Below are 57,671 nucleotides of genomic sequence, written 5' to 3' on the forward strand. Positions count from 1 at the left end.
TCTATAAGTTCCTGTTCTTCCCTGCTTCGATTATCCTTTTCCTTAAATGACCCCGTATTTTCAGACTGCCTTATCCATCTACTCACCATTGATAATGATAAACTATATTCTCTGGCAATCTCACTTTTCATCTTACAATTATGATAAAGTTCCACTATTTGATTTTTAAATTCCGTTGTATAATTATGTCTCTTCTTTGTTTTCTTTTTTTCAGACATGACTAATTTCCTCTTTTCTATAATTATTTTATTATATCATGTTCTTAAAAAAGTTGTTTTATTTATTGTAGCTTATCCAGTTTATATGATGGTAGTAAGAGGAAAACTTTCTATTGTCCTTAACGACTAGGATATTCATAGGTATTCCAATGGTACTTTACTAAAAATACCTGTAAATACAAAGATGAGCGTTAAAAATTTGAATGATGACATGTTGGAATTGATTGTTGTAAAAGCACCAGCCCCAATAAAATAAAGAGTTGACCGTCACTTGAGGAATTTCCTTGGTTGGCGGTTTTTTATTAAAAACGGAAATAGTTATTGACATATGCCATAAACAGTGTATAATAAGAATAAATAGCATATGCCATAAACTATAAGGAGGTGAATAGCATGCCAAGAAGAGACGGAACTGGTCCAATAGATGCTGGATCAATGACTGGAAGAGGTTTAGGACTTTCCACAGGTGCTAATGCAGTAAGATATGGAACTGGTCTCGGAATGGGATTAGGTATTGGATTTGCTTGCAGACGCGGTTTTGCAATTAACCAGACATCCTCAAAAACAAAAAAGAGCTGCTCCATGAACAGAAAACCATGTTGCAAGATCGACTCGAAGTTATTGATAAGCAATTAGAGAACTTATGATGGGCATCAGGGATAACCAGAGGACTCTCTAGTTATTTCTGATTAGAATGGAGGTGATAAATCATGGCAAGACCGATGAAGTGGCGAAAAGTTTGCTGCTTGCCTGAAACCAACAGATTCGGGCCTCTTGATTCACCTGCAGATGCAAAAAACCATGTAATCATGACCATTGACGAGTATGAAACTATAAGGCTTATCGATTTGGATGGCTTTACACAAGAAGAGTGCGCCGCGCAGATGAATGTTGCTCGTAGCACAGTTCAGGGAATTTATATCGAGGCCAGAAAAAAGCTGGCTGAATCATTAGTAAATGGAAAGATGCTATTGATTGCTGGTGGCGAATACCGGCTCTGTGAAGGATTAGGGAATGGTTGGGGCCGTGGCTGTCATAGACATAGGAATGGTAGATGCTTTAAAGATGATTAGGATTGAGTTGGTTGATTATATATTCAGAAAAAGTGATTGAACATTTTATGTGCCTTCAAAATGCCCAAAGTATGCCGGATGCAGATGCTGAAGGAAACCACGGGTATCCTTCCTGCGGAGATTATTTGACCATTTATTTAAAGGTAAAAGATAATCGTGTAGAGGAAATCAGCTATCTTGTGTTTGGGTGTTGTGCTTCAATTGCAACATCCAGTATGACGTCGGTATTAGCAAAGGGCAAAACCTTTGGGGAAGCATTAAATATTATAGAAGAAGATATCTTCAGGCTTTAGATGGACTTCCTGAAAATAAGGTTCATTGCTCAAATTTAGGTGTGAGTGCGCTACGTAATGCAATTGAAGATTATTTAAACAAAAATAGAATGGAGGATCCCTATGAAAATAGCAATTCCAGTAGATGAGAAAACCTTGGAGTCGAACGTATGTACATCCTTTGGACGTACTCCCTATTTTCTTATTTATGATGTAGAAACTAAGGAAAGTACATTTATTGATAACAGTGCCGCAGCAAGTACAGGTGGCGCAGGAATTAAGGCTGCACAAACGATGGTAGATAATAAAACAAATATTTTGCTTACTCCTCGCTTAGGGGAAAATGCTGCTGACGTGCTTAAAGCCGCTGAAATCAAAATTTATAAAACGACAACTGCTTCAGCCAAGGATAATATTGATGCTTTTATTGCTGAAAAACTTCCTTTGCTGGATGAAATTCATGCAGGATTTCATGGACACGGAGGCAATTAATATGAGAATAGCTGTGCTAAGCGGCAAGGGCGGCACAGGAAAAACACTGGTATCGGTGAATTTAACTGCGATATCGAAATCATCGACATATATAGATTGTGATGTAGAAGAGCCAAATGGACATCTGTTTTTTAAGCCTGAAGGAGTTCAGGAGAAAGAAATATCAGTGAAAATTCCAAAAGTAAATAATGAACTATGTAATGGATGTCGAAAATGCGTTGATTTTTGTAAATTTAACGCCCTTGCCTATATTAAAAATAAACTGATTGTCTTTGACGAGGTTTGCCACTCCTGTGGCGGCTGTATCTTGGCTTGCCCTGAAAAGGCACTAACAGAGAAAGAAAAGGTTATTGGTAAAGTTCAAAAAGGAACTTCAGACCAGGTAGCGATATACACAGGAATATTAAATACTGGTGAAGCCTCGGGTATTCCTATCATTAAGAAGCTGCTTGCTGAGAAAAATCTGCAAGCAAATAAACAGACTTTTATTGACTGTCCTCCCGGAAGCGCCTGTATTGTAATGGAAAGTATCAAAGATGCGGATTACTGTATATTAGTGGCTGAGCCTACATTGTTTGGTGTGCATAACCTCAATATGGTATACGAACTGGTCAAGTTATTTAATAAGCCATTTGGGGTGGTTCTTAACAAATATTTGGAAGAAGAAAATCCGGCAGAGAAATTTTGTTTAGAAAAAAACATTAAGATATTAGGGCGGATTCCATTTGACACTAACCTCGGAACATTGAATTCAAATGCAGAAATTGCCGTTAGTAAAAATGATAATTACTGGGAAATGTTTTCTTCCCTGCTTAATACGGTGACAAAGGAGGTGCAGCATGAAACAACTACTAATCCTTAGCGGTAAAGGCGGCACCGGAAAGACCACAATAGCAAGTGCATTTATAAAACTCGCTGACGCCAAGGCATATGCAGATTGTGATGTAGATGCACCTAACTTGCACCTAATAACCGGGTGGAATGCTGAACCGGCAAAAACAGACTATTATGGGTTGCCAAAAGCGATGATAAATCCAGAACTATGTATTGAATGCGATCAGTGCAGGCAAAACTGCCGATTTGATGCTATTTCAATAGATGAAAAATATAAAGTGGATCCTTTCGCATGTGAAGGCTGTGGTGTTTGCGAGTATGTTTGTCCTGTGGAAGCGATAACTATGATACCGGCAGTGGCTGGGGAATTAATGCTTTATTTTGATAGGAAAAAAGTATTTTCAACAGCACAACTCAAAATGGGTAGTGGTACCTCCGGAATGCTTGTCACTGAGGTGAAAAAGCAAATGAAATCGACAGCAGTTGATGCTGGGCGGGCCATTATTGATGGATCTCCCGGAATAGGCTGCCCTGTTATTGCATCACTTAGTGGAGTGAATATGGTTTTGATAGTCGCAGAACCTTCCATATCAGGTATCAGCGATATGGAGCGCATTATAAATACAGCAGCGAAATTCGAAACAAAGACAGCTGTATGTATAAACAAATATGATACCAACATTGAAAACACAGAAAAGATTGAAGAGTTTTGTAAAAAACAAGGGCTGCCCTTTATCGGCAGGATACCCTTTGATTCCAACGCAGTAAAAGCTATTAATAATGGTCAAACCATTGTAGACATAGACTGCACATCAGGGTCAGAGGTTAAGGAGGTTTATTACAAGACAATGAATCTACTTTTTGAAAAAGGTGGTGGCTAAAGTCATGCTTATAAAAACTTTAGTGGAAAATACATCGATATCAAAGGGGTTTGGTAGTGAGCATGGCCTTAGCCTGTATATAGAAGCAAAGAAACACAAAATATTGTTTGATGTGGGCGCAAGCGAGTTGTTTCTTCAAAATGCAAAAAAGCTTGATGTGAATATCACTAATGTTGACTTTCTTGTAATTTCGCATGGACATTACGATCATGGCGGAGGACTAAAAACATTTTTGAAAGAAAACACAAAAGCCGAGGTATTTTTACATCGCTTCGCTTTTAAGCAACACTATGCTATCCGTTCAAATGATAAATTAGATTTTATCGGTTTTGATGAAAATCTGAAACAAAACAAACAAATTGTACTCACGTCAGATCGATTTTTTATCAACAATGGAATCCAAGTATTCTCGAATATTGTCCAAAGAGAGCCACGTCCAAAATCAAACAGTGGTTTGCTCACTGAGCATAAAGGGCAAACGGTAGACGATACCTTTGCACATGAACAAAACCTCGTGATAGAGGAAGACGGGATGACTCTATTAGTTACAGGATGCACCCATAATGGCATCATAAATATACTTGAGTATTTTCACTCGGTCAAAGGACGAATGCCCAACTATGTGATAGGGGGATTTCATCTTCTCAGTCGTTCTGGCGAAAATGAGGACTCTGATATGATAGATAGAATTGGTAAATACCTAATGGGTACAAAAGCAAAGTTTTATACCTGTCATTGCACAGGCATAGAGCCTTATAAAACGCTGAAAGCTACTATGGGTGATAACATTGATTATCTGTCGGCAGGCAGTGAAATAACAATCTAAAATAAAGGAGCAAGATTATGAGTGAAAATTGCAATCAAAGCTGCAGCAGTTGCTCGGAGGACTGCGCAGAAAGAAAAGAACAAAAAACGGATTTTTCCGAAAAACTGCACGAGATGAGTAGCATTAAAAAGGTTATTGGTATTGTTAGTGGCAAAGGAGGAGTCGGCAAGTCACTTGTTACCTCTATGCTTGCAGTTACCATGAACAGAATGGGTTATCATGCTGCCATTCTTGATGCGGATGTTACTGGGCCTTCTATCCCAAAAGCCTTTGGTACCAGGGAGAAAGCTTCAGGTAGTGAATTCGGCCTATTCCCTGTTAAAACTAAGACCGGCATTGATATTATGTCTGTTAATTTGCTTTTAGAAAACGATACTGATCCGGTTGTCTGGAGAGGACCGATTATTGCCGGTACAGTGAAGCAGTTTTGGACAGATGTTATCTGGAGCGATGTGGATTTTATGTTCATCGATATGCCACCCGGCACCGGCGATGTTCCCCTTACGGTATTTCAATCCATTGCTGTTGATGGGATTATCGTTGTGACATCTCCACAGGAGCTTGTATCCATGATTGTATCAAAGGCTGTTAAGATGGCCGAGATGATGAATATCCCCATTATCGGTCTGGTGGAAAACATGTCCTATTTTAAATGTCCTGATAACGGCAAGGACTATCAGATATTTGGCGAAAGCCACATTGAAGAAATTGCTGATAAACATAATTTAAAGGTTCTTTCTAAATTACCTATTGACCCGAAAATTTCAGCTGCATGTGACAAGGGTATGATAGAGCTTTTCAATGGCAATTGGCTTGATCCGGTTGCAAAAATACTAGAAAAAATGGAGGAAAACTAAAATGATGAAAATTGCTGTAGCAAGTGAAAACGGAATGGTGACTGAGCACTTTGGACATTGCGAAGGGTTTATGATTTTTGATACTGAAAACAGTCAAATCGTCAAAAGCGAAACCATTGCTAATCCCGGACACAGACCTGGGTTTTTGCCTAATTTCTTGAATGATATGGGTGTTAATGTAATTATATCAGGTGGTATGGGCGGGGGAGCTATTGACATCTTTAGTGAGAAAAACATCGAGGTTATTGTCGGAGCAAAAGGTAATGCTAAAGCAGCGGTAGAAGCGTACCTGCAGGGTTTCCTAAAATCTACTGGTTCCGTTTGCCATGAACATCAGCATCATGATGAATGTGGCGAATAAATGACACATTTGTATTGTGAAATAGTGTTTGCGCAGTATAATTAGTGCAAGTACTATTTTTTTACTACCGTACAAGCGAATGCTGTGTGGTATATTAATCAAGAAATAGAACCACAGCTTTACATTATGGTGTTAAATATAGGAACAGGAGGAACACCAGTATTCTTACCTTCTGGGGGAGCTTCAAGTTCACAGTACAGTACTATTTTAAATAGACCAATAATTCCCTATAGAGCAGTGTTCACCTCTTGGTAAAAAGGGAGATATTATACTTGCAGATTCTATGCAATATATTGGAATAGATAAAAAAGCACCAACAGCAGATGTGTCAATACATGTAAGATTTTTATATGATGCTCATGTGTTTAAGGTTTATATATAAATTTAATGGTGCTCCGTATAGAAGTAAACCTATTACGTCTTATAAGGGAGCTAATGCTTTGAGTCCGTTTGTTACTTTGGCTGACAGATAAAAAATTGTTTATATAAGTGATGTATTAGGCTATAATATAATAAAAGTATTATTTGTTGGAGGAATTATGATGGAAAAAATAAATCAACAAAATAACTTATATGAGCAATTTTTGAGGTATTCATATAACGATCTAACAGAACTATTTAAAAAAGCAAAAACGAAAGAAGAACAGGATTTTTATATTACATTATCTGATTTGGTACTACAAAAGGAACAGGAAAGAGTAATAGGTAAAAAGTAATGGCTATTTATACTATATTTGCAGGAGTAAACGGTGCTGGAAAAACATCAATATATGAGTCTATTTATTGTGAAAGGGACAAAAATGAAAAAAGAATAAATACAGATGAAATGGTAGCAAGAATAGGTTCATGGAAAGATAGTAATCTTCAAATTAAGTGTGCAAGGGAAGCTGTAAAACTTATAAATTACTATATTAAGAACAATATATCATTTAACCAAGAAACTACTCTTTCAGGTAAAAGCATTGTTAGAAACATAAAAAAAGCAAAACAGGAAGGCTTTTATGTAGTGATGAATTACATAGGAGTAGATAATCCTGATGTTGCTAAAGAAAGAGTTAAAATTAGAGTTTTGAAAGGTGGACATGGAATTCTAGAAGAAGCTATAGAAAGAAGATATTATGGATCATTAGACAACTTAAAAGAGATATTAGGTATATGTAATGAAATAAATATATATGATAATACGAATAAATTCAGGCATATAGCTTATATATGTGATGGAGTAATTAAATGGAAAAGAGATATAATTCCTAAATGGAGTAGTTACATTTTGAAATAACACTAGTTTAGTATATTAAATATTAAGCTAGTTTTTTTATATTCAAAATATTAGTAATATAAAATGGAGGAGGTTAATATATTTATGGCGTTAATCGAAAAATATAAATTAAATGAAAACGTGTGATTTTAGACAGGAGGAAAAGAATTTTGTACTTATGGGCAAGTCTGGTGTTGAGCAATTAGAGTTACAGACCATGAGCAGTGGTGAAGAAACAAGACTTAAAATAGCACAGGCTCTTTTTGAGCAGGTACATGGTATTCTGGCAGATGAACCGACCAGCCATTTAGACCGTGAAGGAATAGACTTTTTAATCGGACAGTTAAAATATTTTTCTGGCGTATTGAGTTATAAGCCATGATCGCTATTTCCTTGATGAGGTGGCAGATAAAATATGGAAACTAATTATCTTCGCTAGAAAGAGAAAGACTGTAAAAGTCAAGCTGCAAAATATGAACGATTTGTTGTAGAGTGTGATTGATTGGAACAGGCTGCTGGGGAAAAGCGAAAGCAAGCACGTAAAATAGCTTAGAAAGCAAAAGGTGCTGCCGAGAAAAATAGTTCTGAATGTGGTGGACGTCTGTCTGGTACATCAGAAAACAATTGGAATCACAAAAAGAGTTAGCTTATTCTACAGATGCTTGAACTGTTAAGTAAAATATTCTTATAAGGCATATGCTAATTTATTAAATAAAAATAGAATTGATAAGTAAAAAATCTGTAGTTACCATTTTACTTCATAAAGTTGGTTGGCTACAGACCTCTTATTATTTTCTGGATAAAATTTGTTTTGTTGTAAATAAAGTGTAAAAAAATGAAAAGAGTAATTTTGACAAATGAAAGTCCCCATAAAGAGGGGTGAACATTTATTGAATTAACAGAAGCCTCAGAGACTAAAAAAGTATGGTATTGATTCGGATATGTATTGACTGCGGAAAATGCAATTAATTGGCTAAAATGTACTTTCAATAATGATATTGTCAATGAACTGTATGAAAAAAATCAAGAAAGTAGATGCAATAATTGAATGATATAGAAGCCAATTGCTATTTTTTAAAGATATTGGATTTGTATCTACTATATTGACATAAATTCAATCCATATTATTAAGTATTATAATATGGGGGCTATCTATACTCTATATAATCTAAAAATCGTTTGACTGCAAGTGATGCACTCTTTTTATCTTTCAAGGCCAATCCAATTTTTCGATAAGCAGGTATTTCCAATTCCTTTGCTACAATATGATAAGGAATGCGTTGTAAAATAAGCTGCGGCAAAATACTAATGCCCAAACCGCTTTCAACCATAGACATAATGGCATAGTCATCCCATGTTGTAAAATGAACTTTAGGGGAAATGTTACATTGTTCAAATATATCCGAAATCTCTGCTTTTGCACCCTTTTCTAACAGCATAAAAGGATAATCACATAATGCCTTTACCGGGAAATATTCGCAATCTGCAAGTGGGTGATTTTCAGGTAAAACCACAAGTAGTTTATCCTGTTCCAAAAAAATCGTTTCAAATTCCGGGAGTGTAGGAAGCCGAAGAAAGCCGCAATCTACACGCCCATCTAAAATCCAGTTTTCTATTTCCGTATAGTCGCCCAATAACAGTTCATAATCGATATTAGGATAATCCTTTTGAAATTCTTTAATGATATTCGGAAGCCAATGGGTTGCTACGCTTGAAAATGTACCTATTCGGATAAGTCCGGATTGTAATCCGTTCAATTCTTGAACTTGCGTCTGTAACTTTTGATACTCATTACACATACTTTTAGCAAACGGCAATAATTTTAAACCGTCTGAAGTTAATCGTACACCAGAACGTCCACGTTCAAGAAGTGATACATTCCATTCTTTTTCTAAATCATTAATCATACGACTAATACCAGACTGGGAATAGTTTAACATCTCTGCTGCCTTTGTGAAACTCCCATATTCAACCGCCCTAACAAATGCCATATATTTTTGAATATTCATATCCATACTATATTTACCTCATATTCATCTGATTTTATCATCTTTTTTATGACAAACATTCGCTTTTGTAATTTATAAATTTATGATACACTATGTCCATAGAGTTTTCAAGGGAAAGGGATGGAATAAACGTGTTTTTTGTAAGTGATATTTATACAACGCCGCCAGACAAGTTTGATACTATACTGCAAAAGGAAACGTATAGGGTATTACAAAGTTTACATATTCCATTTGAACGTGTTGATACAGACGAAGCAATTACAATGGAAGATTGCGTTCAGATTGATAAAAAATTAGATATGAAGATGGTAAAAACGCTGTTTCTTTGTAATCGTCAGCAGACAGCTTTTTATCTGTTCATTACGGCAGGTGATAAGCCGTTCCGGTCAAAGGATTTCAGTAATGTGTTAGGAGTGTCTCGTGTTTCTTTTGCCCCTGCGAATTTAATGGAAAAGATGCTGGGAACTAAAATCGGTGCAGCAACTGTTTTCAGTGCCATACTTGATAATAATAACGCTGTACAAATTGTTTTTGACAAAGATGTTGCTAATGAAGAATGGTATGGGTGCAGCGATGGTATAACTACTAGTTATATGAAGATTAAAACAGAGAAAATCATTCATGATTTTCTGCCCTTTGTGAAGCATATACCAACTATTATTGAAGTGTAATTAGAAAAGAAGGAGTATTTTTAATTATACGATCATTTATGTATAGAGAAAGAATGGTGAATAATTTGAATTTGTATCAAAATAGAATTGTTGTTAAGGTTGGTACTTCTACACTGACAAATGAAATGGGAGAAAATAATTTGCGCTCTTTTGACCGACTTGCCTGTGTAATATCTGATATTCAAAACATGGGTTATGAGACTGTCTTAGTATCCTCCGGTGCGATTGCTGCAGGTAAAAATAAACTGAAAATGAAAACGTGTCCTACAAGTAAGCGTTTGAAGCAGGCTGCAGCTGCAGTTGGGCAATGCAGTATCATGTACCTATATGATAAATTTTTCCATGATTACGATAAAACAATAGCACAAATTCTGCTAAATGCTGAAGATATGGAAATCGAGGAGAAGAAAGAAAATCTAACAAATACATTTAATACCTTGCTTGAGATGGGTATTATCCCGGTTGTAAATGAAAATGATTCGGTTAGTTATACCGAAATTGAGTCTGAGGACAGGCTATTTGGTGATAATGATATGCTATCTGCTGTTGTTGCCATATTGTGCAGAGCACAAAAACTCGTCATTCTATCAGACATTGATGGTTTTTATGATAGTGATCCTCGCCTATATCCTAATGCAAAGTTAATAGAACGAATTACCACAGTAGACGAGAAAGTACAATCCTTAGCTGGAGGAGCCGGCTCTCGGCGTGGTACAGGTGGTATGAAAACGAAGTTGCAAGCAGCAAAATTGGCAACTATACAGGGGATTGATACAATTATTACAAACGGTAAGAATCCATCTGTATTATACGAGATTGTAAAGGAAAGAAATGTTGGGACACTCTTTGTTGGAAGACATTAAGTTTCAGTGTGGTTTCTTTTACTTGCATATAAGATTTCATTAAACCTAACAGATTTTGAAGGAGAACAACTATGAAATATAAAATTCAGTTAATTTTATCTATGATTATTTTTGGAACTATTGGTTTAGTTGTTAGACATATAGAACTGTCTTCAAGTGAATTGGCGCTATTAAGTAGTGCAATTGGCTGTTTATTTCTGATTTGTGTTTTTTTGTCGGCTAAAAAAAGATTCCATTGGGATATGCTAAAGAATAATTTTATCCTATTATTTTTCTCTGGAGTTGCTTTAGGGGGAAATTGGATTTTTCTATATGCTTCTTACCAGTATACAACAGTTACAAATTCTACACTTGCTTATTATTTTGCACCGGTAATTGTTATATTTTGTTCACCAATTCTTCTTCATGAAAAACTATCTATTAAAAAAGGAATTTGTATTTTTATTTCACTGCTTGGTTTGGTTATGGTTGTAGGAAATGGTATGAGTAACATGGCATACAGTGATTTTATTGGAATTGTTTTAGGACTAATCGCAGCAATTTTTTATGCTTCACTTATGTTGATAAATAAATTTATCCATAATATGGATAAATTAGAATTAACAATTATACAGCTAGCAATTGTTGCCATATTCCTTTTCTTTTATGTGTTTTTCAAAAATGGACTGTCCTTTTTTAGTATTTCAGCATCATCAATACCTTTCATTGCTATACTGGGCATCGTCAATACAGGAATTGGGTTTTGGTTATTCTTTTCTGGTATGGAAAAGCTCTCGGGGCAAAGTATAGCTATGCTAAGTTATGTTGATCCACTAGTAGCAGTTGCAATTTCAGGAATTGTTTTATGTGAGCAAATGACTACTATTCAAGTAATAGGTGGAATTTTACTTTTAGGATCTACGTTTATTAGTGAAGTTAGATTAGATGAGTTCCATAGTTAAATGAAATAATTCAAAAATAAATAAATTAATTGAAAAACAGATTTCTTAAATCTCTGATCATACAGAAAGGATGATAATAACTAATGAATAAAAATTTTCTTAATTTTGATTGCACTATTACAGATTCGTAAACGCCAAACCATGGGTACCTCGAAACTAATTTAAATTTTTGAGGTAATTTATATGAACTTAGAAAAACTACTAGTTTTCTAAAGTAAATAATGAGCTTTTCTCGAACAAGTGGACACTCCAGAGTCAGAAATTCTCTCAATATCGCATAATTGCTATTGTTATTATTGAGTGCATTATTTTTCATAAAATCAACTATGATGCTATTAAAATCTTAAATTCCTTCCTTGCTTATTCACGTATTTTATACTCTTCCCGGTAGATTAATTCACATTCCCTGAATCTTGAAGGATTCTCTCTGTCTTTTTATTTTTTTATCCAGTTTCCTAAGGTCTGATCATTCATTCCTAAATCTTTTGCTATACTTCGGAAAGGAAAAATCCAGGGGAACATCAGAGACAGAGACAACTAACTGAAAAACCTCTAGTTGAGGCTTTCTTTAAATGGCTAAAAAAGCGCAGGAATGAAGTCCTGCCCAAATCTAAAACAGGTAAGGGATTAACATACTGTCTTAACTAGAAGAAATATTTAAAAGTTTTTCTTGATGACGGTAATATTCTCGCTGATAATAATGCAGCAGAAGCCAGTATCAGAGGATTTTTTATTGGAAAGCACAACTGTGGAATCTAATCGATACGATTGACGGTGCTAAGGTCAGTGCAATAATTTACAGTATTGCAGAGACTGCTAAGTCTAATAACTTAAAATCATACAATTACTTTGAATTCCTTCTTACAGAAATTCCAAAGCACATGTAAGATACTGATCTTGATTTTCTGAAAGATTTTCTCTCGTGGTCTGAAAAACTTCCAATCAAATGTAAAAAGCAGAATAAGTAATTCAGTTTGCCGCCAAAAAGGCGGTTGTGTTTTCACACAGTACCTATGGTTTGGAGTTTACATTTGAGTTGATAAAATTATATGTGTTTGTGATAAAAAGAGTGCCAAAGGCAACTTTGACAACAGCGGCCTTGGAGTATTAAGTAACGCTGTAAGCTGCTATATAACTGAAGAATTAAACGGTGATTATTTATAAGTCGCTTGGTTCTTTTAACACTTATATTTAGTATTATTTTAGTGACAATTATCGGCAATGCTGCGAAGCACAGTACGATGGTACTGATGTCACTAAAATAAAATGAATGTCGCGGTTGAAATTGCGTTGGGCTCCAGTCTGAAAATCATTCGGGAATTATATGCAAGATTCCTCCCACCATCCAAATGCGATACGTCCAAGAATTTTTTCGTTGTTTGTTTCTGGTGGAAGACAGTTTATTAAAAAATTACCTCCAGGCCGGCAAATGAATTTCCCGTCTTCTTCCGACACAATAGTCGTTTCAGCAGGACAACGGCGTCCAAATATGATTGTTCCACCCGTAGGTTCCGCATCGACGTTTTCTGAATACAAAAACTTAATTCTTGGTTTCGGCAGAGGTCGGATTGCTGTGTTTGATGGGCTTTGCATATCCGTCAGCTTTGCCTTTCCTGATGCTGTTGTATTCAGCCAGACCTGAAAAGAAAATGGAATTTCAGTAACATTACTAACGGTAAAAACATTTACGAAAAGTAATACTCCGGAATCGCGGGGATTGAAAAGTCCGGCCCACGCATATCTGCCTTCGCCGAATTCTTCTCGGCTTAACCCAACGAAATACTTGCCCCGAAGGGATTGATATAAAGGCATTGGATAGGATGGTGGCTGACATGGATTAACGAACATAAATATCACCCTTTCTACTGTATTATATGAAAGATGTTTGGAAAAAGTGAAATCAAGTTTCCACTTTTGCTTTGAATTCAGAACTTTAATTTTTCTTCGTGCGATTTAATGTTTAAGGTACCACAGGTGTTAAGTCGTATTTAATGATGCTGTTATGTTTATCATGTAAATAACGCTTTATTCAATAAAAAATTCTTAAATTTATAATACCGTGTTTTAGAGGTAGTTAAGGCTAGCGTAACTAAATAATAGATTATTGTATAGAAAATTATCATTATTTAGTTCCCAATTTTACAATATTAATAATTTTATATGTGATAAATTATATATATACTAAATCACAATTGATTTATAGTTTAGGCACATCGTAATATGTGTAAGTTTAAAACATATAAGAGAGTTGATATCAAATGAAACTTTAGGTGCTATTTTTTATACCTAAATTATATAGGAGGAATAGTAATATGAAAAATGCAAAAATAAATTTTCTTTATTTAAGTGAGCCTGATATGATTAAAGCTGGTGTTGGAGATATGGTTAGTTGTGTTGATGCAATGGAAGAAATGTTCAAATTATTAAAAATTGGTGATTTCCGCATGGGTGGTCCTAATGGAAATTCACATGGTGTAATGGTTACTTTCCCGGAGAATTCAAAGTTTCCCAATATGCCAAAAGACGGTCCGGATAGAAGATTTATGGCAATGCCTGCTTACCTGGGCGGCAAGTTTGATATGGCTGGCGTGAAATGGTATGGTTCAAATGTAGATAATAAGGAAAAAGGCCTTCCAAGATCAATACTTATGCTTACCTTAAATGATAAGGATACAGGCGCTCCTGTTGCGCATATGTCAGCTAATATTTTAAGCGCATACAGAACAGGAGCCGTTCCAGGTGTTGGTATAAAGTATTTCTCAAAGGAAGACTCAAAGGTTGTTGGTATTATTGGACCTGGAGTTATGAGCAAAACAGCACTTGCTGCAACTATTGCTGTTAGACCTGGAATTGAAATGGTTAAGATTAAAGGAAGAAGTGCGAAGTCAATTGACGGATTCGTTGAGTATATTAATGTAGAGTATCCACAAATTAAAGATATAAGAATTGTAGACACGGCTGAAGAGGCTGTTAGAGATAGTGATATTGTACATATTGCTACATCTAGTACAACTGGCGATATTAATGATTACCCATATATAAGTGAAGATTGGATTAAAAAAGGTGCAATATTATGCTGTCCAGCAGCAGCTAGATTTGATGATGATTTTATTTTAAACAGAGCAAGAAACGTCACAGATAATATTAAGTTGTATCAAGCCTGGGAAGAAGAAATGGAATTTCCAGCATATAGTTCGATACCAATACCGGCAGTACATTGTATGGACTTAATTAAAGAAGGTAAGATGACAAGTGATCAAGTTGACGACTTGGGAGATGTATTAACTGGTAAGATACCAGTACATCGTAATAAAGATGAAATTATTATCTACTCTATTGGTGGTATGCCAGTTGAAGATGTGGCATGGGGTACGATAGTTTATCATAATGCGATAGAGAAGGGAATTGGAGTTAAACTAAATCTTTGGAATGTGCCTGAGTTGGCATAAATTATCCTGCATAAATTAAAATAAAGAAAAGCTATTTAGTTTTTGAGCTAAATAGCTAATTTATTTAATATTTATGTTACAAATAGAAAGGAGACTTGTATATGAGAATTTTAGGGCATCCTATATTGGGTGAAATTAAAAAAGGATGTTTAGTTAGTTTCAGTTTTGATGGAAAGACATTGAAAGGGTATGAAGGAGAACCAATTGCAGCCGCATTAAAAGCAGCAGGTGTAATGATACATAGATATACCAAAAAGAAACATTCTCCAAGAGGTATATTTTGTGCTATTGGAAGATGTACTGACTGCGTTATGGTAGTAAATGGAAGACCAAATGTAAGAACTTGTGTTACCAGTTGTAAGTTTTGTAGATGAAGTACCTGGTCTTATACTTGCATGTGCTTTTACTGGGCACGGATTTGGAATTTCGCCAACTGTTGGTATGCTTTTATCAGAAATGGTAGAAGGAAAAGAAACTACTCTTGATATAAATGCTTTCCGCTATGATAGATTTAAAGCAAAAATATAAAAAGGAGGTTAATTTATATGGAATTAATTAGAACAAATTATTCATCGGGTGCTCCACTAGAGGAAAAAATTGGGTATTCTCGTATGATTAAAGTCGGTCCTTTTGTTTACATTGGAGGTACTACAGCTGTACAGCCGGATGGTACAGTTTATGGAGAAGGAAGCGCTTACAAGCAGACAAAATACATTCTTGAAAAATTGGTAAAGCTATTAGAAAAAGCAGATTGTAAAAAGGAAGAAGTTATAAGGGTAAAAGGATATGCAACGGATATGAAATACGCACCGGAAGTTGGTAAAGCTTATTCAGAAATTTTTCATGATATCAAACCTCTTTGTACAATTGTTGGCACTCCTATGCTCAACCGTCATACACAATTAATAGAGATAGAGATGGATGCAATAGTTGGGTCCAATCTAAGGTCAAGTGGAGACTAAAAAAGATAGCATATTAGCTATCTTTTTTATTAAGAGTCATGGACTGCTAGAAGTATTCAAATTTTAGTTCTGAAATAAATTTGTCTCCAAATATATCCTTTATCCACTATTATAATTATAAGAGATAGAGAACAGTTTGAATTCATAGTAAGTTTTCTTTTGGAGACACATCTGCTGTAGTTAGTTGGAAATGTGTCCTTTCAAATTCAAAAACTGGAACTGGCATACTGTCAATTATCCTGTATTTCTCATAATTGCTGGAGCTTTTTTATCTGATAATAGACATGAGAATAATTAAAAAATTAAATACAGGAAAAAGGAAATGTTATTAACTGGAATGTGAAAAATAACAAGTTTTAAAATTTTACTGTTCTTTTCAGTACAGGTAGATTCATATTTAGAAGGAAAAATTCAATTATATTAAAGATTTCTTGACGTTGGTAGAATCCTATGATATAAACTTTAGTAATAGAAAAAATAGCCCTAATGGGGATAGAGGAATCAAAGCTTTAGAATTATACTCAGGGCTATTAAACAAAGATATGGAGGTGAAATTATGATTTTAGATTCTGATGATATAGTTATATCTCCAAAACAGCCATATTTTCTATTAGGTACTTCATATTACTATAAATCAATAATAATGAATTATGGAATTTCTCATTTTTACTGTTTTCAGAAAGATGCAAAAATAGAAAGCCCTATTGTCGCAATACCAGATGGATGTTTTGATATTTTATTTTTGTGTGATGAATACAAGCCACATGCATATGTGTGTGGAACTGTTCTTCATTATAAATCGATACTTAATAGTAAAAACAAGTATTTCTTTGGGGTACGATTTTTGCCTGGAAGTTCATTTAAATTTAAAGATGTTACTATGTCAGAACTTGTAGAAAATGAAGTTCCTTTTTTAGAGATTATAAAAGATACAGAACTATTTGAAAAAATAGTTTCTAGTAGAAATTTTAATTATCAAATACAAATATTTATGGATAAATATTTAAAACTTTACAATTATTCCGAAACAGCTAATAAATATAAAGATTTAAATAAAATTATAATGAACAATATAATGGAAACAGCAGGGCAGATTAGGGTTAAAGAGCTTGCAGAAGTAACAGGGTATTCAGATAGATATATAACTAAGGTGTTCTCAGAGTCATTTGGTTTATCACCAAAAGTATTTTGCAAATTGATTAGATTTCAATATCTTCTAGAAAATTTAAACAATTTTAAAAGAGAAATGTTTTATAAGAATTTTACAGATATTTCTATAAAATCAGGATATTACGATCAATCTCATATGATTAAGGATTTTTATGAATTTACAAATACAACACCTAGTAAATATATGAATTATTTGCAAAAAACAGAATATAAAAATAAGTTAATTATTATATAAATTAAATAAAAAAGGAATTAAAAATGCAGACTAATATATAGATAGATGTTAAGCCGCTTGGATTATTCAAAAACCCAGTACTTTTAAAAGTGCTGGGTAAAATTATTTATTTAAAATTATGTGATATCACTCTTGTTTATAATCTTAATAAATATTTATTTGTATAAACTTATAATTTAATATTTAATTCTGATTTTTACAATATATCTAAAATTAACAATGATATATTAATAATATAGTAAAAATAACAATCTAGATTATTAAATTACTAAGTAGTAAAGATAAATAAGGAGGAATAGAACATTGAATAATAATTTGGAATCTTTTGGATATAAACAAGAATTGAGAAAAAGGTTAACACTAAAAGACTTGGTAATCTTCGGAATAGTATTTATGGGACCGTTAGCTGCCATGGTATTGTTTGGTATAATGGATGTTTCATCGAAAGGGCATTCTGTTCTAAGTTATTTAATTGCTTTTGTAGCTATGCTTTTTACTGCACATAGTTATGGGGAAATGGTAACAGCATTTCCTATAGCTGGTTCTACCTATAGTTACACCCAAAGAGCTGTTCACCCCAAACTTGGATTTTTATCTGGATGGGTGATGATACTAGACTACGTTCTAATTCCTATGTTGCTTTATTTGATTAGTTCAAGTTTTGCCAATGCGCTAATACCACAAATACCTATATGGGCATGGATACTAATTTATTCTATATCTATTACAATAATAAACTTAATTGGAGTTGAAGTTGCAGCTAAGGCAAATTTTATTATGACAATCATTATGTTTGTTGCCATTATATCTTTTGTAATTTTGGCATTAAAATATATAATTACTGGCAATGTGAGCACTGGAATTTCAATAGCTAGAATATATAATAAAGATACATTTTCATTTAAGGCACTGATAAGCGGTTCTGCAATAGCGGTTGTATCCTATTTGGGGTTTGATGCAATAACAACATTATCTGAGGAAGTTAATGTGGAAGGCAAGAAAATAGGATTAGCAATTATGATAGCTTGTTTGATCCAAACATTTATCTATATTGTAGTTGCATTTTTGGCTACAGTTATAGTTCCAGATTACATTAAAATAGTTAATCCAGATACAGCTTTTTTTGGTATAGCTTTAAAAGTTGGAGGCAACTTTTTGCAAATTTTCATATCTATTGCAATTATTATTCAGGGGATAGGAACATCATTAGCGGGACAATCTGCTGCAAGCCGTTTATTATATGGTATGGGTAGAGATAAGGTTATTCCTGAAAAAGTATTTGCATATTTACACCCGAAATTTAAAACACCTATTAACAGCATATTAATTATGTCCATAATAGGTACTGCTGGAGCACTGATTTTAAATGTAACAATAGTATCAGAATTAACTGCTTTTGGAGGATTATTTGGGTTTGCTTGTGTAAATCTATCAGTTATAGTTTATTACTACTTCAAAAATAAAAGTGGAAAATTAATAAAACATTTAGTTGTACCATTGCTTGGAATGTGTGTGTGTATATATATATTATTAGGACTTTCTAATATTTCAAAAATTGTGGGATTTACATGGATGGGATTAGGTATAGTATATCTTGTTGTAAGATGTAGAATATCAGAAGACTTCAATAAAAATATCTCAAATATTACTTTTAAAAAGGCATCCTAAATGTTTTCTATATTTTTATTTTATTAATTCTGTAAGTCTATTCCTTTATGTTTACACTTTTATACTAATATTAGCTGATTGATTGGAGGTATTAAGATGTTGATGGTTGAGTTTTGAAAGCAAAAGTTGGAAAGTATAAACAGTAAATTTAAGAGAATCATTTTCATTGAATTACAATATAAAATATTTTTGAATACAAGGAATAAAATTAAAAATCACACAAGACATGAGCTTGTGTGATACAAAAGTAACTATTTTAACTTTTTTTCATAGCTTTCAACCATTTTTTTTACCATCTGGCCGCCTATAGAAAAAACTTGATGTGAGGAATCCTGATTTTTATTATTTTTAGCTAATTCTTCTGCAGCTTCGATTTTCAATTTTTCAAGACCTTGTCGAGCTTCGGGCACTAATATTCTATTTTTTCTAGACAAAATAATCATCTCCTTTCGATTATTTTATGTATTTAAAATAATCATATACAAGAGCTATAAAGGAATAGTTATCAAATAAAATAAAAAAAGCCAGGGGTGAAATCCTGGCATAGCAATGGTTATAGGGGAACTATGATTATTAAAACACCGGAGATTGATCATCACCAGTATAAAGGTAACTATCAATATACTTCAGCATAATATTTAAGTTTGAGTAAACATTGAATATTAATAGATTCAATATATTAATAACCTTATATGAAATAGAATGTACAGAAATTAGATATATTATACTGGAAACTTTATATATTATATAAAAAACACTAGGAGGAAAATATTGGAAATATGTAAAACAAATATGTGGAAAAATATTTATAAAATTTATAGAATTAGAATTATTATGCATGTCAGGAATTGAAATTATGAAAGAGTTAACTTAACTAGAGAGATTAAAGCTATCTTTGAAATATAGTAATTTGGAGAAATATAAGGTGTAATTAAAAAGAGAATAGATAAAATTGAAAATAAGGTAGATATTAAAACAAAGAAAGTGAACATGTTTTAGAATAATATATAAAATTCACTAATATTCTTTACTTGAATATAATAATAAGGCGAATAATAAAATGAAAGATGAGTGAATAATGTTATTTCCTTTTTATAATTTATGGGATAATTACTGGAGACAGTATCGTATTAATGCTGAAACAGCTATACAAACTGCATTACAAAGGGTGCCAGGGCAAGTAATAAGAGTTGAAGTGGACACTGAAGATGGTTTATTAGTTTACGAAATTTACATTAGAACTACTAGTGGGATAATATATGAAGTTACAATAGATGCTAATACTGGAGAGATACTTGAAGTAGATAGGCAAAATGATTAATTTGAGAGCCCTTACCAGGGCTCATTTTAATCCAAAACAAAACCAATGATACTTGTGTCATGACTTTTACTCCCAACGGTGAACGTATCACTAGTATTATAATTTAGTTAGCAATATTTTATGACATAACTCGATTGCCTCCAGCGTGTTTACCCTTGTATAGAGCCTTGTCCACCCTCATAAACCAGCTATCTAAAGATTCACCGCATTTCCATTCTGCAGCTCCAATGCTTATTGTTATTTTAAGGTCAGGTCGTATTTGAATTCCTTCTACTTTTAAACGTAAATTGTCTGCCTCCATTACTGCATCATTAATAGATGTATCTGGCATTAATACGATAAATTCATCTCCACCCAATCTGAAAGTTATATCTCTATTTCTCAAAAAAGAAGTCATAATTTCAGCAAAATTCTTAAGCACCTCATCACCGATTTGATGTCCAAAGGTATCATTGATTTTCTTAAAGTAATCTATATCCAATAAAAGTGCTGTAATAGTCTTTTGGTTGAAGTTTGCCTTTTTAATTTCTTTAGATGCTTTTATATCAAGGTAAGTACGATTATATAAGCCTGTTAGCTGATCAGTGATACTTAAGTGCAATAAATTTAAATAAGACTCAATTAAGTTTCGCATTTTTTCCATAAAATCTTTCATATCCTGTGAAAAGTTATTTTCCTTGTCATCAAGCATACAAATTGTTCCAAAAAAATCTCCATTAGGCAATCTGATTGGAAATCCTAAATAACACACCATATTGTATTTCATATCAGGATTATTTCGCCACTTATCCGATTTTGATGCATTGGGTACTAGCAGCATTTTACCTTTTTTGATAACTGTTTCGCAATAAAGTCCCGAGTCTATGAGATTTTCCTTGTTTCCCAATTTATAAGGATTATTTTTAGTATTGCTGGCTATAAATACTTCAATTTCTCCGTTCTGTACTCTCATGATAAGAGCTGCACGGACTCTTGCAATACGGGCTATGAGATCCACTATACTCTGCCATTCTTTAATCAGATTATCTGGAATATCCATATGATAAGTTTTAGTTGACTCTGCATCATCATTATTATTCATTGCTTTAACCACCTTTATATAATTAGAAAAGTTAAATTATAAAATTGGTAAACCTATTTAAAATGAAAAATTATTTATATCTCTGATTTTATATTTTGAATATTATAGAAGTACTTTTATATATAATTATACTACATACCTGACAAACTACATTCATTTTTCCAAAATTTAGCTTTGACTTTTTTGTGCTATAGGTATTACGGTGTAATTTGAATACATCTTCTATAATTATTTGATTATATCATGTTATTAAAAAATGTATAAGTTATCTGCTGCATTTAATTTTTAATCACATGCGATATAATAGCTGTAACAAAGAAAAATATATGATACATATGCAGCGTATACAACCAGGAGCGAGAGTGCTTGAAAGTGATAGAACTAGTAAGATGCTGGATAAAAACGTATTTATCAGTCATGTACTTGGTACAAACCAAGAAGCACTTTTGTGTACTGAACCGAATTATATAGATATTGTAATAGGACAGGATATAGAAACGGCATATATTGAACTCAAGAATTTAAATCATGTTTTAAGAATTAAAAACAGGAAATCAATAGTAGTTTTTGAATGATTCAGTTTGTACATCCAAGAGGTGAATTTGCAATATAATTCACTTCTTTTTAATGGCTTAAATTTATTAATAAAGTTCTTTGTAAAGTTTTTAAATGAATTTGTAGCATAATGTCGAATATGTTGACAGTAGAAATTGCTAAGAATATAATTACTTTGTGTAAATTTTTTGTTAAAAAATACTTTATAGGAGTTTCTTATGAAAGATAAAAATAAAATATACAATTCGATGGTGATTAATACAAGCATTGCAATATTTTTTATAATCTTAAGTGTAGTATCTTTATATTTTTCTCACATTTATAATTTTAGAATGGTTACCGGCGACGATTACCAATTTCATGCAGTTAGGATAGAAGGATTATATGAAGCTTTAAGAAGTCATGTCTATTTCCCTAGAATAAACATGACATTCATGCATTCAATGGGATATGCCACAAGCATATTTTATTCTGATGTATATTTGTATTTTCCTGCAGTTTTAAGATTATTAGGATTTTCATTAGCTGAATCCTATGTGATTTTCCTTGTTTTCGTTAATTTTTTAACTTTTGTTATATCGTATTTTTCCATGATGAATATTGAGAAAAAGATAAGTAAAAGCTTGATATTTTCACTATTATATACACTATCTTTTTATCGCCTTTTTGATTTAACTGGCAGGGCGGCTTTAGGAGAAACTTTAGCTATGTCATTTCTTCCTTTGGCTTTTATGGGGTTATATCATATTTTCTATAAAAATAAGAATAAATGGTATTTGATTACAATAGGAATTTCGTTGATTATTTATGCTCATATGCTGTCAACAATCATGTTTGGACTTGCTGTTTTTGTTTTTTTGCTTATTAATATTAAAAAACTTTACTATGATAGAGAACGATTGAAGTGCTTTATCAAATCAGTTTTAGTAATAATACCCTTAGTTGCATTTAGTCTTGTCCCTATTTTAGAGCAGATGCATTCTCAAAAATTTGTGGTAACAATATTAGTTTTTCATGTGTCGAAATATGCCAAAAGCTTAGGGGGACTAGTTACTGACTCACTGTCAAATACACCTTTAACTTCTAACCTGGGTGTTGTATTATTGATATTTTTAATTATTTATTTATTTTCAATTAGGAAACTAAAAAATAGAAGCACTAGAGACATATTTATTGTTGGATTAATATTTTTATTATTTACAACTAGTTTATTTCCCTGGAAAATAGCTGAAAGGACATTTTTGCATACCATACAATTTCCATGGAGGTTCATTTCAATTGTTACATTATGCTTGTGCTGGATTATTGCAGAGGATAGTTTGAATCTTTTAAAAAGTAAAAGAATAACCAGTGTATTACTATTTCTGGTTATTTTACTTTCTGTATCATATTCTATAAATTGTTCTGAACGCTCACGTAAAGTTTTTAAATATACCCAACTCGACCATATAAATACCGACTATATTGGAGGAGCCGAGTACTTGCCAGAAAAAGCACATTACACAACTTTGAAGAATACAAAACTGGATTTACTATACAATAAAAAAAATGTAGGCATAAAAAATTATACTAAAAATAGAGATACAATTATTTTTGATTTTAAAGCAACTAATCGTCAAAGTGTTACACTTCCATTAATATATTATAAAGGGTATGTTTCACAATTGACAGGAAGAGGAACAGTTAGTGAACCATTTTTAAATAGAGGACAAGAGGCAGGATTAATTTCTGTAATTGTAAAAGGCGAAGGAAGGGTAAAGGTTTATTATAGAGAAACTGTTCTGCAAGCAGCATCAAAATATGTATCTTTAGCTAGCTGGATTATATTTTTGTTCTATCTTCTAGTTATAAGAAAGAAAACTGATTCAAATTAAAAATATATAAGGAGTATAAAATGAAACAACAGGATAGTATATCTATTGTAGTGCCATGTTATAACGAGGAAGAGGCAATTCCAATATTTTATGGTGAAGTAGTAAAAAAACTGAATACAATACCCAATATAGATTATGAAATTATATATATAAATGATGGTAGCAGAGATAAGTCTGCAAAGGAAATGAAACAGTTGGCAATTCAAGATGATCGTGTCAAATATATTTTATTATCAAGAAATTTTGGTAAGGAAGCAGCTATGTATGCTGGACTTAAGGAAAGTAAAGGAGATTATATTGCAATTATGGATGTGGATTTACAAGATCCACCTGTTTTATTAAAGGAAATGTATGAAACTTTAAAGAGTGGATATTATGATTCTGTAGCTACCAGGCGTGTTACAAGGAAAGGTGAACCACCTATTAGAAGTTTGTTTGCACGATTATATTATAAATTGATTAATAAACTATCAAAAACTCAAATAGTAGATGGTGCTAGAGATTTTAGACTAATGAAGAGACAAATGGTTGATGCTGTACTGTCTATTACAGAATATAACCGTTTTACCAAAGGTATTTTTAGCTGGGTTGGTTTTGAAACAAAATGGCTGGAATATGAAAATATTGAACGTGTAGCTGGAGAAACAAAATGGTCTTTTTGGAAATTGTTTTTGTATTCTATTGAGAGCATAGTGGCTTTTTCAACTGCTCCATTAGCATTGGCTTCTGTTTTAGGTATTATTTTATTTGGCATTGCTATTGTTTTTATTGTATTGATTATTGTTAGAACTTTATATTTTGGAGATTCCACCAGTGGATGGCCCTCGTTGGTCTGTGTAATTCTCTTGACAAGTGGAATTCAGTTATTATGTATAGGGGTTATTGGTGAGTATTTAGCCAAGACATATTTAGAAGCGAAGCATAGACCTCTTTATATAATAAAGGAAAAAAATACAGATCAAAAGAAAAATTCTGAAGCGGAGAATAGCTAGATGAATAGATTAAAAAATATAGTTGATATTAAAACGTTTAAATTCCTAATAGTTGGTATAATCAACACTTTAGTTGGTACATTTATTATGTTCAGCTTTTATAATTTATTAGGATTGAACTACTGGATTTCATCATCAGCGAATTATATATTGGCTAGTATATTAAGTTATATTCTCAATAAATACTGGACATTTCAGAATAGAGAAAAGTCAGTTAAGATAGTGGTTAAATTTATTGTTAACATTTTGGTATGCTATTTAATCTCATATGGAGTTGCAAAACCGTTAGTTAGGAGTTTTTTAAGTGCAGCGGGTACTAAAATACAAGATAATGTATCTATGTTTGTAGGCATGATATTATTTACTTCACTCAACTATTTTGGACAAAGATTTTTTGCTTTTAAGGAGCATGAACAATGAGTGATTTAACATTTGACATATTTTTTGCAGGAGTAGCTGGCATAATGGCATTTATATCCATAGATGAATTACTTCCATCTGCTCAAAAATATGGAGAACACCATCTATCTATATATGGATTAATGGTTGGGATGGCAGTTATGGCTGTAAGTTTATTGTTGTTTATTTAACTATTTTAATTAGTGACTTTTCCTATTAAAAGAAGTATAATATCTGTAAAATTATGATAAAAACAGGGAGAGTGTTTACTATGCAGGATAAAGTTATGGAAATAGAATTAAATGATGGACTTAGAGTACCTTCTATTGGTTTCGGAACCTATAAGTTAAATGGTATGGATGGAGCAAATGCCATAAAAGAGGCAATTGACATTGGATATAGATTAATTGATTCTGCATTCAACTATGAAAATGAGGGAGCAGTAGGTCAAGCTGTTAAACAGAGTCCTGTATCGCGAGATGAACTTTTAATCACTTCAAAATTGCCAGGACGTCATCATTCATATAAAGAGGCAATTGTAACTGTTCAGGAGTCACTTTTTAGAGCGGGACTTGATTATTATGATTTATACCTGATTCACTGGCCAAATCCAAGGGTTGATTTGTATGTTGAAGCATGGCAGGCTTTGATAGAGTCAAAAAAGAGAGGTTTCATAAGATCAATAGGGGTCTGTAACTTCCTGCCTGAACATATAGAAAGGTTAATAAAGGAAACAGGTGTGACACCAAGTATAAACCAGATAGAGCTTCATCCATATTTTAATCAGGAAAAACAGCGTAAATGGAATAAAGAACATAATATTGTAACACAATCATGGAGTCCCCTTGGAAGAGCTAACAGTATACTTAAGGAGGAAAGAATTGGTGAAATAGCCAAAGCGCATAAGAAGACAATTTCACAAATTATTTTACGCTGGCACATACAGGTTGGAGCAATTCCGATTCCAAAGGCAACTTCAAAGCAGCACCAGAGTGACAATTTAAATATATTTGATTTTGAATTGTCTGATGTAGAAATGAAAAATATTTGTAAACTGACATGTAAGTCAGGAAGAACTAATAATCAGGATCCAGCTGTATATGAAGAGTTTTAATTGTTTGAGATAAGTGTAATTTATTTTAAAATTATGTATAATATATATATACGATAAAATGTCCGTACATTAAGCAAACATTTTGTATTTGTTTGAAAAAATGCGGACACAAATTTAAAATTTTATTTGCTCAATATGTGTTAAAATAATAACATGATTTAAATTTATAACTTATAATAACTAGTAGGAGGATTAAATATATGTATTGTGTTAGAAAAGTAGATGAAGATCTTTATTGGGTCGGAGGAAATGACCATCGCCTTGCTTTATTTGAAAATATGCATCCACTTCCAAAAGGCATTTCCTATAATTCTTATGTACTTTTGGATGAGAAAACTGTACTTTTTGATACAGCAGATTGGGCGATTTGTCGTCAGTTCCTTGAAAATATCAAGGCAGTTTTAAATGGCAGAACTTTAGATTATATGGTAATAAATCATGTGGAACCAGATCATGCTGCATCTCTTGAAGAGATTATGCTTCGTTATCCGGATGTAAAGATTATATGTACTAAAAAGGCTGCTGTGTTTATGAAACAGTTTGGATTTCATATAGATGGAAAAGTTATAGAAGTCAAAGAGGGCGATACTAAGTCATTTGGAAAACATAAAGTTGAATTTATAACTGCTCCAATGGTACATTGGCCTGAAGTCATGGTTACATATGATACTACAAATGGTGTATTATTTTCCGCTGATGCATTTGGTTCCTTTGGTGCCTTAGATGGCAAACTATTTAATGATGAAGTAAATTTTGACCGTGACTGGATTGCAGATGCTAGAAGGTATTATACAAACATTGTAGGCAAGTATGGACCTAATGTACAAGCCCTTTTAAAGAAAGCAAGTAAATTGGATATTAAAACTATTTGTCCACTTCATGGATTGGTATGGCGCAATAATTTGGGATATTATCTTGAAAAGTATGACAAGTGGAGTAGTTATGAACCAGAAGAAAAAGGTGTAATGATAGTTTATGGATCAATGTATGGTAATACAGAATCTGCTGCCAGCAATTTGGCAACGAGATTAGTGGAAAAGGGAATGAATAATGTAGTAATGTATGATGTTTCCAAAACTCATCTATCCCATTTGATTGCGGAAACATTTAGATACAGTCATGTAGTTCTTGCTTGTGTAACCTATAATATGAAGATTTATCCTCCAATGCTCAGTTATATAATGGACATGAAGGCATTAAATCTTCAAAATCGTACCATTGCTATTTTAGAAAATGGTTCATGGGCTCCTCAATCAGGTAAACTTATGCGTGAACTTGTAAGTGAAATGAAGAATATGACTATTTTAGATAAGGAAGTGTCAATACGTTCCAGTATGAAAGAAAGCGATATTAATTTAATGAATGAACTTTCAGATAATATCATAAATTCAATGAAGTAGTTTAGAAAAGTTAAAAAAATTAGTTATAAAAAAGAAGCTTTTTCAAAATTTTATTTTGAAAAAGCTTCTTTTTATATTTTTTTATATTACTTTAATCCCTGTTCATAGGCCTGAACCATTTTCTTTACCATCTGTCCGCCGACAGATCCAGCTTCTCTTGAAGTCAAATCTCCATTATATCCTTGTTTTAAATTTACTCCAACCTCTGAAGCAGATTCCATTTTGAATTGGTTTAATTTTTCCTTAGCCTCAGGTATTACTAATTTGTTACTATTGTTATATGACATAATACACACTCCTTTTTATAGTATATTTTACTACTTACAATTAAAGCTTGTGCAATATAGAAAAGAATATGCTAGGTAATTAGAGGAATATATATATAATTATTTGGTTATTTGGTATAAAGAGTTTAATAATTATAATTTTAAGAAAATATTAAGATAGATATATTAAAATAATTATAAATAATTTTAATGGAGGTGTTTAAAGTGAGTATTTCTTCAACTTCTTCTGTGTCTATGTCTACTATAGGAGTATCATTAAATATCAGTGATACAGGTCAACTTGAAAAACAAGCAACATCTATACAACAACAAATACAGCAGGAAAATTCCAGTAAGGATGATGAAAAAACAAAGAAGGCTAAAATTCAACAGTTAGAAGCTCAACTGGAAAATATTAAATCTCAAATTCAGCAAAAACAATCTCAAAATATAAATGAGGTTCTTGGAGCTTCAGGAGAAGAATTAAAAAACGATAATAATAGTAAAAAAGCTGATTCTAATAATATAATTGATGAATTTGCATAAGTATACCTTCAATTTATTTTAAATTGGAGGTATACTTTTTACATTCTTGGAGAAATTTTTGAATATTTTTTCTTTCTTCCAATCTGTTTGAATTTAATCTTCCCATTCGGTCACATAAACCAAGCAGGGCAATTTCACGAATATCTGTATTATATTTCATTCCCTCTATGTCAGCAAAAGGAAGATTGTTTGCTACAAAGAGTATTTGCATATGATATCTTATGAGATTATAGACATTACAAATAAAATACTTATCTTCTTTGAAAAATAATAAAAATTCTTTTGCAAGCTCAGCTCCAATTTTATCATGATTGTATGACGTTATTCTGCCATTTGTTTTCTTTGTTGTAGAAGGCTTTCCTATATCGTGAAGAAATGCCGACCACATGAATACTTTTTTATCTTTACTCTTTGATTTTATTTTACCGGCTTCATCTACAACAAGAAGAGTATGATTCCATACGTTTCCTTCTGGATGATATTTTTTTGATTGTTCAGTAATTTTTAATTTGTACAGCATATCAAAAGGATATTCACGGAATATTGAACAATTATATATTTTATTTAAATAATTTGAGGGAATGGAATCTTGGAGTATATGTTTTTCAATACTTGTATATAATTTACAAAGTTCTGCCATTTTTATATGCATAGGATCACCTCTAAAAATAGTATTTTAATCACAGAAATATTTATACATATTTATAGCTCTAACTAATTTATCACTTTACAGTATTCAGAAAATGTGTTATATTCACAATAATTAAATTTAAAATCTAATTTACTGGAGGAAGATATGGAACAAATTATTTTAAACGTCATTGAACAGTTTGGCTACATTGGCATCTGTTTGCTCATTGCTGTTGAAAATATTTTTCCACCCATACCATCAGAAGTAATTCTAACTTTTGGTGGATTTATGACAACATTTAGCAGTATGAATATATGGTTGGTTATTTTAGTAGCTACTATTGGATCAGTAATAGGTGCTCTTGTGCTATATGCAATTGGAAGATTTTTAAGTACGGAAAGACTTGAAAAATTAGTACAAGGAAAATTTGGAAAAGTAATGCACTTGAAGAGTGAGGACATCCAAAAAGCTGAAAAATGGTTTGGAGAACATGGAAATAAGGCAGTATTTTTCTGTAGATTTGTTCCAATTGTGCGCAGTCTCATATCCATACCTGCTGGAATTACAAAGATGAAATTGAGTTCGTTTTTGATTTTAACAATTTCGGGAACTTTTATTTGGAACGTGGTACTTGTTTATTTGGGAAGATTTGCAGGAAATGCCTGGGAAACAATTGCTTCCTATGTGGACATCTATTCGATAATAGCAGCTGTATTTTTTATTTTAATTGCCTTGATACTTGGAGCTGTTTTCATAAAAAAGAGATTTATTGCGAATAATAGTGAAGAAATAAATTAATTGATTTACTATTATATATATGATATTATATAACTGATTTTAATTAGAATGGAGGGTTACTGGAAAATGAACATTAAATTTCGATTTTACACTTTATGTGACTAATTTAATAGTGTTTATAGCTCTGCTGACCTGCGGGGTAATCGGAATTTTTATGTATATTTTTAAGATAACCTTATTATAGATATGTTTATAAGTATATAAAAATGCATTTTAAGAATGGTAGTCTGTTATTTTATAGTATATAAGAGCAGGTGTGTTTTATAATGTATTTTCCGTTTATTACATGCACAGGCAGCAGACCTGTGCTTTTTTTATTTTAATAAAAATGGAGGTATATGTGATGGAAGATAGAGAAAAGGCTATAATTGCCGGAGTTGAATTAAGCAACCAAGATGATTTTGAAAACCTGATGGAGGAATTGTATAATCTAGCTGATGCATGTAATATTGAAGTTATTGATAGAATAACTCAAAGATTGGATAAAATAAATTCTTCTCAATATTTTGGAAAGGGAAAGGTGGAGGAATTACAGAAACTTGTTGATGAAAAAAATGTGGATATGGTTATTTTTGATGATGAACTTACACCTTCCCAAATTCGAAATTTGGAAAAAGCTATAGATTGCAAGATAATAGATCGAACTTCTGTAATTTTGGATATCTTTGCAAAGAGAGCAAGGACAAGAGAAGCACAGCTTCAAGTTGAAATTGCAAAATTACAGTATATGCTGCCCCGACTAATTGGATTTGGTGAATCCATGGATCGTCAGGGAGGAGGATCAGGTTTATATAATAGGGGATCAGGAGAGACAAAATTAGAGCTTGATCGTAGAAAGATAGAAGATAGAATTAGTAAACTTGATAAAGAACTGGAAACACTTGTGACTCAAAGGCAGAATCAAAGAAAGAGACGTAAAAAAGAAGGTATACCTGTAATTTCCCTGGTGGGATATACCAACGCAGGAAAATCGACCATTATGAACTTATTTATAGATTTATTCAATCCATCAATGGAAAAGAAGGTATTTGAAAAAAATATGCTATTTGCCACTCTGGAAACTTCTGTAAGAAGAATTGACCTGCCTGACAATAAGGCATTTTTGTTAACTGATACGGTAGGTTTTATCAGTAAATTACCACATTATCTCATAAAAGCCTTTCGTTCAACTCTGGAAGAAGTTTCAGAAGCCGACATGCTTGTTCACGTAGTGGATTATTCAAATGTTAATTATGAAAAACAAATAGCTGTTACAAAAAATACGCTAAAAGAACTGGGTGCGGAAAATATTCCAGTTATCTATTGTTACAACAAAATAGATCTTAAGGATTCTGAAATTCCGGAACAAAGTGAAGGAAAAATATATATATCTGCCAGGAAAAAGCAGGGAATGGATAAACTTATCGATGCAATTATCAAAAAAGTTTTTGGGGAGTATGTTAATTGTAATATGCTAATTCCATACGATAGAGGAGATATAGTATCATATTTAAATGATAATGCAAATATAAAATCAACAGATTATAAAAATGAGGGTATATCAATAGCAGTAGAATGCAGTAAAGTCGACTATGAAAAATACAAAAAGTATGCAACGCAATAATTAAATAAAAATGTATTAGGTATTAGTCTCTATCATTAGGGACTAATATTTATATAAGAAGATACTTTATAGATAAATGGGGGGTTTTATATGTCAAGAATGACAAAATATCTATATGTAATATCATTTGATGGTCTTTCCAGTCTGGATTTTGAATATATATCATCTCTGCCAAATTTTAAAAGGTTCCTTGCAGAAGCCTCGTATTGTAAAAATGTATATAGTGTATATCCAAGTCTTACATATCCTGCTCATACCACCATTGTTACAGGAAAATATCCTAGAAATCATGGAATAGTAAATAATACATTACTTCAACCCTATAGAAAATCTCCAGATTGGTACTGGAGTAGAAAATATATAAAAGGAGATACTATTTATGATCTTGCAATAAAAAAAGGAATGAAAGTAGCTGCATTTTTATGGCCAGTTACAGCAAACTCAAAAATACAGTACAATGTTCCCGAAATATTTCCAAACAGATTTTGGCAGAATCAACTTATAGTATCCTTTTTAAATGGAAGTCCCATATTTCAATATGAGATAAATAAAAAATTTGGCTATATTAGAAATGGTATAAGTCACCCTGAACTTGATGATTTTATTCATAGATCATTTTTATATACTATAGAAACTAAAAGACCTGATATAACTTTTGTACATTATTCAGAACTGGATGCAATGAGACACTGTCATGGGTTTTATTCAACACAGGCGAAGAGTTCATTAAAAAGGCACGACAAGAGATTAGGTGAAATAATAGAAACTTTGAAGGAAAATCATATGTATGAAGACAGTACAATAATAGCCCTTGGAGATCACAGCAGTTTTGATGAAGATAAAATAATAGATTTAAATGTGATGTTAAAAAATACAGGTTATATTCATACGGATAAAAAAGGCAATATAAAAAGATATAGGGCATTTGTGAAAAATTGTGATGGATGTGCATATGTTTATTTAAAAGACAGCACTGACAAAGAACTTAAAAATGGAATATACTCCCTGATAAGTAATTTTAACAGAAATACCAATTGCATTGAAAAAATATATAACAGTGATATTGCAACAAAGTTTGGTGCAGATCCTAAATGTACATTTATGCTTGAAGCAAAGAGAGGATTTTATTTTTTAGATGGTACAGAAGGAGATGTAATAAAGAAGGTTATTCCGGAACAAGTTAACAGAATGCGTAATATTACAAAGGCCACACATGGTTATTCACCTTATAAGAAAGATTATACTACTGTTTTTATGGCAGGAGGGAAGGGAATTAGGAAAAATGCAATTGTTGATAAGATGAATTTAATTGATGAAGCTCCAACCATGGCAAAATTGCTGGGAATTAAACTAAAGAATGTGGACGGTAGAGTTATAGATGAATTTATGTTAGAATAACATGTTAAATTATTGATAAGATGAATTATTGTTAATAATTTAATAACTACAAAAATTTTAAAAAATGACATAAAATGTTTTAAACGTTACAAACTTATACATTAAACGATAAATATTAAAAGATATTTCCTATTCTATTGATACTTTATAATAAATATGTTACTATTTATTTGATAATAAAATAACAACAGGCTTTATTTTAAGAATATTTTTAGAATGAGAAAGGAAGTTTATAATATGGCAGTATTGAAGTTGTTAAGAGCTCCATTAAAATATTTACAGGGTAGAGGCGCACTATTAAATTTTTATAAGGAAACAAAGGACTTAGGTTCTTCATATCTTTTTATCTGCAGTAAAAGTGGATATAAATATTGTCACGAAAAAATTGAGAAAAGCTTTGAAGGTTCAGATTGCAAATTACATTTTGAAGTTTTCGGTGGAGTAAGTTCTAAAAGCGAAATTCAAAAAATGAGAAAAATAATCCAAGATGAAGGTATTCAGGTAGTTGTAGGTATTGGCGGAGGATCTGCTATTGATACTGCAAAGGCTACTGCTCATTATGAAAAGCTTCCAGTAGCTATTGTTCCTACGGTTACTGCTACAGATGCACCTTGTACTGGATTATCTGTTATTTACAATGATGATGAAACTTTTGATACATATTTATTTTATCCAAGAAATCCAGAAGCTGTCATTGTAGATAGTGAAATTATTGCAAATGCTCCTACTAAATTTCTAGTAGCAGGTATGGGAGATGCTCTTGGAACTTATTTTGAGGCTAGAGCTTGTAAAAGAAGTGATTCTCCAAGTCTTGAAAATGGAGGAATATCATTGTCAGCTATGGCATTGTGTGAATTATGCTATAAGACTTTGCTGGAAAATGGTTATCAGGCAAAATTGTCCTGTGAAAATCATTTAATAACACCAGCATTGGAAGCTATTATTGAAGCTAATGTATATTTAAGCGGTGTAGGTGCAGATAATGGTGGTCTTGCTGTTTCACATTCAGTATATAATGGTTTTACAGCTTTGAAAGAATGTGAATCAACTATGCATGGTTCTATAGTTGCATTTGGAACTATTGCTCAACTTGTTCTAGAAAATGCACCAAAGGAAGAAATTAAAAAGGTACTGGATTTCTGTTACAGTGTAGGTCTTCCTCTTACTTTAAAAGAAATTGGTATAACAGATGTGGAAAGAGTTCATATAGCTGCTGAAAATGCTTGTGTACCAGGTGAAACAGTGCATAACTTGGTAGGAGATGTAACTCCGGATCAATTATATGATGCTTTACTTACAGCTGATTTATTAGGACAAGAATATTTTAAATAAATTGTTTTATATATATAAACTCTCATCTATCTGTCATTATTTGTGACGTGAGATGGGAGTTTTGTTTTGCGATATGTTATAAAATGTTAACAATATTGACACCTAAATGAAATAAACTTATATTATTATAGGTGTATAATAAATCTATTAAGGCAGAATGGAGACAATTTATCATGGAAATCAAAAGCAAAGACAATGTAAAAAAATCAAAAAAAGGTTTTATTTCAATACTTTTATATGTAGCTGCTGTTGTTGTAGCACTTATAGGAGTAGCACTATTAGTTAATAATGTTTTATTATTTAAAAATACTGTAGCACAATATGTAGGACAGGGATATTCAGCAGCTACAGTTCAAAAACAATTGATACCATCTCAACTTCTTCCGGGTATATTTGAACCTGTTGGATTATATGGAGGAATTGCAGTTTGTCTATTGGCTGCAGGAATAATAAACAAAAAAGTTTCAAAATGTTTGGAAACTTTAACTAAAGATAAATTCAAGGAAAGTACTGAACAGACTGATGATATTGAAGAATCAAGCAAATCTTGATGAAATATAAATTATAACTTATCGATATTTAATTGATAAGTTTTTTTATATTTTATATTGTTAACTATATAAAAATATAGAGTTGACAATACAATGCATTTAATATATTATTTTAGACGAAAGGAAGTTATAGTATGGACAATGATATTTATAATTACATAAGTAGAGAGGAAGGTTAAATTGCATAAAAAATTAAGTATACGAGATATGATTTATTCAGCATTATTTGCAGCAATTACAGCAATTTTAAGTTATATTACAATTCCACTACCCTTTACACCGATTCCTATAACAGCTCAATCTTTGGCAGTAATGATTGCAGGCTGTGTTCTCACACCAATACAGGCAGGGTTGAGCATGCTTATATTTTTATTTATGGGATGCATAGGTATACCTGTATTTTCAGCAGGAAGAGCTGGAATTGGAATTGTAGTTGGCAAATCAGGAGGCTATCTAATTGGATATTTTGCAGGTGCAGTTATAATAAGTCTTCTAACACGCAGAAAGAAATCCTTGGTGAATATGTTCTTAGCCTGTGTGCTTGGTGGTATAGTAGTAGTTCATTTTATGGGAACCGCATGGCTTGGGTTCATAACAAAAATTGGAATAAAAAATGCTTTTATAGTTGGATCTCTTCCATTTTTACCCGGAGATATCATAAAATCTATAGCAGCTGTATTTATTTCAGCAAGATTAAACAAGGTGGTGAAACGGCATTAAGGTTTATATAATTGGAGGATTAAGAACTCCTATAGGCAAAACTAATGGATGTTTGAAGAATATCCTTCCTGAAAAGATGGCATCATATTTGATTAAAGAACTTATACATAGATATAGTATTCCTGAAAATTCAGTAGAAGAAGTTATTCTTGGAAATGCAATTGGTCCTGGAGGAAACCTCGCAAGATTGAGTTTGCTCGATGCGGGGCTTGGCTTTGAAGTTTGTGGAACAACCTTAGATTTTCAATGTGGTTCTGGATTAAAATCCATAAATATGGCTGCAAGTATGATAAAATCAGGACTAAGGGATATCATTATAGCTGGTGGCTCTGAAAGTACAAGCCTTGCACCTAACAAGCAATATAATCCAATGGATAAAAGATACAGCGGAAAAGATGTATTTTTTAAAAGAGCTCAATTTTCTCCATATTCTATTGGGGACCCTGATATGATAGAAGGTGCGGAAAATACGGCAAAATACTGTAATATTTCAAGAGAGGATATGGATGTCTGGGCATTGGAAAGTCATATAAAAGCTGTAAAGGCCAGAAATGAAAAAAAGTTGAAAAATATAATTTTTGGTGTAAAAACTGATAAAGGTATAGTTTTGGAAGATGAGAATATAAGAAAAAAACCTTCATTAAAACTTATGAAAAGAGTTAACCCTATTTTAGGAAAGCAGGGTACGATAACTGCAGCAAATGCCTGCAGCACCAATGATGGTGCTGCACTTGTACTTATGGCATCTGAAAGAGCCGTAAAAAAATATAATCTACATCCTGAAGCTATATGGATGGCAGGAGACAGTTCAGGTGTTGATCCAAATCTTTTTCCTCTTGGAGCCATTGCGGCTTCACAAAAATTATTGCAGTCTAGAAATTTAAATATAAATCAGGTGGATCTAGTAGAAATAAACGAAGCATTTTCGGTAAAAGTGCTGGCATTTTTGAAATACTTTAATTGCCAAAAAGAAAAAGTTAATATATATGGGGGAGCTCTGGCATATGGTCATCCTTATGGAGCTTCAGGCGCTATAATAATGCTCCACCTTATGGAAGCATTAAAAGATCAAAATAAAAAAATAGGGCTAACAACATTAGGGGTGGCAGGTGGATTGGGGGAAGCTGCCATTATAGAAAGGTGTAATTGATAAAATGTTGATTTTTTCAGGAATATATAAAAATGCAAAAGAAAATCCACATAAAATATGTATGTCTTTTGGAAATAATAGAATTGTTTATAGAGAATTTGTACATTGTATTGATCAAAGAGCAGAATACTTGGCAATTAGGTATAGTAAATGTGAAAAAGTTATAATAAAAAATATAAATCCAATAAATACTATAATTAATTTTTTGGCATGTTCACGAGCTGGATTGGCGGCTGTTCCTATAAATTTCAAAATAACTCAATCAAAGATGGATTCAATAGTTAGGAAAATAAATCCATGCTGTATAATAGATGATAAATTTATTTTTGAAACTCAATTAGTAGGTCAGGAAGGTAGATTACCCTTAATTGAGGATTCTGATATTTTTCTTGGTGCACTAAGCTCTGGAACTACAGGTCATAATAAAGTCATATGGAGAGATCACAAAAGTTGGACCAGTGCATTTAAATATCAAAATCAGGTATTTCACATAAGCTGTAGGGATATACTGTTTTTAGTAGGATCACTTTCCTATACTGCAAATCTCAATAGTGCAATGCATATTTTAAATGAAGGTGGAAGCATAGTATTTTCCAGCAGTATTTATCCTGGAACATGGATACGGGAAATCTGTAAAAATAATGTTACAAGTATATTTATGGTGCCTGCTCACTATAGAATATTGTTGAAGGAACTTAAAACAGAACTTAGAAATGTAAAGTCAATATTAAGTGCGGGTGATAAAATTGACAGTGACACTGTCAATATGTTAAAGAGTAAATTCCCTGCTGCGCATGTCTGTGAATACTATGGTGCCAGTGAATTGGGACATGTAGCATATATGGATTTTAGAAATAATAAAAATGCAGATAGTGTGGGAAAGGCATTTCCCCAGGTGAAATTCTGGATACAGGATGATGTTGTATGGGTGGAAAGTCCATATGTAGCTCCAAATTTCAGACCTAGGGCTACAGTTGGAGATATAGGGAAAATTGATAATCAAGGAAATTTATATATTTTAGGTAGAAAAAATAATACTATAAATAAAGGCGGTATAAAAATACTTCCATATAATATAGAAAAGATATTGAACAATAATCCTAAAATATTAAAATCAGTGGTATTTGGAATAAAGGATTCTTTAAAAGGCGAGGAAATATGTGCTGCAATTGTACCTAAAACTAATAATATAACTGTAAAAGAGGTTAGAGAATATTGCAGGATCAATCTGGAACCATATCTTCAACCTAGAAATATAAAAATAGTTCAGCATTTAAAATTGAACTCAAGTGGAAAAATTGATTACAGAAATTTGATGGACTAGTATATAAAAAGCTGAGAATAAATAGTATATTCTCAGCTTTTTAATGTAAATATTATTATTTTCCAGGATTTATAAACATTTGAACCCAATAAGGTGTTCCATTTTTATCCTTTGCAACTCCAACTCCAATTTCAGTAAAATTGGAATTTAATATGTTTGCTCTATGACCTGAAGAATTCATCCATCCATTCATTACTTCAGCAGGAGTTTTCTGCCCATAGGCAATATTTTCACCAGCTGTAGTATATTTAATGCCGAATTTAGTCATCATATCGAAAGGTGAACCATATGTAGGTGAATTGTGGTCGAAATAGTTTTTATCAATCATATCCTGGGCTTTAGTTGCAGCTACTTTAGATAGTTCAGCATTTGCTTTGAGTGGAGCTAGTCCATTCTTGCTTCTTTCTACATTTACCAGTCTTGTTACTTCATTTGCTTCCGCACTTATAGAAGATGAGGCTTGGCCATTATCCTTATTTGCGTCTGCAGGTGTTTGAGTATTGTTTTGAGTATTATTTTGAGTATTGTTAGATTGTTTATTGTTTACTGATGCCTTGTTAGGTGTTTTAGCTTTATTTGAAGTTGTAATTTTTTTATTAACGGTATTGCAGTTTTTTAGTTGAGGATATTTTTTTATGATATCCTGTAATAAAGATTGTTGAGTTTTTGAAGTGGTACAAGTTGAATCGCTGCAGCTTTGTGTGGTGCAATTTGAAGTAGTACAATTAGTTGCATTGTTGCAATTAATTCCAGCCGCCTTTGCCATAGTAGGTGCAGATGTTGTTAAAGCCCCTATCACCGCTGCTGCTGCAACTATTGATTTAATTCTTTTATTCATAAAATGTATCCCCCTAAAATTTTGTTTAAGTTTTTTATTTTTAAAACTTATTTAGAGTATAAATAAGAAATGTGAACAAACTGTACCTATTGTGTAAAGTAGGTAGAAACATTAATGAAAATATTCAGAACATTATGGTCGATAAGGTTAATCATTGAACAATAATATAAATATGTATATAAATTTACAAATTTATGGCATAATATGATTAACAAGGAATTATAGTTTCTCAAATGTATAAATGTTATTGCATTTTTAGGAGATAATATAAAATGTCATTTAATAAATAATTATGTGGGGAGATTGTATGAGTTTATATGAAGATAAGGTATTTAAAGAATTGTCAAACTGGCAGAAGAAGATGAAAAAAAAGCCCAGTCTTACTAATGGACTTACGAAAAATATTCAAAAGAAGATAAATGGCATTATTCCTGAAAAGATTAATATTATGATTACTAAATCAATAAAAATTATGGTAAGGACTGTAATATTCGGATTTAAATATATTTCAAAAGAGAACTTGGATAATTCTAAATTGGATCTAGAAGCAAGAGAGAATTTAATTAGAAGAAAAATTGAGATCTACAAAAAAACTGCCATGCTAAGTGGTGCAGGGACTGGTGCTGGTGGGCTTATTCTTGGAATGGCGGATTTTCCCATATTTTTGAGCCTGAAGATAAAATTTTTATTCGATGCAGCAGGTATATATGGTTTTGACTTGAAAGATTATAAAGAACGTTTGTATATTCTATATGTATTTCAAATAGCTTTTTCAAGTGACAAGAGGAGAAATAAAGTTTATGAAATTATATCCGATTGGGATAATTATTCTGAATCCCTTCCATTGAATGGAGATAATTTTGATTGGAGAACTTTTCAAGAAGAATACAGGGATTATATTGATATTGCAAAAATGCTGCAGTTGTTACCTGGAATAGGAGCACCAGTAGGTGCATATGCCAACTATAAGTTGATGGGAAAGCTTGGCTATACAGCTATGAATGCTTATAGGCTTAGAATTTTAAAATAAAACTTGGAAGTGAGGTTATATAATATTGGATGTCACATCAAAAACTTATAAAATTATCATAGGAATAGTAGAATTATTTTTAGGAGTGCCATTTATAGGAGGTATATTTATAGTAGCACATGCATGGATGCCATTGGTTATATTATTTGTACTTCATATCGTTGGGATAATTATAGCAGGAAGAGAATACAAAAACAGGACAGGCCATATACTTGGTGTTATGGGTAATGCATTGGGATGGATACCTGTACTAGGCTGGATATTTCATTTAGCTATAGGGATAATACTATTAGTTGAGGGATTGAGTAACAGATAATTAGGTTGTTGTGATGAATATAAACCAAAATATGTTGTGAAAATCATACAATAAATTCTATTTCAAAATGCAGTATATTATGACAATCTTTCTTTATAATAAGAAAGTATGAATTGTGTACTGCATTGAATTGTTATAGAGATTTTAAAGCAGATAAAATCGTAGAAAGGGCAAAATATAAATAAAAGGATTATTATGAAGATATGGAGAATATTCTGGATACATTTCGGACCAGTATACCTATAATAGCAATTTTAGCAAGTGCGTGGATGTTTACTCAAACTAACTTCCATAATATCATGTTTGGACTTGGGGGAATAATACTTTTTAACATCTCAACTTATTTTTGCATAGTTTAATATTAGTGAAAGTTAGTTCAGTGAAACTTATTAAACTTTATAAATATTATTAAATTAAGTTGAGAGGGGATAATTTATGAAAAAGCTTAGTGATGTGGAAACAGGTAAATTTGTAAGAGTGGATAGTATAAGATCTAAAGGACTGCTGAGAGAAAGAATGCTTGCAATAGGACTTACAAATGGTTCTGAAGTAGAAGTGGTACGCAGAGGTCCATCTGGGGACCCTACTGTATATAACATTAAAGGAGCAATGATTGCACTAAGGGAAGATGAGGCCTGTCTAATAAATGTATCAATGTTTTCAGGGGGAAGATAATGGGGCTTACTTATCGATCAACTGGATTTGATGCTTTAACTGAAATGTATTCAGTAGATAAAAAGGACAAGCAACATGTTTTTGCACTGGCTGGGAATCCCAATACTGGCAAGAGTACTGTTTTTAATGCTTTAACTGGATTAAAACAACATACTGGAAATTGGCCAGGAAAGACAGTAACTAATGCAAGGGGAGAGTTTAGTATAGATGGTACACATCATATACTGGTAGATTTGCCTGGTACCTATTCTCTCTTTTCTTCATCTGTAGAAGAAGAAATAGCTCGAGATTTTATTTGCTTTGGAAATTCCGATGCAGTTATTGTTGTTACTGATGCTACATGTTTTGAGAGAAATTTGAATTTAGTATATCAAGTTATGGAATTGACGGACAAGGTTATTTTATGTGTAAATCTTATAGATGAGGCAAAGAAAAAGAAAATCACAATATATGGAGATAAAATTGAAAAGGAACTTGGTATTCCCGTAGTATTGACAGCAGCTAGAAATGGAACAGGAATAGATAAATTAAAAAATACCATAAGTAAGGTAATATCTGAAGAAATCAAGCCATGTCCCCAAAAAGTCATTTATCAGGATTATATAGAAAAAATGGTAAATGAGCTTCAGCCTACAGTAAGTGAAAAAGTATCAAATCTGGATTCAAGGTGGATCTCACTTAGATTGATTGATGGAGACAGTGGTATTACAAATACAATACTTAATAGGATTGAGAAACAAGATTTACAAATACTTATAAATTCAGCAAAAAGGATTAAATCCAATTATACCAAAAAACGTATAAGAGATGATATTACTTTTAAAATATATGAAAAGGCCGAAAAAGTTAAGAATGAATGTATATGTATAGGCAAAAGCAAAGTTAATAGAGATAGAGTAATTGATGACTATATAACATCACGTGTTTTTGGAATTCCAATTATGATAGGTATACTTGCAGTTGTGTTATGGATAACTATTTCAGGTGCAAATGTACCTTCTGATATGCTGGCAAATGTGCTATTTAAATTTCAGGATGTGCTTACAGTTTGGTGTACACAATTGGGCGTTCCAAAATGGTTCTATGGATTGTTCGTTCTTGGCCTTTATAGAACTATGGCATGGGTGATTTCAGTCATGCTTCCGCCAATGGCTATATTTTTTCCTCTATTTACATTACTTGAAGATTTGGGGTATTTGCCAAGAGTTGCGTTAAACCTTGACCATTTGTTCAAAAAAGCTTGTGCCCATGGAAAGCAGTGCCTTAGCATGTGCATGGGACTTGGATGTAATTCTGCAGGCGTTATTGGATGTAGAATTATTGAATCACCAAGGGAAAGACTTATAGCTATATTGACTAATAATTTTATGCCATGCAATGGAAGATTTCCTACACTGATTGCCATTTCTTCAGTATTTTTAATTGCAGGATCCAAATCAGGTGCTGCAAATCTTCTGCCTGCACTCTCTGTAACAGGAATAGTAGTTCTTGGGGTTGTCATAACATTATTGGTTTCCCATTTATTATCCAGGACAATTCTAAAAGGGTATCCATCAAGTTTTACTCTTGAACTTCCACCTTATAGAAGACCTCAGATAGCTAGAGTAATATATACATCCATTATTGACAGGACAATATTTGTACTAGCAAGGGCAGTTGTTGTTGCAGCTCCTGCAGGTGTAATTACATGGATACTTGCCAATACTTATATTGGCAACTTGAGTATTATAGGACATGCAGTAGCTTTCCTTCAACCTTTTGCAAATCTACTTGGACTTGATGGATATATACTTATGGCATTTATACTTGGCATACCTGCAAATGAAATAGTACTGCCAATTCTCATAATGTCATATCTTTCAACAGGTTCCATGACCGATTTTCAAAGTATAGATTCTCTTAGACAGATACTCATTTCCCATGGATGGACATATCTTACTGCATTGAATGTACTATTGTTTTGCCTGCTGCACTGGCCTTGTGCTACAACACTTTTGACTATAAGGAAGGAAACTGGCAGCTTCAAATGGATGGCAGTATCAGCTGCACTTCCTACATGTATAGCAATTATAGTATGCTTTATAACTACATCAGTTGCCAGAATTGTGGGGGTGTATTAAAAGTAAAAAATAACTTCAGGCAAGTATTATTACCTGAAGTTATTTTTTACTTATTGCTTGTTATATCTGCACCAAACCATTTTTGTGATATTTTCTTTAAAGTGCCATCTTCTCTCATGGATTTTAATGCGCTATTTATTTTTTCTATTTTTTGTTTGTTTGCATCTGTTTTCACCATAGGAAAAGCATTTTCCATCTTTTCTATTGGTTCACCTGCAAGCTGGAGATTGTAGTTTGAACGTTTAATTGTATCCATTATGGCAAGTTTATCTTCAAGTAGAGCATCTGCCCTTCCAAGATTAACTTCTGAGAATATTGAGTTGTAATCACTGTATTGTTTGAGCTTTACAGTTCCCTTTTTATCACTATTGAATTTTTCTATAGCCTTGTAGAAGTTCATGCCGGATTCTACAGCAACAGTTTTTCCGTTTAAGTCATTTAAATTTTTAATGGAATTGTTGCCTTTTTTAACTGCAAGCTGTACGCCTGAATATACATATGGATTTGAAAAATAATATTTTGGTTTTCTTTCGTCAGTTATTGTTACCTGGTGAGCAATAGTATCTATTTTTCCAGAGTCAAGCATTCCTATTAGTCCATTCCAGTTTGCAATAACATATTTTACTTTCCAGTTGTTTCTCTTGGCTATTTCGTTCCATACATCTATTTCCAAGCCTTTAACTTTGTCCTGGCTTTCACCTTGATCTATAAATGCAAAAGGTCTGTAATCAGTAGAAGTTCCTACTTTAATTGTATTTGAATCATTGCTGCTGTTTGTACTGCTTGCACAGCCACTTAAAACAGCGATGCCCATTAATGATGTTAAAATTATTGCCAATAGTTTCTTTTTCATTTTAAAACCTCCATTTTATTTATAAGCTTTTGCAAGCTTTTTTTCAATAATTCTTTGTAAAAAATTAAATATTTCCACTAGTATCCAGTAAATTATTGCAAGTGCAAGATAACTTTCTAAAACCTTAAAGCTTGAAGCTGCATTCATCTGGGCCCTTGCCAGAATTTCTGTAAGTCCAAGCACAAAGGCAAGAGATGAACTTTTTAACAAATCAACAAATTCATTTCCTATACCGGGTATGGCAATTCTAATAGCTTGAGGATATACGATTCTCTTAAATGCCTGCATTTGTGTCATACCTATAGATAGAGCTGCTTCCATCTGTCCTTTTGGAACCGATTCTATAGCACCTCTTATAATTTCAGCCATGTATGCAGAACCACAAAGACTTAAACCAACTATCATGGCCTGGAAAGGCGATATATTTTTAAGTGGTGATATCAATTGCGGTACACCATAATAAAATATAAATAATTGCACCAGTAAAGGTGTTCCTCTAAAAAATGATATATAAATATTTATTATCTTCGTAAGAATTTTAATGTGCATAAGTTTTAATGCAACGAGGCCGCTTGCTATAACAAAACCTATTATTGTAGATATAACAGACATTGAAATAGTATAATGAACGTATTTAATTAAATCAGGAAATGATTTTAAAAAATATACTATATCAAATTTCATTTTTTACCTCCTTCAATTATTTTAATTCTACTTGTTTAAAAAATTTAATTGTTCTTTCATTCTTAGGATGATTGAATATTTCATCAGGAGTTCCTTCCTCTACGATATTCCCATTATCTATAAATATAATTCTATCAGCTCCTTCTTTTGCAAATCTCATCTCATGAGTGACTATGAGCATTGTTGTATCTTTCATTGCCAATTTTTTTATAACATCAAGAACTTCTCCTACAAGTTCAGGATCCAAAGCTGATGTAGGCTCGTCAAAAAGCATTAAATCAGGATTTACTGCCATGGATCTTCCTATTCCTATTCTCTGCTGCTGCCCCCCTGAAAGATTTAAAGGATAACAGTCTTTTTTATCTTCAAGACCAACTTGTCTTAGTATTGACAATGCTTCATTTTCAGCTTCTTTTTTATCTATTTTTTTCACCTGGGTGAGAGGCTCCATAATATTTTGAATTGCAGTTTTATTGTAAAAAAGATTGTAGTTTTGAAATACCATGGAAGTATGTTTTCTCAGTTCATGTATTTGCGATTTTATTGGATTTTCAGAATCAACTTTTATAGTATTTATTTCTATAGTTCCCTTATCAGGCATTTCAAGAAAATTTATACATCTCAGCAAGGTTGATTTACCTGTACCAGAAGGACCTATTATAACAACTACCTCACCTTTTTTTACAGTAAGATTTATTCCCTTTAAAACTTCTACTCCATTAAACTGTTTATGGAGATTTTGTATTTTTATCATATTAATTTCCCCCAATGCATATCTGTAGAATGAAAATAAACATAAAAATAAACCCCAACCCCATCAGAGGCAGAAGTTTTTCTGCTGTTCCACTCTGTTTATTATGCTTCAACACAATAATTAGTTTCTATTGGTACCAAAATACCTCAATGCTATAATGGGCATACCCACTGAAGTTTACTAAATTTCAACCAAGAGTTCAGGGAGGCATTTCAATTATTTTCACTGAAAACTATCTCAGCAACAAAGTTTCTCTCTTGCAGGTAACAATAATTTACTTATTCCCATCTTCACAATAAACATTATTTATATGAATTACAGTAGTTATTATATGATTTATTTTAAAATATGTCAATAAAATAGTTAATGCACTTTAAATTTAAAAATGAATTTTTTTGTTCTTAAAATAAGAAACTCATAGAGACATTGATATAGTTGCAGTTTGCATTTATAATATAATTGTAAACCAAAATATAATGAATGGTTAACAATCATACAATAGTAAGGAGATAAAATTATGAATGAATTATGGAAAGATATATTAAAAATAGGACAGGAAGTTCTTGAACAACAGCGTATTACATATGAGGATGCCTTGATGCTTGGGGATGCAAATGACAGCGATACAATTTTACTGTGCAGCTTTGCAAACAAGATAAGAGAAAAATACAATGGAAACAACGTGGATTTATGCTCAGTTATAAATGCAAAGTCAGGAAATTGTTCTGAAGACTGTGCATTTTGTGCACAATCATCACGTCATCATACGGCGGCAAAATGTTATCCTATGATAGATGAAGATGAAATCGTAGAAACTGCAATAAGACGTGAAAAGGCAGGTGCAAAGCACTGTGATATATGTACAAGTGGTCTGGGATATACGGGGCAGGAAAAGAATTTTAAAATCATAATAAATGCATTCAAGAGAATGAAAAAAGAAACAAACCTTAAATTATGTGCATGCCTTGGTACTCTTACCATGGATGCAGCTGAGCAGCTTAAATATGCAGGAGTTGAAAGATATAATCACAACCTTGAAACTGCAAGAAGTTTTTTTACAAATATTGTATCCACCCATGGTTATGACGAAAGAATTCAAACTATAAGATATGCAAAAAAAGTAGGTATGGAAGTATGCTCGGGTATGATAATAGGCATGGGAGAAAGTATGGACCAGCGTATTGAACATGGATTCTTATTAAAAGAGCTTGATGTAGATGCAGTTCCAATAAATATACTGAACCCTGTAAAGGGAACAAGGCTTGAAGGTTTAAATCCCCTTAGCCCTATGGAGATAATTAAGACATTTGCAATAATGAGATTTATTATGCCGGATAAAAATTTGAGGTTTGCAGGAGGAAGAGAGAAAAATTTGAAGAGTTTACAGTCACTTGGCTTTATATCAGGCATAAATGGAATGCTGATAGGTGATTATCTCACTACAGATGGACAGGGAGTAAATAAAGATTTTGGCATGCTTGAAGATCTTAACCTACAGTATTGATATAAATGAATTAATCAAATTATTTGAAAATTTGTATTGACATAATTAAAAGAATATGATAATTTATATTTACAATAGATTTGATAATAAATGATTCGTATAACCGGCGGAAGTGGATATAACCACAGGGAGTACGATTTTTAAAAGCCGACCGCCTGGGCAAACAAAAAGTCCAGGCGGTCTTTTTGTTTAAAATATTATAAATTGTAGTTGAATTGTGCTATTCGTACCAATAAAACTACACAGCTTTAGTATAGTTTTTATAATGCTATGAAAAATAGTAAAAATATTTTTAAGAGGAGAATTGTTATGAAAAATCAATGGAATAATTTTAATGATGGTGTATGGACAGAAAATATTAATGTGAGAAATTTTATACAGAAAAACTATAATCCCTATACTGGTGATGAAAGCTTTTTAACATCTCCTACTGAAAAGACTAAAAATGTATGGCAAAAGTCGGAAAGTTTAATTTTACAGGAAATTAAAAAAGGTGGAGTTTTAGATGTAGATACTAAAACAGTAGCTGGTGTTGACAACTTTAAACCTGGTTATATAGATAAAGAAAATGAGGTTATATTCGGACTTCAAACTGATGCTCCACTTAAGAGAATGGTCAATCCTTTTGGAGGAATAAGAATGGCTCAAGAGTCACTTGAAGACTATGGATATAAAATTGATGATGAAATGCACGATATATTTACAAAATATAGAAAGACACATAATGAAGCTGTATTTGATGCATACACGGAAGAAATGAAAGCAGCAAGACATGTTGGATTATTAACTGGACTTCCTGATGCCTATGGCAGGGGGAGAATAATAGGTGATTTTAGAAGAATTGCATTGTATGGTATAGACTATTTAGTAGAAGTGAAGAAGAAGGATTTAAAAGCCTTAAAAGGTGATATGAATGAAACTTTAATAAGAGAGAGAGAAGAAGTAGCAGAACAGGTCAAGGCACTTAAAAAGATAAAGAATATGGCATCACGCTATGGAATAGATATATCGAGCCCTGCATCAAATGCAAAAGAAGCAGTGCAGTTCACCTACTTTGGATATCTTGCAGGAATAAAGGAGAATAATGGTGCAGCAATGTCTCTTGGAAGAGTTTCAACATTTTTGGATATATATATAGACAGGGATTTAAAATCAGGAATAATAAGTGAGCAGGATGCACAGGAGTTAATAGACCAGTTTGTAATCAAACTAAGACTTGAAAGACATCTTAGAACACCAGAGTACAATGAACTATTTGCAGGAGATCCTAATTGGGTTACTGAATCCATAGGTGGTATGGGAATCGACGGCAGAACATTGGTTACTAAAAACTCTTATAGATTTTTAAATACACTTATAAATCTAGGACCTGCTCCAGAACCAAATATGACTGTATTATGGTCTGAAAATCTTCCAGAATCATTTAAAAAGTACTGCAGCAGAATATCTATAGAAACAGATGCAGTTCAGTATGAAAATGATGATGTTATGAGACCTATATATGGAGATGACTACGCTATAGCATGCTGTGTATCAGCTATGGCGGTAGGAAAACAGATGCAGTTCTTCGGAGCCAGGTGCAATCTTGCAAAGTCACTTCTCTATGCTATAAATGGCGGAGTTGATGAAAAGAAATTCCAAAAAATAGTACCACATGTAGATAGAATGGATGATGAGGTACTTGACTATAACAAAGTTAAAAAGAATTATTTCAAAGTTATGGAATATGTAGCAAAACTGTATGTTAATACCCTTAACTTGATTCACTATATGCATGACAAATATGCTTATGAAGCTGCACTTATGGCACTTCATGACACAGAAGTTCATAGATTCCTTGCTTGCGGTATAGCAGGACTTTCCGTTGCAGCAGATTCATTAAGTGCAATAAAATATGCCAATGTAAAACCAATAAGAAATGAACAGGGCATTGCTGTAGACTTTGAAGTTGAAGGAGACTTTCCTAAATACGGAAATGACGATGACAGGGTAGATGATATAGCAGTTGAAATCGTGAATAAATTTATAAGTGAACTTAGAAAGACAGAAGCATACAGAAATGCGGAACATACCTTGTCGGCTCTTACTATAACTTCCAATGTAATGTATGGTAAAAAAACTGGAACTACACCAGATGGAAGAAAGTCTGGAGAACCACTTGCTCCAGGAGCCAATCCAATGCATGGAAGAGATAAAGAAGGAGCACTTGCATCTTTGAATTCTGTAGCTAAAATACCATATAGATCTGTATGTCAGGATGGTGTTTCAAATACATTTTCAATTGTTCCTGATGCGCTTGGAAAAGATGAAAGCAGCAGAGTAAATAATCTGGTTTCTATATTGGATGGATATTTTTCAAAAGGAGCTCATCATTTAAATGTCAATGTAATGAACAGGGAAACACTTTTAGAGGCAGTAGACAATCCAGAAAAGTATCCTACACTGACTATAAGAGTTTCAGGATATGCCGTTCACTTTGTAAAGTTAAATAGAGAACAGCAGATGGAAGTAATACACAGAACTTTCCATGAGAGGGTTTAGTAAATGGGCAGGATTCATTCTATAGAAACCATGGGACTTGTTGATGGACCTGGAATAAGAGTAGTTGTATTTTTCCAGGGCTGCAGACTTAGGTGTGCTTTTTGTCATAATCCTGATACATGGAAACTGGATGCCGGAGAGGACATTAGTGCAGAGCAGCTTCTTGAAAAAGTTGAAAGATACAGAGTCTATTTTGAAAAGTCAGGAGGGGGAGTTACCTGTTCTGGAGGTGACCCTCTAATGCAGCCTGAATTCTTGATTGAATTTTTAAAACTATGCAGGGAAAATGGAATAAATACCATAGTTGATACATCTGGGTTTGGAAAAGGAAATTATAAGGAAATTTTAAAATATACGGATCTTGTAATGCTTGATATAAAACATATTGATGATGCTGGATATAAAGAGCTTACAGGTGGAAATATTCAGGAGTTTTATGATTTCCTAAAGGAAGTTAATAATTCAAATGCAAAATTGTGGATAAGGCACGTAATGGTTCCAGGTGTAACTGACAATTATGAATGCATGGATAAAATAGTCCATATAATAGAAAACTCTGTTAAATCAAATAAACTGGAGAAATTTGAAATTTTACCATATCATACTATGGGAGTAAACAAATATGAAAAATTAGGTGTGGAATACAGGCTTAAAGGTGTCAAGCCAATGGATAAGAAAAGAGCCCTGGAATTTCAAAAATATGTTGTAGAAAAAATCAATAAAAATAAAAGTATCACAATTTAAACAACTTTAATAGTATGTTAGAGGACAGATATTTTTAATCTGTCGATTAATCCTTTGTTTTTATATTACATAAAAACAAAGGAGGTGATAATTTGAAAGTATCAATTCCAGTTGACTTGAAACAATGCGTATATTTAGGACATGGTCATAGTGGAAAAGTTTATTTAATGCCGGATGGCAAAATTATAAAAATATTTAAAAGCTCACACAGCTGTAAAGCTGAATTTGATATATTAAAATCAGTAGAAGGAAGCCCATATTTCCCAAGAGTATACAAGCTTGGAACACATTATATAATCAGGGAATATGTAGGTGGAACCAATGTTTATGATTATATAAAAAAACATGGGATAAAAAGATCTTTTGTTATAAATATAGCAGATTTATTTGACCATATGAAAATGCTTGGATTTAAAAAATTGGAAATTAGATTTCCACATCTATTTGTACAAAAAGATGGTACATTGATGTTGATAGATCCAAGGAAAAGTTATGAAGAAGATATTCCATACCCAAAAGCATTTCTAAGAAAGCTGAAAAGTATGGGTCTTCTTGAAAAATTCATGAAAATACTAAAAAAAGAAAGACCAGATTTACACTGGGATTATAAATAAAAATAAACCTGCATAATTCAATAATTATGCAGGTTTTGCTTAATTGGAACCATATCTTTTAACAGCATCAATTCCCTTGGAAGCCTGATAGGAACTTCTAACATAAGGACCGGATGCTGCAAATTTGAATCCTTTTTTTAATGCTATAGTCTTATATTTCTTAAAAATTTCCGGAGTTATATATTCTTTGACAGGCAGATGCCGTTTGGACGGCCTTAGGTATTGACCTACAGTGAGAATATCACAATTCACTTTTATAAGATCATCCATAACTTCAACAACCTGTTCTTCACTTTCCCCCAGTCCCACCATTATACCGCATTTAGTGTATATGCTGTTATCCATGGATTTTACCTGATGTAGAAGTTCAATTGATCTCTTGTATACTGCCATTGGCCTTACTTTGCTGTAAAGACACGAAACAGTTTCAATATTGTGGTTTATTATATCAGGTTTGCATTCAACTATTTTTTTTAGTGCACTCCAGTTTCCCTTTAAATCCGGTATTAAGAGTTCTACAGTTGAATTTGGATTGTATTTTCGAAGCTGTTTTACAGTTTTAACAAAATGCTCTGCACCTCCATCTTCCAAATCATCTCTTGTAACTGAGGTTACAACTATGTGCCTAAGACCTAATTTTTTACTTGCCAGTGCTACATTTTCAGGTTCATTTTCATCCAGGGCAGAGGGTATTCCTTTGGTAACAGCACAAAATCTGCAATTTCTTGTACATGTTCCTCCCATAATCATGAAAGTTGCAGTTCCACTCTTGAAGCATTTACCTATATTAGGGCATATGGCACTTTCGCAGACAGTATGAAGAGAAAGATTTTGAAACATTCTTTCCATTTTATCAAGTACATCAGAGTCAGGAGCTTTCATTTTCAACCACTCAGGCCTTGTATTCAATGTACTCACTTCCCTTCCAATCTTTTATTGTGCTTTTATCAATCAGCTCTGTACTGAAAACATCTTTAAAACTTTCTTTAATATTTGATACAATTCCATTATAGTCTGGATTACGTATGAAATCCTCCAGAGAACATATACCGAATTCACTTATACCGCAGGGAGTTATCAATTTGAAATGATCTTTATTTACACATATATTGAGGGCAAAGCCGTGCTTTGTTATCCACTTTCTTATTCCTACACCTATTGCTGCAATTTTTTGATTCCCTACCCATACTCCAGTATATTTTGGCTTTATTCCAGCTTTTACTCCATAATATCTTACTGTATTCATAACTACTGTTTCCAGCTGCCTCAAATACCAGTGAGCATCTTTCTGAAACTTGCCAAGATTCAATATGGGGTAGGCAACAAGTTGCCCTGGACCGTGATAGGTAATATTCCCACCTCTTGAAGATTTATATAGTTCAATTCCAAATCTATTTAAAGCTTCCCTAGAAACAAGTAAATTATCAATTCCACCACTTTTACCAATTGTAATTACTGGTTTGTGCTGAAGCAGTAATAAAATTCCATCCATATTATTTTGTACTACGAATTTAAAGGCTCTATTCTGTAATTCCAAACCATCTTTGTAGCCTACTAAATTTTTAAATTCTGTTACATAACATGTTCTCATATAAACACCCTCTTTACTTATTTAAAACAAGCATAAATCACGCCAATATTAAAACATTTACATAAAGAGGATTATACATATGCAAGATTAAATCAAAGTGCAATTATGGGAAAAAGTAATACCAAAATGGGAAATTTTATTATTAATTCCCATTTTGATATTATTTCTAAAATCTATTTAAGACAATTTTGAGGCATGATATTTTCCATGTATTTAATAAGTTTATTTCTTAATTTATCTTTTTTTAATGCATAGTGTATATTTGCCTGTAAAAATCCGAATTTATCTCCTGCATCAAATCTCTGACCTTCAAAGGAATATGCGTGTATTTCCTCATGCTTTGACAATTCCTTCAGTGCATCTGTCAATTGTATTTCACCACTTTTGTCAGGTTTGGTGTTTTCTATTATATTAAATATCTCCGGTGTAATTATATATCGTCCAAGAATAGCTATATTAGAAGGAGCTTTTTCAATACTTGGTTTTTCTATAAGGTCTTCAATTTTGTATACCCTGTCTTCAATTTTACTGCCGCTTATGATCCCATACTTGGATACAGCATCTTTTTCTACGTGCTGTACTCCAAGTATAGAAGAGTTGTATTTGTCATAGCAGTTCATAAGTTGTTTTAGGCATGGAATTCTGGAGTCTACTATGTCATCTCCAAGCATAACGGCAAAGGGACTATTATCTATAAAATTTTTGGCAAGACCTATGGCATGTCCTAGACCTTTGGACTCTTTTTGTCTTATATAGTATATATCAGCCATGTTTGAAATATCTCTGACAATTTTTAAAAGATCATTTTTGCCCTTGTTTTTTAATTCATTTTCCAATTCCATGGATTTGTCGAAATGATCCTCAATAGATCTTTTATTTCTACCGGTTATTATCAATATTTCTTCAATTCCAGAAGCAACAGCTTCCTCAACTATATACTGAATGGTTGGTTTATCCACAATCGGAAGCATTTCCTTAGGTTGCGATTTTGTAGCAGGTAAAAATCTCGTTCCCAGTCCTGCAGCCGGAATTATAGCTTTTTTTATACTCATAATTATTCAATCCTTTCTAGGTTTAATAATTTATTTTTTTTGGTTATATCAATTAATATTTTTATTAAATATATAAGCAATATTATATTCAAAAATGAAATTCCATCAGATAATATGCTGTGGGAATTTGAATTCATAACACCTGAATTTCCAAATAGAACATAATAAATATTGGCATAGATAGTAATACTGTATCCTATGCATAGTGTAAAAAATCTTTTATCCTTTAAATACACATAGCTTAAAATTGACAGTACCAAAGCAGGAAATAAATATCTTTCATGCATACCTGTTGAAAAAGTGAATACTCCTGCAATTTGTACAAGAGCTGCAGCAAAGGCAAATGCTTTATTTTTATTTTTAATGTATATATACAGTGATAACAAAGTTATAGCTGTGATTGCAATAATTCCCCATGTGCCATAACTGAAAATGAAGAATGTATTTGAACTCTGTTCATAATTTGCCCCTATAAGACTATAAAAATTAAAACCATTAATAGATGCATATGGATATTCTGATATGGTTTTTGCATACAACTTGAAAATCCATAATATGTTTTGTCCACTGGAAAAAGGCAGTATGACAACTACAGCAGTTGCAATAGCGGAAATCAAGCATTTTATAAATAATCCTATATTTCGTCTTCTTATGATCTCGAAAAGTAAAACAGGTAAAAATATTATTCCTTGAGGTTTCATGAGCACTGCACAAGTAAATAGCACAGCTGAAAAAACAGTTTTCCCTTCACATATTAAAAATACTGAAAGTACTATTAGTAGTGCAAAGAAAGAATCCACCTGACCCCATAGAGTTGAATCTATAAAAACTGCCGGATTGAATATATAGAATACACTTAATAATAAGCCTGATTCCACGGAAATGTACTTTTTAGCCAATCTATATATTAAATAAGCTGTTCCTATATCAGCTATTATGGATGGAAGTTTTAAAAGTATGGAGTAATATGAACTCAATCCACTTATACTTGTAAGTTTGCCGATTAAAAACAATACATATATGTATAGAGGCGGATAGTCACTTGAATTGGCACTTGAATAAAAATGTGCAAAATCCTTAGCTGCACTTGATGCCCAGTTATTGAATAGCATCATATCTCCACTATAACCTTCCATTACTGTTGAAAGAGATATTCTGATAAATACTCCTATGCATAGTAGTAAAGCAATTGATAATTTTTTATTGATATGACTGATTTTTAATTTTTTGTTGATAAATAATCGATACATTATTATAAAAAGTATTAAAAATAATACAAAATACACAGTAAGAACTGGTGCATATTTATTACTTGTATTTCCAAAACTTTTATTCATTTGTGGTTGTTTACCATTATGCTGCTGTGTATTATTATTTTGTCGTTTACCATTATTTTGCTGAGGCTCCTTATTTGAAAAATTAGTGGGATTACTCTTTGCTCTCATATTATTTTTATCCTGGTTGGCAGGCATATTTTGATGAACTGCCATTTTGTTTGTATTTGAACTGGATTTGTAATTGGATATATTGTATATGCAGGTGAATAAAGATATCAACAGTATTAAAATTAATCCTATTTGAAAAATGCCTTTCGCATATTTTGTGCTCCTTCCATTAATTGAGTATAGATATATTTTCACTAAAGAAACTTAAAATATCCTTAAAAAGTTCTGCAAATTTTGTTAATATAATTTTAACTCCACTAATGGTCATTTATGGTATATTAAATATGAATACAGTATTGTATTTAACTTGTTTAAATAGATTTATTATCTAGAGGATATAATATATATCGGAAAGAAGTGAAAATATAAATGAATATAGATGGTAAAAATATAATATTAACTGGTGCGTCTTCTGGAATAGGAAGGGAACTGCTTGAAAAACTTCAACGTTATGATGTAAGGATAATAGCAGTAGCGAGAAGTGTAGACACAATAGATAATTATGCAGGAAAGGTAATTCCATTTTCCTGTGATATATCAAAAAGTGAAAAGATAGATGAATTATTTGAATTTGCATTTCACAAACTTGGTAAAATTGATATTTTCATAGCGAATGCAGGTTTTGCATATTGTGAAGAAATAATAGAACCGGACTGGGAACACAACAAGAGAATATACGACACGGATGTATTGTCTCCAATATATTCTGTAGAGAAGATGAAAGCCATTAATGGACAGAATGAATATTTTACAGTAATAACCTGTTCAGCTGTACACAATGTAGCACTGCCTGGATATACATTGTATTGTTCAGCTAAATCAGCTATTCACCAGTTTGCAAGGACTTACAGATATGAGATGAAAAACAGAGGAAAACTTGCACTGGTTTATCCTGTGGCTACCAATACTAAATTTTTTAGAAAAGCGGGGGGTAAAAATGCGCCAGTACCATGGCCTGTACAATCTCCTTCAAAAGTTGCAGATAAAATAATAAAAGGTATAGAAAAAGATAAAGATTCCATATATCCATCTGTTTTTTATAGTGTTTCTGAAATATTGAATAGAATATTTCCTTTTGTTTATTACATATATGAAAATATACAGGCAAATAAATTTAACAATTGGTTGAAAAAACATAACAACTGACATAATATCAGTTGTTATTGAGAAATCAACAGTTACTTTATAAATTCAATCAAATCTTTTCCAAGCTTGGAAATACGGGCAAGTGAGTATACATCATAGCCTTTGTCGTCTAATAATTTACGGCCTGGCTGGAATGATTTTTCTATAACTATACCTATTCCAGCTACTTTTGCTCCAATTTCTTCTACAAGTCTGCAAGCACCGGATGCAGCTTCGCCATTTGCAAGGAAATCATCTACAATCAATATATTGTCTTCAGGTGTTATGTATTTTTTTGATAGAGTCAGAGTATAATCTACTTCTTTTGTAAATGAATGTATAGTTGTCTGATAAAAGTCATCATTTAAAATCTTTGATGTGTTTTTTTTCAATGTAACCATAGGTATGTTCATCTGAAGAGCAGTCATAACTGCAGGAGCTATTCCAGAACTTTCAATGGTAAATACCTTTGTAATATTTTTATCTTTAAAATAATTTTTAAAATTAGTTCCTATATCGTACATTAAATTCGGATCTACCTGATGATTTAAAAATGAATCCACTTTTAAAATATTTTCATCTAATGCGTGTCCATATTTTAAAATTTTATTATGTAATGTTTCCAAGACTAAAAGCACCTACCTCAATTTTTATAATAATTTAATAATTAATCGACAAAATACGAGCTATTGTATAGCATATATCAAAAGTATAACATTTTTTATTATAAAGGTATAGAATAAATTTTATATAAAACTAAAACCGGATGAATACACCCGGCTTTGTTTTTGAAACTGTTAATAACATAAAAAGCTATCTATTTGTTTTAGATCCATTCCAAAATATGCCCATCTGCCTCTATACCATCTGTAACCTGATATGGAATTTCTCCCTACATTAATTAACCATGCCCAGAATCCAGGTCCTCTTTTTGGCCATATATATACATATTTAAATCTGCATGGTCTTAAAGAAGAACCATCTATTGATTTAGCTTGTTGACCATGCCCTCCCTGTTTGGGTGGACGTTTTGCAGGTGCTTTGGATGGAGGAGGTCCAGGAGGCCCAGGAGGCATGCCGGAACCTGATATTCCACCTTGAGGTGGCCGCCCTGTGGGCCTGCCATAAATTCCACCGGGCTGTCTTGGCATAAATACGGGCACTGGAATAAACTGAATATAAGGTACAGTATATTCCGGTTCATATTTGTCATATCTAAAATCGTACATTTCATAACTCCTATTCCTTGCTTCTATTTATTAATATGTAAGTTTTATATGTATAGTTACAATAAAATTTAAGTTTCCCATAAAACAATATTTAAAATATTTAAGTATTAGTATACAATATTAGTATATAAATTAGTTTGTTTTTGAATACAATTTGGAGGTGTAGAATTATGAGTAAAAGTTTTCATGAAGCATTGGAAAGCAGACGTAGTATATATGCTATAGGAAAGGAAAAAGTAGTTTCTCATGATAAAATACTGAAATTGGTCAACAGGGCGGTAAAAAATTCTCCTTCAGCATTTAATTCTCAAAGCTCCAGGGTGGTTGTACTTTTGGATGAATATCACGATAAATTATGGGATATTACAAAAGCTGAGCTTAAAAAGATAGTTCCTGCAGAAAGTTTTTCTGGAACAGAAGAAAAGATAAATTCTTTTAAAAATGGATATGGAACTATCTTA

General features: G+C 32.3%; 61 protein-coding genes, 6 pseudogenes and 1 riboswitch (1 of these 68 running past the window's edge). Of the genes and pseudogenes, 49 read left to right on the top strand and 18 right to left on the bottom strand.

The window, feature by feature from the left end:
• Positions 1-218, bottom strand: a 218-nt coding sequence (locus KM800_RS03855; protein WP_217811897.1) for a transposase, incomplete at its 3' end; no start/stop codon positions are given.
• A gap of 393 nt (positions 219-611) precedes the next feature.
• Between KM800_RS03855 and KM800_RS03860 the strand changes: the two genes are divergently transcribed.
• The 12 genes and pseudogenes from KM800_RS03860 to KM800_RS03915 form a co-directional block, all read left to right on the top strand.
• Positions 612-854, top strand: coding sequence for a DUF5320 domain-containing protein (locus KM800_RS03860; RefSeq protein ID WP_330655506.1), 243 nt, complete (start codon positions 612-614; stop codon positions 852-854).
• Positions 855-928: 74 nt separating this feature from the next.
• Entirely contained in the window at positions 929-1,291 is a 363-nt protein-coding gene (locus KM800_RS03865) for a DUF134 domain-containing protein (RefSeq protein WP_196008150.1), read from the top strand.
• A gap of 71 nt (positions 1,292-1,362) precedes the next feature.
• Positions 1,363-1,613: pseudogene (locus tag KM800_RS03870) on the top strand (iron-sulfur cluster assembly scaffold protein); the annotation flags it as partial.
• Between the two features lie 73 nt (positions 1,614-1,686).
• The gene (locus tag KM800_RS03875; RefSeq protein WP_017752541.1) at positions 1,687-2,055 is read left to right on the top strand and encodes a NifB/NifX family molybdenum-iron cluster-binding protein; all 369 of its coding nucleotides are present in this window, start codon (positions 1,687-1,689) and stop codon (positions 2,053-2,055) included.
• A 1-nt stretch (position 2,056) separates the two neighbouring features.
• Positions 2,057-2,917 (top strand): 4Fe-4S binding protein, encoded by an 861-nt coding sequence (locus tag KM800_RS03880; protein ID WP_196008149.1) that lies wholly within the window; start codon positions 2,057-2,059, stop codon positions 2,915-2,917.
• Positions 2,895-3,770 (top strand): ATP-binding protein, encoded by an 876-nt coding sequence (locus KM800_RS03885; protein WP_017895454.1) that lies wholly within the window; start codon positions 2,895-2,897, stop codon positions 3,768-3,770. The genes KM800_RS03880 and KM800_RS03885 overlap by 23 nt, the downstream gene beginning before the upstream one ends.
• A gap of 4 nt (positions 3,771-3,774) precedes the next feature.
• On the top strand, positions 3,775-4,596 hold the full coding sequence (locus KM800_RS03890) for an MBL fold metallo-hydrolase (RefSeq protein ID WP_017895453.1): 822 nt from the start codon (positions 3,775-3,777) through the stop codon (positions 4,594-4,596).
• Positions 4,597-4,613: 17 nt separating this feature from the next.
• Positions 4,614-5,453, top strand: coding sequence for an Mrp/NBP35 family ATP-binding protein (locus KM800_RS03895; protein ID WP_017752545.1), 840 nt, complete (start codon positions 4,614-4,616; stop codon positions 5,451-5,453).
• A 1-nt stretch (position 5,454) separates the two neighbouring features.
• Positions 5,455-5,814, top strand: coding sequence for a NifB/NifX family molybdenum-iron cluster-binding protein (locus KM800_RS03900; protein WP_017752546.1), 360 nt, complete (start codon positions 5,455-5,457; stop codon positions 5,812-5,814).
• 542 nt (positions 5,815-6,356) lie between these two features.
• A complete protein-coding gene (locus KM800_RS03905) occupies positions 6,357-6,530 on the top strand; it encodes a hypothetical protein (protein ID WP_152606925.1) in 174 nt (57 codons plus the stop codon).
• Positions 6,530-7,093 carry a zeta toxin family protein gene (locus KM800_RS03910; RefSeq protein WP_039656077.1) on the top strand — a complete coding sequence of 188 codons (564 nt, stop codon included), beginning with the start codon at positions 6,530-6,532 and terminating at the stop codon, positions 7,091-7,093. The genes KM800_RS03905 and KM800_RS03910 overlap by 1 nt, the downstream gene beginning before the upstream one ends.
• A gap of 133 nt (positions 7,094-7,226) precedes the next feature.
• Positions 7,227-7,712: pseudogene (locus KM800_RS03915) on the top strand (hypothetical protein); the annotation flags it as partial.
• A 508-nt stretch (positions 7,713-8,220) separates the two neighbouring features.
• On the opposite strand, the gene KM800_RS03920 reads toward KM800_RS03915, so the two are convergent.
• Complete coding sequence (locus tag KM800_RS03920; protein ID WP_136711345.1) at positions 8,221-9,087, bottom strand: LysR family transcriptional regulator; 867 nt, start codon at positions 9,085-9,087, stop codon at positions 8,221-8,223.
• Positions 9,088-9,212: 125 nt separating this feature from the next.
• Between KM800_RS03920 and KM800_RS03925 the strand changes: the two genes are divergently transcribed.
• The 4 genes and pseudogenes from KM800_RS03925 (at position 9,213) to KM800_RS15650 (ending at position 12,315) form a co-directional block, all read left to right on the top strand.
• Complete coding sequence (locus KM800_RS03925; protein WP_217811898.1) at positions 9,213-9,752, top strand: prolyl-tRNA synthetase associated domain-containing protein; 540 nt, start codon at positions 9,213-9,215, stop codon at positions 9,750-9,752.
• A gap of 38 nt (positions 9,753-9,790) precedes the next feature.
• A complete protein-coding gene (gene proB, locus KM800_RS03930) occupies positions 9,791-10,615 on the top strand; it encodes a glutamate 5-kinase (RefSeq protein WP_419195456.1) in 825 nt (274 codons plus the stop codon).
• Positions 10,616-10,686: 71 nt separating this feature from the next.
• Positions 10,687-11,556: a DMT family transporter gene (locus KM800_RS03935; protein WP_017752553.1), complete on the top strand. Its 870-nt coding sequence runs from the start codon at positions 10,687-10,689 to the stop codon at positions 11,554-11,556.
• 480 nt (positions 11,557-12,036) lie between these two features.
• A pseudogene (locus KM800_RS15650) lies at positions 12,037-12,315 on the top strand (IS66 family transposase).
• Positions 12,316-12,876: 561 nt separating this feature from the next.
• Here KM800_RS15650 and KM800_RS03950 read toward each other — a convergent pair.
• Complete coding sequence (locus tag KM800_RS03950) at positions 12,877-13,404, bottom strand: DUF6143 family protein (RefSeq protein WP_017752554.1); 528 nt, start codon at positions 13,402-13,404, stop codon at positions 12,877-12,879.
• 464 nt (positions 13,405-13,868) lie between these two features.
• Between KM800_RS03950 and KM800_RS03955 the strand changes: the two genes are divergently transcribed.
• The 4 genes and pseudogenes from KM800_RS03955 (at position 13,869) to KM800_RS03970 (ending at position 15,967) form a co-directional block, all read left to right on the top strand.
• Complete coding sequence (locus tag KM800_RS03955; RefSeq protein ID WP_217811899.1) at positions 13,869-15,005, top strand: tyramine oxidase subunit B; 1,137 nt, start codon at positions 13,869-13,871, stop codon at positions 15,003-15,005.
• A gap of 101 nt (positions 15,006-15,106) precedes the next feature.
• Positions 15,107-15,379: a (2Fe-2S)-binding protein gene (locus KM800_RS03960; protein WP_217811900.1), complete on the top strand. Its 273-nt coding sequence runs from the start codon at positions 15,107-15,109 to the stop codon at positions 15,377-15,379.
• A pseudogene (locus KM800_RS03965) lies at positions 15,354-15,533 on the top strand (FAD-binding oxidoreductase); the annotation flags it as partial. The gene KM800_RS03960 and the pseudogene KM800_RS03965, both read left to right, overlap by 26 nt.
• 17 nt (positions 15,534-15,550) lie before the next feature.
• Positions 15,551-15,967, top strand: coding sequence for a Rid family hydrolase (locus KM800_RS03970; RefSeq protein WP_217811902.1), 417 nt, complete (start codon positions 15,551-15,553; stop codon positions 15,965-15,967).
• Positions 15,968-16,125: 158 nt separating this feature from the next.
• On the opposite strand, the pseudogene KM800_RS15680 reads toward KM800_RS03970, so the two are convergent.
• Positions 16,126-16,220: pseudogene (locus KM800_RS15680) on the bottom strand (IS982 family transposase); the annotation flags it as partial.
• 303 nt (positions 16,221-16,523) lie between these two features.
• On the opposite strand from KM800_RS15680, the gene KM800_RS03975 reads away from it, so the two are divergent.
• The gene (locus tag KM800_RS03975; protein WP_217811903.1) at positions 16,524-17,372 is read left to right on the top strand and encodes a helix-turn-helix domain-containing protein; all 849 of its coding nucleotides are present in this window, start codon (positions 16,524-16,526) and stop codon (positions 17,370-17,372) included.
• A gap of 303 nt (positions 17,373-17,675) precedes the next feature.
• A complete protein-coding gene (locus tag KM800_RS03980) occupies positions 17,676-19,040 on the top strand; it encodes an APC family permease (protein WP_217811904.1) in 1,365 nt (454 codons plus the stop codon).
• A 251-nt stretch (positions 19,041-19,291) separates the two neighbouring features.
• Here the strand turns inward: KM800_RS03980 and KM800_RS03985 are convergent, their stop codons facing one another.
• Positions 19,292-19,474, bottom strand: a complete 183-nt coding sequence (locus tag KM800_RS03985; RefSeq protein WP_017752556.1) for an alpha/beta-type small acid-soluble spore protein — start codon at positions 19,472-19,474, stop codon at positions 19,292-19,294.
• Between the two features lie 644 nt (positions 19,475-20,118).
• Here KM800_RS03985 and KM800_RS03990 point away from each other — a divergent pair.
• Complete coding sequence (locus KM800_RS03990) at positions 20,119-20,361, top strand: PepSY domain-containing protein (protein ID WP_017752557.1); 243 nt, start codon at positions 20,119-20,121, stop codon at positions 20,359-20,361.
• A 118-nt stretch (positions 20,362-20,479) separates the two neighbouring features.
• Here the strand turns inward: KM800_RS03990 and KM800_RS03995 are convergent, their stop codons facing one another.
• On the bottom strand, positions 20,480-21,442 hold the full coding sequence (locus tag KM800_RS03995) for a sensor domain-containing diguanylate cyclase (RefSeq protein ID WP_217811905.1): 963 nt from the start codon (positions 21,440-21,442) through the stop codon (positions 20,480-20,482).
• Between the two features lie 335 nt (positions 21,443-21,777).
• On the opposite strand from KM800_RS03995, the gene KM800_RS04000 reads away from it, so the two are divergent.
• The 7 genes and pseudogenes from KM800_RS04000 to KM800_RS04030 all read left to right on the top strand — a co-directional run bounded on the left by KM800_RS04000 (position 21,778) and on the right by KM800_RS04030 (position 27,776).
• Entirely contained in the window at positions 21,778-22,017 is a 240-nt protein-coding gene (locus KM800_RS04000) for an encapsulin (RefSeq protein ID WP_254906461.1), read from the top strand.
• A 198-nt stretch (positions 22,018-22,215) separates the two neighbouring features.
• On the top strand, positions 22,216-23,871 hold the full coding sequence (locus KM800_RS04005) for a YfhO family protein (protein WP_217811907.1): 1,656 nt from the start codon (positions 22,216-22,218) through the stop codon (positions 23,869-23,871).
• Positions 23,872-23,891: 20 nt separating this feature from the next.
• Positions 23,892-24,863 carry a glycosyltransferase family 2 protein gene (locus KM800_RS04010; RefSeq protein WP_217811908.1) on the top strand — a complete coding sequence of 324 codons (972 nt, stop codon included), beginning with the start codon at positions 23,892-23,894 and terminating at the stop codon, positions 24,861-24,863.
• A complete protein-coding gene (locus KM800_RS04015) occupies positions 24,864-25,283 on the top strand; it encodes a GtrA family protein (RefSeq protein WP_217811909.1) in 420 nt (139 codons plus the stop codon).
• An 8-nt stretch (positions 25,284-25,291) separates the two neighbouring features.
• A pseudogene (locus tag KM800_RS04020) lies at positions 25,292-25,453 on the top strand (zinc transporter ZupT); the annotation flags it as partial.
• An 80-nt stretch (positions 25,454-25,533) separates the two neighbouring features.
• Positions 25,534-26,376, top strand: coding sequence for an aldo/keto reductase (locus KM800_RS04025; RefSeq protein ID WP_217811910.1), 843 nt, complete (start codon positions 25,534-25,536; stop codon positions 26,374-26,376).
• Positions 26,377-26,576: 200 nt separating this feature from the next.
• A complete protein-coding gene (locus tag KM800_RS04030) occupies positions 26,577-27,776 on the top strand; it encodes an FprA family A-type flavoprotein (RefSeq protein WP_217811911.1) in 1,200 nt (399 codons plus the stop codon).
• A gap of 86 nt (positions 27,777-27,862) precedes the next feature.
• Here the strand turns inward: KM800_RS04030 and KM800_RS04035 are convergent, their stop codons facing one another.
• Positions 27,863-28,063: an alpha/beta-type small acid-soluble spore protein gene (locus KM800_RS04035; RefSeq protein WP_017752566.1), complete on the bottom strand. Its 201-nt coding sequence runs from the start codon at positions 28,061-28,063 to the stop codon at positions 27,863-27,865.
• A gap of 204 nt (positions 28,064-28,267) precedes the next feature.
• Between KM800_RS04035 and KM800_RS04040 the strand changes: the two genes are divergently transcribed.
• Positions 28,268-28,588, top strand: a complete 321-nt coding sequence (locus KM800_RS04040; RefSeq protein WP_017752567.1) for a FlxA-like family protein — start codon at positions 28,268-28,270, stop codon at positions 28,586-28,588.
• 13 nt (positions 28,589-28,601) lie between these two features.
• Here the strand turns inward: KM800_RS04040 and KM800_RS04045 are convergent, their stop codons facing one another.
• On the bottom strand, positions 28,602-29,240 hold the full coding sequence (locus KM800_RS04045) for an HDIG domain-containing metalloprotein (protein ID WP_039653900.1): 639 nt from the start codon (positions 29,238-29,240) through the stop codon (positions 28,602-28,604).
• 144 nt (positions 29,241-29,384) lie between these two features.
• Here KM800_RS04045 and KM800_RS04050 point away from each other — a divergent pair, with 144 nt between their 5' ends.
• From KM800_RS04050 to KM800_RS04085, 8 genes are all read left to right on the top strand, one after another.
• A complete protein-coding gene (locus tag KM800_RS04050; protein ID WP_017752569.1) occupies positions 29,385-30,017 on the top strand; it encodes a DedA family protein in 633 nt (210 codons plus the stop codon).
• 343 nt (positions 30,018-30,360) lie between these two features.
• On the top strand, positions 30,361-31,620 hold the full coding sequence (hflX, locus tag KM800_RS04055; protein ID WP_039653896.1) for a GTPase HflX: 1,260 nt from the start codon (positions 30,361-30,363) through the stop codon (positions 31,618-31,620).
• A gap of 90 nt (positions 31,621-31,710) precedes the next feature.
• Entirely contained in the window at positions 31,711-33,018 is a 1,308-nt protein-coding gene (locus KM800_RS04060) for an ectonucleotide pyrophosphatase/phosphodiesterase (RefSeq protein WP_039653894.1), read from the top strand.
• 237 nt (positions 33,019-33,255) lie between these two features.
• Positions 33,256-34,350, top strand: a complete 1,095-nt coding sequence (locus tag KM800_RS04065; RefSeq protein WP_217811912.1) for a glycerol dehydrogenase — start codon at positions 33,256-33,258, stop codon at positions 34,348-34,350.
• A gap of 173 nt (positions 34,351-34,523) precedes the next feature.
• A complete protein-coding gene (locus KM800_RS04070) occupies positions 34,524-34,901 on the top strand; it encodes a hypothetical protein (RefSeq protein WP_217811913.1) in 378 nt (125 codons plus the stop codon).
• Positions 34,902-35,081: 180 nt separating this feature from the next.
• Positions 35,082-35,621, top strand: a complete 540-nt coding sequence (locus KM800_RS04075; RefSeq protein ID WP_217811914.1) for a biotin transporter BioY — start codon at positions 35,082-35,084, stop codon at positions 35,619-35,621.
• Positions 35,622-35,631: 10 nt separating this feature from the next.
• Positions 35,632-36,771 carry a thiolase family protein gene (locus KM800_RS04080; protein WP_330655519.1) on the top strand — a complete coding sequence of 380 codons (1,140 nt, stop codon included), beginning with the start codon at positions 35,632-35,634 and terminating at the stop codon, positions 36,769-36,771.
• A 4-nt stretch (positions 36,772-36,775) separates the two neighbouring features.
• Positions 36,776-38,095, top strand: a complete 1,320-nt coding sequence (locus KM800_RS04085) for an AMP-binding protein (RefSeq protein ID WP_217811915.1) — start codon at positions 36,776-36,778, stop codon at positions 38,093-38,095.
• Positions 38,096-38,150: 55 nt separating this feature from the next.
• Here the strand turns inward: KM800_RS04085 and KM800_RS04090 are convergent, their stop codons facing one another.
• Positions 38,151-38,933, bottom strand: coding sequence for a CAP domain-containing protein (locus KM800_RS04090; RefSeq protein ID WP_217811916.1), 783 nt, complete (start codon positions 38,931-38,933; stop codon positions 38,151-38,153).
• A 307-nt stretch (positions 38,934-39,240) separates the two neighbouring features.
• Here KM800_RS04090 and KM800_RS04095 point away from each other — a divergent pair, with 307 nt between their 5' ends.
• The 4 genes from KM800_RS04095 (at position 39,241) to feoB (ending at position 43,074) form a co-directional block, all read left to right on the top strand.
• On the top strand, positions 39,241-39,963 hold the full coding sequence (locus KM800_RS04095) for an EcsC family protein (RefSeq protein ID WP_217811917.1): 723 nt from the start codon (positions 39,241-39,243) through the stop codon (positions 39,961-39,963).
• A 25-nt stretch (positions 39,964-39,988) separates the two neighbouring features.
• A complete protein-coding gene (locus KM800_RS04100) occupies positions 39,989-40,279 on the top strand; it encodes a hypothetical protein (RefSeq protein WP_217811918.1) in 291 nt (96 codons plus the stop codon).
• A 435-nt stretch (positions 40,280-40,714) separates the two neighbouring features.
• The gene (locus KM800_RS04105; protein WP_217811919.1) at positions 40,715-40,954 is read left to right on the top strand and encodes a FeoA family protein; all 240 of its coding nucleotides are present in this window, start codon (positions 40,715-40,717) and stop codon (positions 40,952-40,954) included.
• The gene (gene feoB / locus KM800_RS04110; RefSeq protein WP_217811920.1) at positions 40,954-43,074 is read left to right on the top strand and encodes a ferrous iron transport protein B; all 2,121 of its coding nucleotides are present in this window, start codon (positions 40,954-40,956) and stop codon (positions 43,072-43,074) included. Before KM800_RS04105 ends, feoB begins: the two co-directional genes overlap by 1 nt.
• Before the next feature lie 46 nt (positions 43,075-43,120).
• On the opposite strand, the gene KM800_RS04115 is transcribed toward feoB, so the two are convergent.
• Genes KM800_RS04115 through KM800_RS04125 form a run of 3 tightly spaced genes read right to left on the bottom strand, consistent with a single transcriptional unit; the run spans position 43,121 to position 45,365 of the window.
• Positions 43,121-43,927 carry a transporter substrate-binding domain-containing protein gene (locus KM800_RS04115; protein WP_217811921.1) on the bottom strand — a complete coding sequence of 269 codons (807 nt, stop codon included), beginning with the start codon at positions 43,925-43,927 and terminating at the stop codon, positions 43,121-43,123.
• A 15-nt stretch (positions 43,928-43,942) separates the two neighbouring features.
• Positions 43,943-44,611, bottom strand: a complete 669-nt coding sequence (locus tag KM800_RS04120; protein ID WP_217811922.1) for an amino acid ABC transporter permease — start codon at positions 44,609-44,611, stop codon at positions 43,943-43,945.
• A gap of 16 nt (positions 44,612-44,627) precedes the next feature.
• Positions 44,628-45,365: an amino acid ABC transporter ATP-binding protein gene (locus tag KM800_RS04125; protein WP_217811923.1), complete on the bottom strand. Its 738-nt coding sequence runs from the start codon at positions 45,363-45,365 to the stop codon at positions 44,628-44,630.
• Positions 45,366-45,882: 517 nt separating this feature from the next.
• On the opposite strand from KM800_RS04125, the gene bioB reads away from it, so the two are divergent.
• From bioB to KM800_RS04145, 4 genes are all read left to right on the top strand, one after another.
• On the top strand, positions 45,883-46,869 hold the full coding sequence (gene bioB, locus KM800_RS04130) for a biotin synthase BioB (RefSeq protein WP_217811924.1): 987 nt from the start codon (positions 45,883-45,885) through the stop codon (positions 46,867-46,869).
• A gap of 89 nt (positions 46,870-46,958) precedes the next feature.
• Positions 46,959-47,037: riboswitch (ZMP/ZTP riboswitch) on the top strand.
• A 141-nt stretch (positions 47,038-47,178) separates the two neighbouring features.
• Positions 47,179-49,410: a formate C-acetyltransferase gene (gene pflB / locus KM800_RS04135; protein ID WP_217811925.1), complete on the top strand. Its 2,232-nt coding sequence runs from the start codon at positions 47,179-47,181 to the stop codon at positions 49,408-49,410.
• A gap of 3 nt (positions 49,411-49,413) precedes the next feature.
• Positions 49,414-50,154: a pyruvate formate-lyase-activating protein gene (pflA, locus tag KM800_RS04140; RefSeq protein ID WP_017752584.1), complete on the top strand. Its 741-nt coding sequence runs from the start codon at positions 49,414-49,416 to the stop codon at positions 50,152-50,154.
• A gap of 92 nt (positions 50,155-50,246) precedes the next feature.
• On the top strand, positions 50,247-50,768 hold the full coding sequence (locus tag KM800_RS04145) for a hypothetical protein (RefSeq protein ID WP_017895250.1): 522 nt from the start codon (positions 50,247-50,249) through the stop codon (positions 50,766-50,768).
• Positions 50,769-50,807: 39 nt separating this feature from the next.
• Here the strand turns inward: KM800_RS04145 and lipA are convergent, their stop codons facing one another.
• From lipA to KM800_RS04165, 4 genes are all read right to left on the bottom strand, one after another.
• The gene (lipA, locus tag KM800_RS04150) at positions 50,808-51,677 is read right to left on the bottom strand and encodes a lipoyl synthase (RefSeq protein ID WP_217811926.1); all 870 of its coding nucleotides are present in this window, start codon (positions 51,675-51,677) and stop codon (positions 50,808-50,810) included.
• Positions 51,661-52,359, bottom strand: a complete 699-nt coding sequence (lipB, locus tag KM800_RS04155; RefSeq protein ID WP_039656024.1) for a lipoyl(octanoyl) transferase LipB — start codon at positions 52,357-52,359, stop codon at positions 51,661-51,663. The genes lipA and lipB overlap by 17 nt, the downstream gene beginning before the upstream one ends.
• 173 nt (positions 52,360-52,532) lie before the next feature.
• The gene (galU, locus tag KM800_RS04160) at positions 52,533-53,411 is read right to left on the bottom strand and encodes a UTP--glucose-1-phosphate uridylyltransferase GalU (protein ID WP_217811927.1); all 879 of its coding nucleotides are present in this window, start codon (positions 53,409-53,411) and stop codon (positions 52,533-52,535) included.
• A 2-nt stretch (positions 53,412-53,413) separates the two neighbouring features.
• Complete coding sequence (locus tag KM800_RS04165; protein WP_254906459.1) at positions 53,414-54,856, bottom strand: glycosyltransferase 87 family protein; 1,443 nt, start codon at positions 54,854-54,856, stop codon at positions 53,414-53,416.
• Between the two features lie 369 nt (positions 54,857-55,225).
• Between KM800_RS04165 and KM800_RS04170 the strand changes: the two genes are divergently transcribed.
• Entirely contained in the window at positions 55,226-56,002 is a 777-nt protein-coding gene (locus KM800_RS04170; RefSeq protein WP_217811928.1) for an SDR family NAD(P)-dependent oxidoreductase, read from the top strand.
• A 32-nt stretch (positions 56,003-56,034) separates the two neighbouring features.
• Here the strand turns inward: KM800_RS04170 and KM800_RS04175 are convergent, their stop codons facing one another.
• The gene (locus KM800_RS04175; RefSeq protein WP_217811929.1) at positions 56,035-56,607 is read right to left on the bottom strand and encodes a xanthine phosphoribosyltransferase; all 573 of its coding nucleotides are present in this window, start codon (positions 56,605-56,607) and stop codon (positions 56,035-56,037) included.
• A gap of 171 nt (positions 56,608-56,778) precedes the next feature.
• A complete protein-coding gene (locus KM800_RS04180) occupies positions 56,779-57,210 on the bottom strand; it encodes a hypothetical protein (RefSeq protein WP_217811930.1) in 432 nt (143 codons plus the stop codon).
• Between the two features lie 170 nt (positions 57,211-57,380).
• Between KM800_RS04180 and KM800_RS04185 the strand changes: the two genes are divergently transcribed.
• On the top strand, positions 57,381-57,671 hold the beginning of the coding sequence (locus tag KM800_RS04185; RefSeq protein WP_017752593.1) for a nitroreductase family protein. 309 nt of this gene lie beyond the right edge of the window; only the first 291 of its 600 coding nucleotides appear in the window; its start codon is at positions 57,381-57,383; its stop codon lies off the right edge, out of view.

It is taken from the genome of Clostridium tyrobutyricum (assembly GCF_019144085.1).
In the GTDB taxonomy this organism is placed as follows: domain Bacteria; phylum Bacillota; class Clostridia; order Clostridiales; family Clostridiaceae; genus Clostridium_B; species Clostridium_B tyrobutyricum_A.

Excerpts from the sequence above, each read along its gene's own strand:
- KM800_RS03865 (WP_196008150.1), top strand. The coding sequence starts at position 929 with ATGGCAAGACCGATGAAGTGGCGAAAAGTTTGCTGCTTGCCTGAAACC.
- feoB (WP_217811920.1), top strand. The coding sequence starts at position 40,954 with ATGGGGCTTACTTATCGATCAACTGGATTTGATGCTTTAACTGAAATG.
- KM800_RS03900 (WP_017752546.1), top strand. The coding sequence starts at position 5,455 with ATGATGAAAATTGCTGTAGCAAGTGAAAACGGAATGGTGACTGAGCAC.
- KM800_RS03975 (WP_217811903.1), top strand. The coding sequence starts at position 16,524 with ATGATTTTAGATTCTGATGATATAGTTATATCTCCAAAACAGCCATAT.
- KM800_RS03995 (WP_217811905.1), bottom strand. The coding sequence starts at position 21,442 with ATGAATAATAATGATGATGCAGAGTCAACTAAAACTTATCATATGGAT.
- pflA (WP_017752584.1), top strand. The coding sequence starts at position 49,414 with ATGGGCAGGATTCATTCTATAGAAACCATGGGACTTGTTGATGGACCT.
- KM800_RS04030 (WP_217811911.1), top strand. The coding sequence starts at position 26,577 with ATGTATTGTGTTAGAAAAGTAGATGAAGATCTTTATTGGGTCGGAGGA.
- KM800_RS04085 (WP_217811915.1), top strand. The coding sequence starts at position 36,776 with ATGTTGATTTTTTCAGGAATATATAAAAATGCAAAAGAAAATCCACAT.
- KM800_RS03875 (WP_017752541.1), top strand. The coding sequence starts at position 1,687 with ATGAAAATAGCAATTCCAGTAGATGAGAAAACCTTGGAGTCGAACGTA.
- KM800_RS04000 (WP_254906461.1), top strand. The coding sequence starts at position 21,778 with ATGCAGCGTATACAACCAGGAGCGAGAGTGCTTGAAAGTGATAGAACT.
- KM800_RS03890 (WP_017895453.1), top strand. The coding sequence starts at position 3,775 with ATGCTTATAAAAACTTTAGTGGAAAATACATCGATATCAAAGGGGTTT.
- KM800_RS04070 (WP_217811913.1), top strand. The coding sequence starts at position 34,524 with ATGGAAATCAAAAGCAAAGACAATGTAAAAAAATCAAAAAAAGGTTTT.
- galU (WP_217811927.1), bottom strand. The coding sequence starts at position 53,411 with ATGAGTATAAAAAAAGCTATAATTCCGGCTGCAGGACTGGGAACGAGA.
- KM800_RS04105 (WP_217811919.1), top strand. The coding sequence starts at position 40,715 with ATGAAAAAGCTTAGTGATGTGGAAACAGGTAAATTTGTAAGAGTGGAT.
- KM800_RS04120 (WP_217811922.1), bottom strand. The coding sequence starts at position 44,611 with ATGAAATTTGATATAGTATATTTTTTAAAATCATTTCCTGATTTAATT.
- KM800_RS04010 (WP_217811908.1), top strand. The coding sequence starts at position 23,892 with ATGAAACAACAGGATAGTATATCTATTGTAGTGCCATGTTATAACGAG.
- KM800_RS04095 (WP_217811917.1), top strand. The coding sequence starts at position 39,241 with ATGAGTTTATATGAAGATAAGGTATTTAAAGAATTGTCAAACTGGCAG.
- KM800_RS04165 (WP_254906459.1), bottom strand. The coding sequence starts at position 54,856 with ATGAGAGCAAAGAGTAATCCCACTAATTTTTCAAATAAGGAGCCTCAG.
- KM800_RS04015 (WP_217811909.1), top strand. The coding sequence starts at position 24,864 with ATGAATAGATTAAAAAATATAGTTGATATTAAAACGTTTAAATTCCTA.
- KM800_RS04065 (WP_217811912.1), top strand. The coding sequence starts at position 33,256 with ATGGCAGTATTGAAGTTGTTAAGAGCTCCATTAAAATATTTACAGGGT.
- KM800_RS03970 (WP_217811902.1), top strand. The coding sequence starts at position 15,551 with ATGGAATTAATTAGAACAAATTATTCATCGGGTGCTCCACTAGAGGAA.
- KM800_RS04045 (WP_039653900.1), bottom strand. The coding sequence starts at position 29,240 with ATGCATATAAAAATGGCAGAACTTTGTAAATTATATACAAGTATTGAA.
- KM800_RS04090 (WP_217811916.1), bottom strand. The coding sequence starts at position 38,933 with ATGAATAAAAGAATTAAATCAATAGTTGCAGCAGCAGCGGTGATAGGG.
- KM800_RS04035 (WP_017752566.1), bottom strand. The coding sequence starts at position 28,063 with ATGTCATATAACAATAGTAACAAATTAGTAATACCTGAGGCTAAGGAA.
- KM800_RS04180 (WP_217811930.1), bottom strand. The coding sequence starts at position 57,210 with ATGTACGATTTTAGATATGACAAATATGAACCGGAATATACTGTACCT.
- KM800_RS04060 (WP_039653894.1), top strand. The coding sequence starts at position 31,711 with ATGTCAAGAATGACAAAATATCTATATGTAATATCATTTGATGGTCTT.
- KM800_RS04115 (WP_217811921.1), bottom strand. The coding sequence starts at position 43,927 with ATGAAAAAGAAACTATTGGCAATAATTTTAACATCATTAATGGGCATC.
- KM800_RS03935 (WP_017752553.1), top strand. The coding sequence starts at position 10,687 with ATGAAATATAAAATTCAGTTAATTTTATCTATGATTATTTTTGGAACT.
- proB (WP_419195456.1), top strand. The coding sequence starts at position 9,791 with ATGTATAGAGAAAGAATGGTGAATAATTTGAATTTGTATCAAAATAGA.
- hflX (WP_039653896.1), top strand. The coding sequence starts at position 30,361 with ATGGAAGATAGAGAAAAGGCTATAATTGCCGGAGTTGAATTAAGCAAC.
- KM800_RS03905 (WP_152606925.1), top strand. The coding sequence starts at position 6,357 with ATGGAAAAAATAAATCAACAAAATAACTTATATGAGCAATTTTTGAGG.
- KM800_RS03885 (WP_017895454.1), top strand. The coding sequence starts at position 2,895 with ATGAAACAACTACTAATCCTTAGCGGTAAAGGCGGCACCGGAAAGACC.
- KM800_RS03895 (WP_017752545.1), top strand. The coding sequence starts at position 4,614 with ATGAGTGAAAATTGCAATCAAAGCTGCAGCAGTTGCTCGGAGGACTGC.
- KM800_RS04005 (WP_217811907.1), top strand. The coding sequence starts at position 22,216 with ATGAAAGATAAAAATAAAATATACAATTCGATGGTGATTAATACAAGC.
- KM800_RS03880 (WP_196008149.1), top strand. The coding sequence starts at position 2,057 with ATGAGAATAGCTGTGCTAAGCGGCAAGGGCGGCACAGGAAAAACACTG.
- KM800_RS04170 (WP_217811928.1), top strand. The coding sequence starts at position 55,226 with ATGAATATAGATGGTAAAAATATAATATTAACTGGTGCGTCTTCTGGA.
- KM800_RS03860 (WP_330655506.1), top strand. The coding sequence starts at position 612 with ATGCCAAGAAGAGACGGAACTGGTCCAATAGATGCTGGATCAATGACT.
- lipB (WP_039656024.1), bottom strand. The coding sequence starts at position 52,359 with ATGAGAACATGTTATGTAACAGAATTTAAAAATTTAGTAGGCTACAAA.
- bioB (WP_217811924.1), top strand. The coding sequence starts at position 45,883 with ATGAATGAATTATGGAAAGATATATTAAAAATAGGACAGGAAGTTCTT.
- KM800_RS03950 (WP_017752554.1), bottom strand. The coding sequence starts at position 13,404 with ATGTTCGTTAATCCATGTCAGCCACCATCCTATCCAATGCCTTTATAT.
- KM800_RS03990 (WP_017752557.1), top strand. The coding sequence starts at position 20,119 with ATGTTATTTCCTTTTTATAATTTATGGGATAATTACTGGAGACAGTAT.
- KM800_RS04025 (WP_217811910.1), top strand. The coding sequence starts at position 25,534 with ATGCAGGATAAAGTTATGGAAATAGAATTAAATGATGGACTTAGAGTA.
- KM800_RS04125 (WP_217811923.1), bottom strand. The coding sequence starts at position 45,365 with ATGATAAAAATACAAAATCTCCATAAACAGTTTAATGGAGTAGAAGTT.
- KM800_RS03920 (WP_136711345.1), bottom strand. The coding sequence starts at position 9,087 with ATGGATATGAATATTCAAAAATATATGGCATTTGTTAGGGCGGTTGAA.
- pflB (WP_217811925.1), top strand. The coding sequence starts at position 47,179 with ATGAAAAATCAATGGAATAATTTTAATGATGGTGTATGGACAGAAAAT.
- KM800_RS03960 (WP_217811900.1), top strand. The coding sequence starts at position 15,107 with ATGAGAATTTTAGGGCATCCTATATTGGGTGAAATTAAAAAAGGATGT.
- KM800_RS03955 (WP_217811899.1), top strand. The coding sequence starts at position 13,869 with ATGAAAAATGCAAAAATAAATTTTCTTTATTTAAGTGAGCCTGATATG.
- KM800_RS03910 (WP_039656077.1), top strand. The coding sequence starts at position 6,530 with ATGGCTATTTATACTATATTTGCAGGAGTAAACGGTGCTGGAAAAACA.
- KM800_RS04050 (WP_017752569.1), top strand. The coding sequence starts at position 29,385 with ATGGAACAAATTATTTTAAACGTCATTGAACAGTTTGGCTACATTGGC.